The organism is Halorientalis persicus (assembly GCF_900110215.1).
Lineage (GTDB): Archaea > Halobacteriota > Halobacteria > Halobacteriales > Haloarculaceae > Halorientalis > Halorientalis persica.
Map to the genome: position 1 here is coordinate 55011 of NZ_FOCX01000005.1, position 55657 is coordinate 110667.

Sequence of the window (55657 nt, forward strand, 5' to 3'; positions counted from 1 at the left end):
ACAGATACTCTCGACGTGATAGAGGTTGTGCGCGCTGAACACGATGGTCTTGCCCTGCTCGGCCAGATCGCTGGTGAAGTCGATGACGTAGTTCGTAGTGAGGGGATCCAGGCCGCTGGCGGGTTCGTCGTAGATCAACACGTCGGGGTCGTTGATGAGCGACCGCGCGATGGCGACCTTCCGTTTCATCCCCTTGGACATATCGCCCAGCTGGCGGTCGCGGTGTTCGAGGTCGAGTTCGTCGAGCGTGTCGTGGATGCGCCGGTCGGCCACGCCGTCGGCCACGTCGTAGAGGTCGGCGAAAAAGTGCAGGTACGAGAGCGGCGTCATCTCCTCGTACAGCGGCGATTCTTCGGGTAGAAAGCCGAGCTTTCGGCGCATCTCGGTGGTCCCAGCGTCGTGGCCGGCGACAGACACGTCGCCCGCGGTCGGTTCCAGGAGGCCGGCCAGCATCTTCAGCGTCGTCGTCTTGCCGGCACCGTTCGGGCCGATGATCCCGTACACTTCGCCCGTATCCACCGAGAACGTACTTCCCTCGACGGCGGTGAACCCGCCGTACTCCTTGCGCAGGTCCCGGACCTCGATCATTCCTCTGGCCGTAAGCAAGCGGACACTGTATAACTTGGCACCCGATTATCAGTGGCTGGAAAGCGTTTTGCCCGTGGCGGCCTCCCATCCGGTATGCTCGGCCGTGAGTTCGGCGACGTGCGTGTCGGCATCGAGCGGACGCCCGATGGGCGACGGCTCTGTGTGAGCCGGGAGATCGACGCGCCCGCCGAAGTTCTGTGGGACTTCCTGACCGACACCGAACGCTGGCCGGCGTGGGGGCCGTCGGTCCGGGCCGTCGACTGCGACACCCGCCAGATCGCCGCCGGCACGACCGGCCGGGTCGAGACGGTCGGTGGGCTCTGGGTTCCGTTCGAGATCACGAGCTGTCGGGACGGGCGATGGACCTGGCGGGTGGCGAAAATTCCGGCGACCGGACACCGTGTGGAGGGCGACCGACCCTGTCGGGTCGTGTTCGAGATTCCGGTGCTGGCCGGCGGGTACGCGCCGGTGTGTGCGCGGGCCCTGCAGGACCTGGCACGGCTAGCCGAGGCGTAAACCGCAGAACTGCGAGTGAATTACTGTTTCGCGACGCGTGCGTTCGCTACCTGATGTATGTCCTCGCCGATACCCTCGCCGTCGCAGTCCTCGGTCGGGCAGCGATAGTGCCACCCGTCTGTCGTCGCCGACCGCTCTGTAAAGCGTTCGCCACAGTTGTCACAGAACAACTGGCCCTCGGAACACGTGTCTCGGTGGAGGTCGAGTTCGAGTTCCGTAGCGAACGTCCGCTTGCAGTTCCTGCAGGTGTGAGCCATACTAGACACAATTCGAATCGAACCTTATATCTGCACCGGAACGTTCATGCCGCCGGATTCGAGCGGAACGATCCGTTCCAATCCACAGGAGGCGTGGGGACGGCCCAGGCGAGGGTTCCCACAGGGTGATTCTCAGGCCGTTGAACGGGGGGACAACAGGACACTACGATACGGTATGCACTGCTTTACTGTCGACTCAGTGGTCGCTCCAGTCGATGCCGCCGATCTCGAACCGGGCACCGCCGGACGACTCGCTTCGGTCGTTCGCCGAGCCACCGCCTGCGCCGTTCGATCCGTCGGTGACCCGGAGCGTCCAGTCGTGGGCCTCGGCGATATCCTTCACGATCACCAGCCCGAGGCCAGTCCCTTCGTCGGACGTGGAGTAGCCCGAATCGAACACGTGGTCGCGCTCCGACTCGGGAATACCTGGGCCGTCGTCCTCGACGTAAAAGCCCGACACCCCGTGCCCGCCGTCGGCGACGCTTTCGGGATCACTGATCGGGCCGACGGTGACGCTGACAGTCTCGCCACCGTGTTCGACCGCGTTGCGGAAGAGGTTCTCGAGCAGTGACGCCAGCCTGGCGCTGTCGGCCGGGAGCGTCCCGAGGTCGCCGTCGAGGTGCAACGACGCCTCGTAGGTCTCGACGTTCTTCCAGGCGCGCCGGACCGCCGACTCCAGGTCGATGGGTTCGGTCTCGCCGACGGTCTGGCCGTCCCGGGCCAGCGTCAGGAGGTCGTCGATCATCCGCTCCATCCGGAGCGCGGACCGTTCGATGGCGTCGAGGTGTTCCTCGCCCGGGCGGTCGCGCGCGATGTCGACCCGCCCGAGGATGACGTTCAGTGGGTTCCGGAGGTCGTGGGAGACGACGCTGGCGAACCGGTCGAGCCGTTCGTTCTGCCGGCGCAACTGCTGTTCCCGTTCCTTCCGCTGGGAGATGTCCCGGACGACGCCGGCGGTCCCGCGGAACTCCCCGTCGGACACGAGCAGCGCCATGTTGTCCTCGCAGGTGAGGTGCGTGCCGTCCTTCCCGATCGCCTCCATCTCGAAGGTCGCTCGCGTCCGTTCCTCGCTCTCTAGCAGTTCCCCGATGAGCTCCCGGGCCGTCTCCACGTCCTGCTGGCGCATCACTTTGCCGACGAACTCGCCGAGCAGTTCCTCCTCCTCGTAACCGGTCACCGACAGCAAGGCGTCGTTGACGAACGTGATCTCACCCGTCTCGTCGAGCGTGTACACCGCGTCCCCGACGGCCTCGACGATGGTCTGGTACTGGACGAGTTCCTCCTCGCGGGCCAGGCGCTCGCTGATGTCCCGGGCGACGCCCGCGATGGCGTCGATCTCGCCGTCCTCGTCGGACAGCGGTGCACCCCGGAACTCGAAGGGGAGCAGTCGCCCGTCCTTGGTCCGGACTTCGGCCTCGATTACCGCGCTCCCGGTCGAGACGGCGTCCCGGACCTTCCGGACGGCCTCGTCGTAATACTCCTCGGGGAGCAGGTCGAACGCACGCATCTCGTCGAGTTCCTCGTCCGTGTAGCCGGTCACTGCACAGAGCTGGTCGTTCCAGCGCAGCAGGTCTCCCTCCAGCGAGAACACGAAGATCACGTCCTCGAGTGTGTCCAGAATCGTCTCGATGAACTCCTTTTTTTCGGCGAGTTCCCGCTCCTGTCGGCGGCGCTCGGTCACGTCCCGGACCGACCCCAGCACGGCCGCCTCACCGTCGTAGGTCGTCGTCTGGACGGAAAACTCCAGGTGGCGGATCTCGCCGTCGTTGCGAACCACTCTGGCCTCGTACGTGTTGGGTGCCGACTCGCCCGGGTCACGACGCCGCTCACCGACTTCTTTCACCCACTCGCGGTCGTCCGGGTGGAGCAGGTCCCAAATCTCCATCTCGTACAGCTGTTCGGGCTCGTAGCCGGTGATCTCCGCGATCCGCTCGTTGACGAACAGGAAACTGTCGTCCTGATAGATGTAGATGCCGTCGTGACTGCGCTCGACCAGCGTCCGGTACCGCTGTTCGCTCTCGCGCAGGGCCTGCTCGCTCTCGTAGGCGTCCACGCCGTCCTCGATCGCTGTGGCCAATCTGACCGCCGGGTCGTCGCCGTCACGCCTGACGTAGTCGGTCACGCCCGCACTGATGGCCTCGCTGGCCACCCGGTCGTCGGACTGCTCGGTGACCATGATGACCGGAAAGTTCGGGTACTCGGCTCGAATCTCCTCGATCAGCGTCACCCCGTCAGTGTCCGGAAGGCGATAGGTCGTGACGAGACAGTCGGCCGCAGCCACCTGCGAGCGGGCCTCGTCACCTGTCGCGACGGTCTCGACAGCGGCCGCTCCCGACGCGGAAACCAGGGACGCGGACCGATTCAACAATCGGCCGTCGATCCCGACGCCGACGACCGAGAGCGACGCCGCAGACGAGGCTGTCATTGTGCTTGGATTGCTAACGCAATTGTTTAATCTATCCCGTAAAACTATCGGAAGCTTCCTCGAACGGCCGGGAGCGCCGCCAGCCCGGCGGGTCCGGCGGGTGGGGCGGCAGACGTGACGGCTACAGGATGTTCTCGACGTGGTCGGCGACTTCCTCGGGCGTGTCACCGACGGGCGTGCCAGCGTTCTCCAGGGCGTCGATCTTCGACTGTGCGGTCCCGGTCCCGCTGCCGGAGACGATCGCACCGGCGTGGCCCATCCGCTTGCCCGGCGGGGCCGTCCGGCCGGCGATGAAGCCCACGACAGGCGTGTCCATGTTCGCACCGATGTACCGGGCGGCGTCTTCCTCGTCCTCGCCGCCGATTTCACCGCACATGACGACCGCGTGGGTGTCGGGATCGGCCTCGAACAGTTCGAGGGCGTCGATGAAGTCCGTCCCGATGATCGGGTCGCCGCCGATGCCGATGGCGGTGGTCTGGCCGAGGCCGCGCTCGGTCAGGTTGTCGACGACCTGGTAGGTCAGGGTGCCCGACCGGGAGACCAGGCCGACGTTGCCCGACGAGAAGATGTTGCCCGGCAGGATGCCGAGTTTGGCGACGCCAGGGGTGATGACGCCGGGGCAGTTCGGGCCCACGAGGTGGGTGTCGGTCTCCTGCAGTTTGCGGTAGACCCTGCTCATGTCCTGGGTCGGGATGCCCTCGGTGATGGCGACCACCAGATCGACCGGGGCGTCCAGCGCCTCGAAACAGGCGTCGGCCGCGAACGCGGGCGGCACGAACACGACGGCCGCGTTGGCGTCCTCCTCGCGGGCCGCGCGGTCGACGGTGTCGTAGACGGGCACGCCGGCGACCTCCTGGCCGCCCTTGCCCGGGACCGCACCGGCGACGACGTTCGTCCCGTACTCGAGCATCTGTTCGGTGTGGAACTTGCCTTCTCCGCCCGTGATGCCCTGCACCACGACGCGGGTGTCTTCGTCGACTAGTACACTCATTGTGAGTCCTCCTCAGCGTATTCGACCGCACGCTGGACGGCGTCTTCCAGCGTCTTCTCGACGGTCACGAGGTCCGTGTTCAGAATCTCCATGCCTTCCTCGGCGTTGGTCCCGGCGAGTCGGACGACGACCCGCTTGGGGATCTCGTCGAAGGCCTCCAGTGCCTCGTTGATCCCCTGGGCGACCTCGTCACCGCGCGTGATCCCGCCGAAGATGTTGAACACGACGGCGTCGACGTTCTCGTCGGAGAACACCATATCGAGGGCGTTCGTGACGCGTTCGGCCTTCGCACCGCCACCGATGTCGAGGAAGTTGGCGGGCTGGCCGCCGTAGTGGTCGACGAGGTCGAGCGTCGTCATCACGAGACCCGCGCCGTTGCCGATGATGCCGACGTTGCCGTCGAGGCGGACGTAGTCGAAGCCGTAGTCGTTGGCCTTGGCTTCGAGGTCGTCCTCGGCGGCCTCCTCCTGCATCTCGGCCAGTTCGGGCTGGCGGAACAGGGCGTCGCCGTCGATGTTCATGACCGCGTCGGCGGCGATGACCTCGTCGTCTGCGGTGACCATCAGGGGGTTGATCTCGGCGTCCGAGCCGTCTTTCGCCTCCCAGAGGTCGTACAGCGTCGTCAGAACGCTGGCCACGTCGTTCGCGACCGCTCGGTTGACCCCGGCGTCGAAGACGGCCTTGCGGGCCTGGTAGGGGTGCATCCCGAAGGCTGGGTCGACGTGTTCGCGGGCGATGGCGTCGGGGTCCTCGGCCGCGACTTCCTCGATGTTGACGCCGCCGCGTGTCGAGACCATGGCGACGGGCTTGCCCTCGCCGCGGTCCATCGTCACGCCGACGTACAACTCGTTGGTGAAGTCGACGGCCTCCTCGACCAGCACGCGGTCGACGTGGTAGCCTTTGAGGTCCATCCCGAGGATGTCCTCGGCGGCCTCGCGGGCCTCGTCGGCGTCGTCGACGAGCTTGATTCCGCCGGCTTTGCCGCGCCCGCCGACCTGTACCTGTGCCTTGATCGCGACCGGATAGCCGATGCTCTCGGCCGCGTCGACCGCCTCGTCGACGGTCTCGGCGAGTTCCGCGTCGGGGGTGGGGATACCCGCCTCCGCGAAGACCCGTTTTGCCTGGTACTCGTGGAGCTTCATTACCACCGTCAACAGCGCCCGCGACCCGCTTAAATCCACCCGGTCTCTGCCCGGTGTTCCCACGAACCGACATGTCTCACGTGCCGATCCGTCGAACGCTTCCCGTATTATCCAAAGTTATGTCCAGATTCAAACGTGATAATTTGAACCCAAAATTAAATACGAATAAACTCGTCGACCATGGTGTTGGCACGTAACAGTGCCACACCCCCATTCCCCACCCCCGTTTCCCACCCACTTTCCCCCGTTCGGTCGTCTCTCCCTGACCGAACGGCCTTTCGCTTGACTCCCGAGTGACAGGACTGGTCGGTTCGAGGGTTCGGTGTCAGAACTCGCCGGCAAGCCGTCGCTCTCGCATCGTCCGGTAGACGAGATAGCCGAGGCCGACGATGGCGGCCAAAAGCGTCAGGAGGATGACCACCCAGCTACCGAGGACGCTCAACCCACCGAGCAGTTCGGTGTATCGGTAGTCGAGGTTGAACAAGAGCAACAGGGCTCCCGCGCCTGCGATGCCGCCCCCGATGTCGAGGGGCTGTGGTCGCCGGAGATAGAGCGCACCCATGGCGGCGAGGACGACTCCGAGTCCGAACAGTCCCTGCGACCGGTTCGATTCGGTGCCCAGCCCCGGGCGGCTGAGCGTCCAGACGTAGAACTGCTCGTCGCCGCGCTCGATCCGGTAGACTTCGCCTTCGACCCGGACAGCCTGATCGGTCTGGACGAACGTGAACTCCGCCGGTCGGTTCTCGTTCCCACGGAAGGTGATCCGGCCGGAGTCGGCGGCCTGGGCGCGGTCGACGAGCGTCTGGGCCCGACTCGACAGATTCTCGTACGTGTAGTTGGCCGCGGCCGTCCCGTTGTACGAGTCAAGCACCCGCACCTCGTTCACTTCGTCCGGATTCGGGTAGAGATACAGCGGATTCGCGAGCAACAGCACCGCGATCACCAGTAGCCCCACCCCGAGAACCCGATGGTCGTCCATTCGTCCGGACACATTTCTGTCCCCGAACGTAAGCTTTTCGTGAGGTAAATCACCGGGCAGTGGCCCCGTACCGTCGATATCGTCGCTGCGGGAACCCACCACCTCCGGTGGGTGGTTTGGTGCCGACTGACGTACCGAAGGGTTTTTATATGCTCCTGCTTGTTCTATATAAGAACGATGGTTCGTCCGAGTCGCCAGCGGGAGCGCGAGCAGGACCGAGAGACCGAGAAAGAGACTGGGGACGACGAGGAGATGCAGAGTTGTCCCGAGTGCGAGTCAGCAAACCTGGTATCGAGCGCTGACGGGGGTGAAATCGTCTGTGAGGACTGCGGGCTGGTGATCGAAGAGGAGAACATCGACCGGGGTCCCGAGTGGCGCGCGTTCAACCACAGCGAGCGACAGAGCAAGTCCCGCGTGGGCGCGCCGACGACCCAGACGATGCACGACAAGGGGCTGACCACACAGATCGACTGGAAGGACAAAGACGCCTACGGGCAGTCGCTGTCCTCGGAGAAGCGGAGCCAGATGCACCGGCTCCGGAAGTGGCAGGAGCGCATCCGGACCAAAGACGCCGGCGAGCGCAACCTCCAGTTCGCGCTCAGCGAGATCGACCGGATGGCGTCCGCGCTTGGCGTCCCGCGTTCGGTCCGGGAGGTCGCCTCCGTCATCTATCGGCGGGCGCTCAACGAGGACCTGATCCGTGGCCGTTCCATCGAGGGCGTCGCCACGTCCTGTCTGTACGCCGCCTGTCGCCAGGAGGGCATCCCGCGCTCGCTGGAAGAAGTCTCGGACGTGTCACGGGTCGACCAGAAAGAGATCGGCCGGACCTACCGCTACGTCGCTCAGGAACTGTCCCTGAAGATGGAGCCGGTCGACCCCAAACAGTACGTCCCCCGCTTCGCCTCGGACCTGAACCTCAGCGAGGAGGTTCAGTCCAAGGCCAACGACATCATCGACGAGACAGCCGAGAAGGGCCTGCTCTCGGGCAAGTCCCCGACCGGCTACGCCGCCGCGGCCATCTACGCCGCCTCCCTGCTCTGTAACGAAAAAAAGACCCAGCGTGAAGTCGCCGACGTGGCCCAGGTGACCGAGGTCACCATCCGGAACCGCTACCAGGAACAGATCGAAGCCATCGGCGTCCGGTAAGACGCCGACTCTTTCTCAGTCCGCCGTCGAAACGTCTTCAGCGGCGGGTGCGGCGTCGTCGGACCCGACCAGCGACGAGACCGCGCGACCGTTGAGCGCGATCAGGCCGAATCCGATCTTCGCTACCACGTCGATGTACGTGACGACGAGCGCCTGCGTCTCCAGGTCCAGCAGGCCGAGACCGCTCTGGGCCAGCACCCAGATGACCGGATAGATCAGCCACAGCACCGCGATGAAGTTCAACAGGGTCCGGTGCGTGCCGGCCACGTCCTCGTTGCCCGTGCGAGCGGCGTCGGTGATCGGCCCGTACAGCAGGTAGAGTACGCGGACGAACGCCAGGCCACCGGCGGCGAACAGGATCCACTTCAGCGGTCCCTCGACGTACGCCCCGGCCAGGCCCAGCACGATGGTCAGGGCCTGCACGCCGGCGACCTCCCAGAGGTACCGGCCGGTGACGCCGACGAGCAGGGCCAGATACGCCACGTGCATCGGCGTGGTCAACAGCCAGTCGATGTACCGAACCACGTATACAGTGTGGCCGTCCATGGCCTGGAGCGTCCCGATCTCGGCGCTCAGAAGGGCGTAAGCCACTGCGGCCGTCACCCCGACGCCGATCAGCAGCCAGTCCTCGCGAGCGCGCTCGCCGGGCGCGCGCCACAGCGCGTATCCCATCGCGAGCGTCCCGCCGATCATTCCGAGCGTCCCGAGCGTGAACCAGGTTGTGATGTCCGTCATAGTCAGTCGTCAGTAGTCGCGGTCGTGTTCGACGACCCCGCGGCCGCATTGAGCGCTTCCGCCTCGAACCGGTCGAGGAGATTCGATAGCTCCTGTGCCCGCGCCTGCAGCGCTTCGGCGTTGTTCGCCACCTCGTCGATGGAGTCGGTCTGTTCGTCGGCCGCCTCGGCCACCGTGTTGGCCTCCGAGGAGGTCTGCTGGCTGATCGCCGTCAGGTGGTCGATGGTGCCCATCACCTCCTGGGCGGTCCGGGCCTGTTCGGCCGTCGCGTCGTCGATCTCCTGGATGCCCGTGTCGAGTTCCTCCGTGTACTCCACGATGGTCTCCAGGGCGTCGACGGCGTCCTCGACCGTCGCGACGCCGTCGGTGATCCGGTCCTGGGTCTGCTCCATCGTCTCGACGGTGTCGCCGGCCTGGCTCTGGACGCGGTCGATCCGCTGTTCGATGTCGTTGGCGGCGTCTTTGGTCTCCTCCGCCAGCTGTTTGACCTCGTCGGCGACGACGGCGAAGCCTTCGCCGGCCTCGCCCGCCCGCGCGGCCTCGATGGAGGCGTTCAACGCGAGCATATTCGTCTGCTCGACGATGTTCGTGATGACGCTCACGATGTCGCCGATCTCGGACAGTTCCTCGTCGAGGGCGTTCATCTCTTCGACCGTGCGGTCGGTCTCCTCCTCGATGGCGCTCATGCCCTGGATAGCCTCCTGGGCGGCCTCCCGGCCGGTCTCGCCGACTTCGGCGGCTTTCTGGGACGTGTCGGCGACCTCCTGGGCCGAGGAGGCGACTTCTTCGGCCGTCGCCGAGAGGTTCTCCATCTCGCCGGCGGCGTCCTGGAGCGAGTCGGACTGTTCGCTCGCGCCGTCGTAGATCTCCCGGATGGACTCCCGGACCTGCTGGCTGGCTTCCTCGACCGTCGTCGCGCTCTGGTCGACCTCCCGACTGGACTGGAGGACGTTCTCCGCGAACGCCTGCGTGTTGGCGACGGTCGCTTCGAGGTCCGTGATCGCCTCGTTGATCGCCGTGCCGATTTCGGCCATCGCCTCGTTCTCGGCGTCGGTGTCGGCCCGCGCCGTGAGGTCCCCGTCCGCGACGGCCCCGAGGACCGCTCCGTAGTCCTCGGCTTTCCGCTGGAGCTGATCGTTCAGTGCCTGTGCCTCCTCGCGCTCGCGTTCCGCCTCCTCGCGTGCCTGTTCGGCCTCCTTTTTGGCCGTCTCGGCCGCTTCTTTGGCGTCTTCGGTCTCCCGAATCTTCGAGCGCAGCGACCCGCGCATCCGGTCGAACGAGTCGTACAGCGTCCCGATCTCGTCGTCACGGACGGTGTTCAGGTCCACGTCGAGGTTCCCGTCCGCCATCGACTCGGCCCGGCCGGCCAGCCGGCGCAAAGAGATCGCCGTCCCGCTCCCGATGGTCACGCCGACGAGGCCGAGGTTGATGACGGCGAGCAGGATGAGCCCGATCAGGTCGGCGCTGATCTGATCGCCGAGCGCGTAGGCCTGCTGGGCGGGACTGTGGACCATCACGGTCCAGTCCTGGGCGGACATCCCGGCCATGCCCATCACGATAGTCTCACCGTGCAGGTCCCGCTCCATGAACTGCGTCTCGCCACTCCCGCCCTCGTGTTCGGTCATGATCATCGAGGTGTTCGGGTGAGCGACGTACCGGCCCTGGTCGTCGACGACGACGGTCGAGGTGTTGCCACGCGCCGCCGAGAGTGCCTCCGTCCGACTCGCCAAATCGGTCATATACACGAGCGCCTTGTCCTCGGCCCCCGGGACCGGCGTCACGACGGCCAGGATCGGATGGTCGGCGATGGGGACGCGGAAGGGTTCGGAGATGTACACGTCGGAGGGCCCGTCGAAGTTCGGTGGGTCGGTCGCGAACGGTGCGCCCTGATCGGCCGGGCTGACCCCGACGAACTGCTCGTTCGAGCTCGCCTCGAAGGTCATGCTCGACGTGTTCAGGTAGTGGACCGCCACCACGTCCTTGGGGACGCGGTCGTTCGCGACCCGCGACCGGAGCGCGTCGTTGATCGCCGCCCGATCGCCGGACGCGAAGACCGACAGTTCGGCCGTCGTCCGTACGTCACCTTTCACCGCACCCATCCACGTGTCCAGTTGCTGTGCGCGAGTTTCGGCGCTGGTCACGAGCTGGTCTTGTACGTCCTCCTGGAGCGTCGCCTGCGCCTGGGCGTTGATCACGGCACCCGAAACGACCACGACGAGAATGGCTAGCGCCAGTGCGAACCCGAGCCGTCTCGTGTATCGCTTGCTGACGAACGCCGGGAGGAGTGAATCCCGATCCGCTGTCATTGACTAAACACTCGACTGTCCTCTAGTAAGGCTTCCTCCGCGGTTCTCAGACCTGATAACTCCTGTGGCCGTCCGGCCGCGATTCGGTTTCGATAGCTGACCCGATAGGCGCCTCGTCGGCGGGAATCAGCAAAACAGTCATGACGGATGGTGCCAAAGCCACGACAGGTCAGGACGATTCCATGGCAGAGCCAGGTGAGAACGCGTCGGCGGAGATCGGCGCCGCTGTCCGGGCGGTGCTGGCGGATCCAGCCGGAGAGCGGGCCCAGATTCCGACGCTGTTGGCCGCGCTGGACGCGGGCGACCAGGAGTCGCGGCTCTCGGCTGCGTGGGCGCTGACACTGGTGGCGACCGCGAACCCGGATCTCGTCGAGGCCATCGCCAGGCGGCTCGCGGATCGGCTGGTCGCCGACACCCGCCAGCTGGAGACCCGGCACACCCTGGGCTATCTCCGGGGGCGCTACCCCGACCGGGTCGACGGTGTCCTCGAAGACCTGGCCGAGGAAGCCGACGAACGCGACCGCCGTCGTCGCTATCTGGAGCTCTCACAGGGGTTCGCCCGGAGCGACTACGTCGGGCAGCCCGAACGGAACCGGGACGTGGGCCGGACGCAGACGCCTGCCGAAGCTGGATCGCCCGGCCCCCAGCGCGTCTACCGCGAGGAAGGGGAGGCCGTCGCCGGCCCGCCCGAGGACACCCGGGGCGACGACGCACGAGACCGGCTAGCCGACGAACCGGACGGGACGGCAACCGACGCCGAGGACGGTGAGACAGCTGACGAGGCTGTCGAAGCGGATGTCGAAGACACGGACGCGCCCCGGTCACCGGCCGCCCAGCGCCGGGAACAGGCGGCCGAGCTGGCGGCGGTGGCAGACACCGTCGGCCTCGATCGGATCGCCGCGAACAGCCGGTTCGACGAGCTACAGGTCGTTTCACGCGGGATCGATGGCCGTTTCGCGACCGTCTACCGGACGCGGGCGACCGTCGACGGGTCCGAAGACGGCGTCGCACTGGGCCTGTTCGACCCGCCCGAAGACGGGGCCGGGTTCGAGGCCAGCGTAGCGAACCAACTCGAAAACTGGGCGGCCGTCTCCGACCACGACGGGGTTGCGACTCTCTACGACTGGGGTACCGATCCCTCGCTGTGGATGGCGGCGGCGTTCACCGCGGAGTCGCTATACGACCGGCTCGATCTCTCCCTCGACGAAGCGATCTGGAGCGGACGCAGGGTCGCCGAGGCGGTCGCTGCCATCCACCAGCGCGGCGTCGTCCACGCCGGCATCGATCCTTACAGTGTGGTCTATACAGGCACGACCATCGCGAACCGACAGCGGCCACTGGTTTCGAACGTCGGTCTGCTGACTGCGATGCGGATGTACGTCGACCCCGCGTCGCTGCTCGACCCTCGCTTCGCCGCTCCCGAATATTTCGACCGCGCGTACGGCGCCGTGGACCACGCCACCGACATCTACCAGCTCGGGGCTGTGATCTACTACCTCGTCACCGGCCGGCCGCCGTTCCAGGGCACCTACGGCGAGGTACGAACCGGCGTCCTCGAGTCGACACCGCCGCTGCCCTCGGAGATCAACCCCGAGATCCCGGCGTGGCTCGACGACGTGTTGGGGACGGCGATGGCCAAACAGAAGCTCACGCGCTACGAGACGGCGACCCAGATCGCCCGGGAACTCGAACGGAGGGCGGTGGAGTGACCGTCCCGCTCCAGACCTCGGTGTTCGGCCAGGACGCCGGCCTCGCGTTCGTCTTTTTCATCGCCTTCTCCCTGATGTTCGTGCTCGGCGTCCGGTTCGGACTCTACGCGTACCTCAACGGCGAACGTACCGAGATCGAGGCCCAATCGACGCTGTGGAACTACCTGTTGCTGGTCGGATTGACCGCCGCGCTGTACGGCGCGCTCGGCGTCGTCGAAGCTGCGACGGCCGTCACCACCGCCGACGCGGTCCTGACTACCCCGTACCGCGACGGCGTGTTGCTCGCCTTCCTGCTCACGCTCGCGCTGACGATGCGGGAGATCAACACCAACGAGGCGCTGGCCGACGCCGGCCGGACCGCCGAGGACCAACCGGCCACCCGCCGGTCCGTCGAGGTCGGCTTCGGGGTGTTGGTAACGACGAGTCTGTTCCTGTCCGGGATCTTCGGCCCGACGGACGTGCTGACCGCCGTCGAGGGCGTTGCCGCACTCGTCGTCGCCGGCTACGGCCTGACCTACGGCCGGCGACAGTTGACCCGGTCCGCGGTCCGGGGCACCCTGCTCGATTCACTCCTGCGCCACCTGCTCCCCGTCGTCGCGTTCGCGTTGCTCGTGCTAGTGGTCGACCTCACCCTGCTGGTCGGACTCACCGTCGGCGTCGTCCGGCACATTCAGGTCGTGTTCGTCATCATGACCGCGACGACGCTGATGACCGCGACAATCAAACTCCGGCAGAACGTGGCGGGCCTCTGAGAGTTCGTTCGACCACGACCGGCGATAGATTTATGTCTGTGTCACACTGAAAGCGAACTACTGGCACAGATTTCTGTGCCACCCCCACCATCCCCCCACCCTTCTTTCCGTTCGACGCCGGTAGCGGCCGCTTTCTGGTCGCTTCGTGTCCCGCTTCGCACCGAGCAGTCGCGGCTCAGTCGTCACAGACGGCGGGCCGGTCGACGATGACGCCGTCGACGCCGACCTCGGCGAGTGCCGCGGTGTCGTGGCGCGACGGGACAGTCCAGGCGTTGACATCGAGTCCTGCCTCGTGGGCGCGGTCGACGAACTCGTCGACACAGAGTTGCCAGTGTGGATGGATCGCTTCACAGCCCAGGTCGCGGGCCACGTTGAGCATCCCCTGCTCGTCGCCCTCGGCGGCGAGGAAGGCCAGTCGATCCGCACCCGCCTCGCTCGCGGCCTCGAGAACGTCGGCGGAGAACGCCGAGACGAGAACGTCGATCCCGGCGTCGTCGGCCGCGTCCAGCGCGTCTGCCGCGACACCGTCCTCCTTGAGGTCGAAGACGAGTTCGACACCCCCGGGTATGGACTCGAGGAGCGACGGGAGCGTCGGGACGCCTTCGCCTGATTCGAGGACGTCGAGAGCGGTCAGTTCGTCGGCGGACAACTCCGCGACCCGGCCGGTCCCGTCGGTCACCCGCTCGACGGTCTCGTCGTGGATCACGACGAGTTCGCCCGACCCACACCGGCGCACGTCGATCTCGATAACGTCCGTGTGTTCGGCTGCCGACCGGACAGCTGTGACTGTGTTCTCCGGGTTGACCTCGGCGAATCCCCTGTGGGCAATACAGCGCACGCCCCCCGCTGGGAGGGGCACGGAGAAAGAGTTTTCCCCCTATCAGAAACCGCGCTGTCGCGCCCTGCACCGGCATCCCCGTCGGTCACTCGTGGTTTTTTGCCGCTCGGGACGGTACGGCGTATCATGCCAGTCGAGTTCGACTTCAGCGGCGAGACCGCACTGGTGTCGGGTGCAGGGGGTGCGCTCGGCAGCGCGGTGATCGAGGCGTTTCACGAGGCCGGCGCGGACGTCTGCGGTGCCGACATCGTCGGTCCGGACAGTGAGGACTTCCTCGCCGACCCTGACCCCGTCTGTCACCATCAGGCCGACTTCAGCGCCGAGGCCGAGGTCGCAGAAACCATCGAGACCGTCGCCGCGGAGAACGGCGGGCTCGATTACCTCTGTAACGTCGCGGGTACGTGGCGCGGCGGCACGCCCATCGAAGAGACCGAGGCCGAGGACTTCGACTTCCTGTTCGACGTGAACCTGAAGACGATGTTCCTGGCCTCGAAACACGCACTCCCCCACCTCCAGGACAGCGAGGGGGCCATCGTCTCGGTCTCCTCGCGGTCCTCGCTGGAAGGCGGCGAGGGCGACGGAATCTACCGCGCCAGCAAGGCCGGTGTGCGCCTGCTGACCGAGACCATCGCCGAGGAGAATCGCGGGGCCGTCCGGGCCAACGCGGTGATGCCCAGCGTCATCGACACGCCGATGAACCGGGAGATGATGCCCGACGCCGACCACGACGAGTGGGTCGACCCGGCCGACATTGCCCAGACCGTGCTGGCGCTGTGTTCGGAGGCCACGAGCGTCACGAGCGGCGCGGCGGTTCCGGTGTACGGGGAGGCGTGAATCCGGCCCTATCGCTCGTCAGCGCGTTCCCGCAGCGTCTCGAACAGCGGTTCGACCAGCCGGTCGCCGAGTGCCGAGAGTTCGTAGAACCGGGAGCCGTCCCGGGTCCGTTTCCGAACGAGCGCGGTCTCTTCGAGGGTGTCGAGGTGGTGGTAGAGGTCACGCTGTTTCCGGCCCGTCAACTCGGCCAGTTCGCCGGAGCTGAGCCCGTCTTCCTCGGCCAGCAGGTACAGGATGGGGAACCGGACCTCGCTGGCGACAGCCGCCAGCCGACCGAGTTCGCGGTCGAAGTCCAGCACGTCCCCCAGAAGCTCCGTCTCGACGCGCTCACGGGCCTGCGACCGCTGGCCGTCCGCCTGTGTCTCTTTGGTCCGTTCGCTCATATCCGTCACTTGCCGGGCGACCGAGTTAAGTCTTAACCCGAATTAAGACAATAGAATTAAATGAGTGCGCGGCGGCCGGGACCACCGGGCTTCATTTCCGTGGCCGTTCCGGGTGAGAACGTGACCGGACTCACGGAACACGACGGACGGTCGGTGGAGTCGATCATCCGTGAGTCCGTCCCGGGTGCGGCCGACGGGACGAAACTCGTGTTCGTGATGGGTCCCTATCGGTTGCTCGACCCCGGCTATCTCTACGAGGACCGGACGTTCTCGGACCTGCCGCCGGACCCGCTGGCACCCCACGATCACGGGCACGCCGACGTGGACCCGGACGACATCGAAGCCACGCTCCGGGGTCTCTGTTCCGAACTCTCGGAGGTGCCGGGTGTGACGGCGTTTCTCGCTACCGACGTGACGATCCCGACGGTGCGAGAAGTCGAGGAAGAGGGAGCCCAGGGTCCGGCAATGCCGGTGATCGACCAGTCGGTCGCCTTCGCGGCCGCCAGCGATGCCAGCGCCTTCGTCTTCACGAAGGCCGGATTGACGACCGGCGCGGGGGCCGAGGCCGGGGCCATCCCGGAGTCCTTCGGCCTCCGTGACGACGATCCGTCGCGGCCGCCCGAACTCTGTCGGATCTTCGCCGAGGCGAAACGAGAGGAGCGCGACGGACAAACCTACCTCGAACCGCAGTTCGCCTCCGCCTCCATCGACGAGATGGACGAAGCCTACGACGTACCCATCGCACACTTCGCCGACCGCGACGAACTTCTCGACAAACTGATTGGATTCGTCGAGGGCGACGTGTTCGAGATAGTCTGAGGAACTGTCGGTATCTGGAATCTCTCCCGCAATTTTTTTGCGGCCGCCTCGCAACGCCCGGGTTATGGTAGAACGAGCCACCTGGAAGACGAGACTCGGGTTCATCTTCGCAGCCATCGGGAGCGCGGTCGGTCTGGGCAACATCTGGCGATTCCCCTTCCAGACCGCGGAGTTCGGTGGCGCGGCCTTTCTGTTCGTGTATCTCGTCGCGGTCGTCCTCATCGGCATCCCGGCCATTCTGGCCGAATTCGTGATCGGGCGGCGGGCACAGCTCAACGCCATCGACGCGTTCGAGAAGCTAGGACATCCCTCCTGGAAAGTCGTCGGCGCACTCGGCGTGTTCACCGGGTTCTGGGTGCTGTCCTATTACAGCGTCATCGGCGGCTGGGTAATGCGCTACATCGTCGGCAGCCTCTCTGGTGCGTACTTCGGTGATCCGGCGACCTACTTCGGGACGGTCTCGACCGGCCTGCCGGCGCTGGCGGCCCACGGCCTGTTCATGCTCGTCGCGGTCAGCATCGTCGCCTTCGGCGTCGAGGAGGGCATCGAACGCGCGACGACGGTAATGGTGCCGGCCATCCTCGTCTTGCTCGTCGGCATCGCCGTCTACGCCGTGACGCTCCCGGGTGCCAGCGAGGGGTACGCCTACTTCCTCTCGCCGGATCTGGGCGCTATCACGGACAACCTCGCGTCCGTCATCCCGGCCGCGGTCGGACAGGCGCTGTTCTCCCTGTCGCTCGGGTTCAGCGTCATGATCACCTACGCCTCCTACGTCGGCGAGGACGAGAACCTCGGCGTCGACGGGCTCTCCATCGCGGGCTTCAACACCGGCATCGGTGTCCTCGCTGGCCTGGTCGCCTTCCCACTGCTGTTCGCACAGGGCGTCAGTCCCGATACGGCGGGTCCAGGCGCGGTGTTCGTCTCGATCCCGACGGCGCTCGCGAAGCTGCCCGTCGGTGGTATCCTCGGCCTCGTGTTCTTCCTCATCGTGCTGATCGCCGCGCTGTCGAGTGCGATCAGTCTGCTGGAAGTGCTGGTCTCGTACATGGTGGACAACTACGGCTACGCGCGCAAGCGCCTGGCGACCATCGCCGGGTCCGTCATCTTCCTGCTCGGTGTTCCCTCGGCACTGGACACGGCGTGGCTGGGCTGGTTCGACGGCGTCGCGGTCAACCTGTTCCTGCCGCTGGTCGTCTTCCTCGTCGTCGTGTTCGTCGGCTGGATACTCGCCGACGAGGCTGTCGCGGAGATCCGTGAGGGGACCCGCGGCGGCGAGTCCCTCGCGGTCGCCTGGCTCTGGTCGGTCCGCACCATCGTGTTGCTCGGCGTCGGCCTGTCGCTGGCACTCGGCGTGTACGAACTCTACACGCCCGAGAGCGCGTACATTCTGCCGCCGGGATTGCGACCCTGGTTGCTGGAACGAGTTCCCTGGCCCCTGCTCTGACCGGACGCATTCGCCGGTCGCTACGACTCCCATTCCTGTCAAACGAGACGGCCTTCGTCGCCCCGTTCTGATCGTCTCGACACGTTTTTCGCTGTCCGGTCACAGGCGCGAGTGATGACGAGAGCATCGTGGCGGACACGTATCGGTTTCATCCTGGCCGCCGTCGGAAGCGCCGTGGGTATCGGGAACGTCTGGCGGTTCCCGTGGTTCACTGCCGACAACGGCGGCGCGGCCTTCCTGCTGTTGTATCTCCTGTTCGTCCTGCTGATTGGGGTCCCCGGCCTGCTCGGCGAATTCGTGATCGGGCGCCGCGGCGGGAGCGACCCCATCGGGGCGTTCTCGGCTCTCGGCGGGCGAAACTGGCGGCCGATGGGCGGCGTCGCCCTGCTCGCTTCCGTCGTCGTCCTCTCGTTTTACTCCGTGGTCGGCGGCTGGATCCTGCGGTACCTGCTCGGGAGCGTCACGGGCGCGTACTTCGACGCGCCACAGCAGTTCTTCGGGGCTATCGACTACGGCCTCGGCGCGGTCGCGGCCCACGTCGTCTTCCTGCTCGTGACGGCCGGCGTCGTCTACGCCGGCGTCGACCGCGGAATCGAGGTGGCGACGAAGATCATGGTCCCCGGCATCGTCGTCCTGCTCGTCGGCCTGGCCGTCTGGGCGAGCACGCTCCCGGACGTGGCCGGCGGCTACGAGTTCTACCTCTCGCTGGACTGGGGGTACCTGCAGACCAACTTCGTCGACGTGGCCGCGGCGGCCGCGGGACAGGCACTCTTTACGCTCTCTGTCGGTGCGGGCGTCATGCTGACCTACGCCTCCTACCTCGGTGAAGACCGCTCGCTGGCCGCCGACGGGACGATCATCGCCGTCCTCAACACCGTCGTCGGCCTGCTGGCCGGGCTGGTCATCTTCCCCGTCCTCTTCTCGCTGGGCGTCCCGCCCGGCGATGGTGGCCCCGGGGCGCTGTTCATCAGCCTCGCGGGCGCGTTCGAGTCGTTGCCCTACAGCCGGCTGATCGGATTCGCCTTCTTCGGCGTGGTGGCACTGGCGGCGCTGTCCTCGTCCATCTCGCTGTTCGAGGTGCCCGTCGCGTATCTCGTCGACGAACACGACGTCGCCCGATCGTGGGCTACCGCGGGTGTTGGCGCGCTCTTCCTCGTCACCGGCAGCGGGGCCGCCCTGTCGTCGGATCTGTTCACCCTGCTCGCCGACAACGTGGCGAATCTGGCCTTGACGGTCGGTCTGCTGGGCTTTCTCCTGTTCGACGGCTGGGTGCTCGGGAAAGCGGCACTCGAGGAGTACGAATCCGGAGCCGGGCCGCTGGCACGCGCGCTCGGTCGCCCGTGGCTGGTCGCCATCGCCGTCGTGCTCCCGATATTCCTGACGTTCACGCTGCTGTCGAGCCTGACCGGACTCGCCGGCATCGCGGTCCCTGCCACGGGGTTGCTCGCGGCGGCCGTCGCCGGCGTCGCCGCCGCCATCGCCGTCCTCCGGCGGCCCGGATCGGCCTTCTGATCAGCGCACGAAGTAGGGCGACTCGTCCGCGCTGAACCGGCCGAGGTCGGCCGCCCGTCGGTAGTCCGTCCGCTGGAGTTCTCGCAGTGACTCCACCAGTTGCCGCTCTTGCCCGTCGGTCCACTCCGCAGGATCGGCCACAGGAACGACGAGAAAGCCGCCGCCGCGGGACTCTGTCGCGTGGAGTGATTCGGGGTCGTCGGGCACCGAATGGGGGGTGTAGGTTTCGAGGACGTGTGCGGTCGCGCGCTCGCCGACCGGGAGGAGGACGTGGGCGGTGATCGCCCGAAGTTCCGCGTCGAATTGCGGTTCCACGGCGGCGTAGTCCCCGTCCGTCGGCGCGTCGTCCGCGCAGGGGTACAGATACGAGAGGAAGGTGCCAGCGACTTCGGGGGGTGTTCCGGTCCCTACGAGCAGGCCGCCGGCCGCGAGGGCACGCTGGAGGCGGGCGGCGGCCGGGCAGTCGGTGAACGGGACGCCCGACGCCGCGCCGCCGTGGACGCCGGGGTGGTCCCCGACGACGTGGAAGTGCGCGTTGGCGTCGCCGAACCCGGGGACCGGCCGCTCGCAGGGGTAGGTCATCCCGAACGGATTCGACAGGCGGTCCGTGACGTTTTCCACACGGGCTCTCAGGACGGCCACGGAGTTAAGGAATCGCCTGGCGGCGGCTCACCGACGGCCACGAGTGCCAACGTTTATTCGCGCTAAACCGTAGTTTCGACCGACAGATGCCCTCCGAGGATTCGGCGGAACAGTCGGCACGTGCGGCGGTCGGGGCGGCCGTGGACCCGCCACCGTCGTTCGTCGAGCAGGCAAACGTCTCCGATCCGGGCGTATACGAGGGGTTCGCGGAGAACTGGCCCGACTGCTGGGAACGGGCCGCGGACCTGCTCTCCTGGGCCGAGCCCTACGACGAGGTACTCGGCGGTGCGGGGCCGCCCTTCCGCTGGTTCGACGGCGGACGGCTCAACGCATCCTACAACTGCCTCGACCGGCACGTCGAGAACGGCCGGAAAAATCAGGTCGCGCTGACCTGGGAAGGCCGACTCGGCGAGTCCCGGACCTACTCGTATCTCGAACTCTACCGGGAGGTCAACGAGTTCGCGGCCGCGCTGCGCGATCTCGGCGTCGAGGAAGACGACGTGGTTACTCTCTACCTGCCCATGATCCCCGAGCTCCCCGTCGCGATGCTGGCGTGTGCTCGCATCGGTGCGCCCCACTCGGTCGTGTTCGCGGGCTTTTCGGCGGACGCACTCGCCGCCCGGATGGACGACGCCGACTCGGAGTACCTGATCACCTGCGACGGCTACTACCGCCGGGGTGCGCCCGTCCACCAGAAGAGCAAGGCCGACAACGCCGCCATCGGGCTCGATCAGGACGTGACGACGGTCGTCGTCGACCGCCTCGGCGACGGGACGCCGCTGGCCGAGGGTGAACACGACTACGAACAGCTGGTGGCGACCCACCGCGGCGAGACCGTCGAGCCCGTGGCCCGCGACGCCACGGATCAGCTCTTTCTGATCTACACCTCCGGCACGACCGGCGAACCGACGGGCGTCCGCCACACGACCGGGGGCTACCTCGCCCAGGTCGCCTGGACCGCCCACGCGGTGCTGGACATCAAGCCCGAGGACACCTACTGGTGTTCGGCCGACATCGGCTGGATCACGGGCCACAGCTACACCGTCTACGGCCCCCTCGCGCTGGGGACGACGACGATGCTCTACGAGGGCACACCCGACCATCCCGAGAAAGACCGGGTGTGGGAACTGATCGAGCGCAACGCCGTGGACGTGTTCTACACCGCCCCGACCGCGATTCGCGCGTTCATGAAGTGGGGCGAGAAACACCCCGACCGGCACGACCTGTCGAGTCTTCGACTCCTGGGAACCGTCGGGGAACCGATCAACCCTCGCGCGTGGAACTGGTACCGCGACCACATCGGGAACGGGGAGTGTCCGGTGGTCGACACCTGGTGGCAGACCGAGACCGGCGGGGTGATGGTCTCGACACTGCCGGGCGTCGACCGGATGAAACCCGGCGCGGCGGGCCGACCGCTCCCGGGGATCAGCGCGGACGTGGTCGACGGCGACGGTGAATCGGTCGACCCCGGCGAGTCGGGGTATCTCGTCGTCACCGACCCCTGGCCGGGGATGCCGCTGTCGATGGTCCACGACGAGGACTGGTTCGCGGCCCGCGAGCCGGCCCGCCCGAACCTCGACGGCTACGACTGGGCCTACTTCACCGAGGACGGCGCGACCGTCGACGAGGACGGCTACGTCACCTTGCTGGGCCGGGTCGACGACGTACTCAACGTCTCGGGGCACCGCTTCGCGACGATGGAGATCGAGAGCGCCGTCGCCGACGTGACCGGCGTCGCCGAGGCCGCGGTCGTCGCCGGCCCCCACGACCTGAAAGGTGAAGCAGTCTACGCCTACGTGAGTCCGGCGGAGGGGGCGGGCGAAGCCACGCTCCGCGAGCAGGTCCACGAGGCCGTGGAGTCGGCCATCAGCCCCATCGCCGTCCCCGACGTAGTGGTCTTCACACCCGACCTGCCCAAGACTCGCTCGGGGAAGGTGATGCGACGCCTGCTCGAATCGGTCGCCCACGACGAGGATCTGGGCGACACCAGCGCGCTCCGCAACCCCGAGGTCGTCGGCGAACTCGAATCCGCGCTCGACGACGAGGAGTGAGTTTCGCATTTCTCTATATATCCGAAACTCGTTCGCGGGCATTCGGCGGTAGCTCCGGTCGAATCGAGAAACGGGGACTGTCGCCGCAAGGTTGATGTTTCGGTTTTCCAAAGATAGACGAAAGATGTGTGCCGCGGAGACCGACACCGGGACGGAACTGACGCCGTCGGCGTACCGTCGGCTCCGGCGGGCCACAGAGACGTTCCGCGCGGAACTGGTCGTCAGGCTGGCCGGCGAGGTCGGGTTGCGGCCCGCCGAGATCGCCCGTGTACGGCCCGACGACGTGGTGACGTACGACCGCGACGGCACCGACCACTACTTCCTGGCGGTCCCCGACGGGGACGGCGGGACGGACCGGCGGGCGTACCTCCCGCCGGACGTGGAACACGATCTCCGGCAGTTCGCCCGCGCGAACGATATCGACGACGAGGAACGACTGGTGGCGGTCTCGCCGCGGCGGGTGCAGATGCTCGTCGCGGAGACGGGTGAGCGTGCGGCCGACCGGACCGGCGACGAGCGGTTCCGATCCGTCTCCTCGCGGACGCTCCGCCAGTTTTTCGCCCGGCGACTGCTCGCCGAGGAGGGCGTCGATCCACACGTCGTCGCGACGGTCGGCGGGTGGGGGAGTGTCGAACGCCTCGAGCGCCTCCTCCCGGAACTGGACCGGGAGGACGTCGCGGCGGCGTTCGAGCGGACCTCACTGGTCGAGGGCGTCGGCGAGGCGGGTGTCGCCGACGGAGCGACCGTCGGCACGCGGTTCGACGCCGCCTTCGAGCGGATCCGGGCCGCCGCCGACGCGCTGTCGACGGCGTCGACGCGGGACGGGATCGAGCGCCAGGCTTGCGACCGCCTGGTGGACGGCGACCCCTACGCCGTGGCGTGGATCGGCCGACGGCGCGGGGATTCGATGGGTGTCACGACGGAAGCGGGGACCGACGCGGCCGAACTCGACAGCATTTCGCCCGAGGACGGGGCCGTGGGGGAAGTTCTTTCGACGGACGGCGTCCGGACGACCGACGACGTGCAGTCGGATTCGGACTTCGCCGCGTGGCGCGACCACGCCGATGCGGCCGGGTATCGGGGGGCAGCGGTCGTGCCGGTCGGCAACGGCGAGTCCGTCGATACCGTCCTCGGTGTCGGGACCACAGCGCCAGTGACCGACCGCGAGCGTACGTTACTGTCGTATCTGGGTCGGCGACTCGGACAGGCGATCACCGTCGTCGAACAGCGCCGACTCCTGCTGGCCGACACCGTCGTCGAACTCACCTTCGAGAGCGGCGACCCGGACTCGTTTTTCGCCCGGCTGTCGAGCGAACACGATTGCACCGTGACGCTGGACGGCGTCGTGCCCGGCGAGGAGGGGGCACTGGTGTACTTCGTCACACTCTCGGATGCCGGTGCCGAGCAAGTCCTCTCGTGGGCGACCGACCGCGCCGCCGTCGACGACGCGCGACTGGTTCGTGACTACGGTGACGAGTCCCTGCTGGAACTGGTCGTGTCTGGGGGCGACGTGGCGACGACACTGGTCGACCACGGCGCGACGGTCGGCGAGCTGGACGCCACGAGCGGGACCGAGCGCGTCGTCGGGCAGGTGTCGGCCGAGACCGACGTGCGCCGACTGGTCACGGCGGTGACCGACGCCTTCCCCGACACGAAGTTGGTGACCAAACGCGAGCGCGACCGGCCGGCCGAGACGCCGACGGCCTTCCGCGCGTCGTTGCGCGATTCCCTCACGGAAAAGCAGTCGGCGGTCCTGCAGGCCGCCTTCCACGCCGGGTACTTCGAGTGGCCCCGTGGTAGTACCGCCGAAGAACTGGCAGACGCCATCGGGATCACCTCACCGACCCTCCACAACCACCTCCGGCGCGCCCAGCAGAAACTCCTCACCGCCTTCTTCACCGACGATCAGCGACCGGGTGACCACGAGTCGCCCTGGGCCGAGGACTGACTCCCGGCGTGTGTCCCCATCGCTAACTGTTTAGTGTCCAGTTTCTACTGCCGAAATCAGTCGACTCAGAGTTTGAAACTCTCGAAACACGAAAACTGTGTGGTGGTTCACCACGCTCGATGAACGCGAATTCCGTTCGTTCGTGTTCTCGACCGACAGGTCGGCCGCTGGACGCCCGTCAGGGATTAGCATAATTAGAACCGTTTCTTTAGGGCGATGTCGTGAATGATGATGATGGACCATGTCCGAGGAATCCGAGGGTGAACTCGAAGCCCGGTTACCGGAGGGAGAGAGTTTCGAGCCGCCCGAGTCGTTCGTCGAACAGGCGAACGTCACCGACGAAGCCATCTACGAGGAGTTCGAGGAGAACTGGCCCGACTGCTGGGAGCGGGCCGCAGATCTGCTGGACTGGGAGGCATCGTACGACCAGGTGCTCGACGACAGTGACGCCCCGTTCTACGAGTGGTTCGTAGACGGGAAGCTCAACGCGTCGTACAACTGCCTCGACCGTCACGTCGAGGACGGCCGCGGCGACGAGGTCGCCATCGAGTGGGTCGGGGAACCGACCGAGGAGACGCGCACCTACACGTACCAGGAGTTGCTGGACGAGGTCGAGGAGTTCGCGGCCGCGCTGCGGGATCTCGGCGTCGAGGAAGACGACGTGGTGACGATGTATATGCCGATGATCCCGGAACTGCCGGTGGCGATGCTGGCCTGTGCCCGGATCGGCGCACCCCACTCCGTCGTGTTCGCCGGCTTCTCCGCGGACGCGCTGGCCACCCGGATGAACTCCGCCGAGTCGGAGTATCTGGTCACCTGCGACGGCTACTACCGCCGGGGTGACCCGCTCGATCACAAGGACAAGGCCGACGAGGGCCTGAGCGGCGTGGAGCACGGCGTGGACACGGTCGTCGTCGACCGACTGGGCGACGAACTCGACCACGACCTCGACGACGAGCAGCACGACTACGACGACCTGATCGACGAGCACGCGGGCGCATCGGTCGACCCCGTCACCCGCGACGCCGAGGATATGCTGTTCCTGATGTACACGTCGGGAACCACGGGCAAGCCAAAGGGTGTGAAACACACCACCGGTGGCTACCTGTCCTACGTCTCGTGGACCTCCCACGCGGTGCTGGACATCAAGCCCGAGGACACCTACTGGTGTTCGGCCGACATCGGCTGGATCACGGGCCACAGCTACATCGTCTACGGCCCCCTCGCGCTGGGCACCTCGACGGTGATGTACGAGGGCACGCCTGACTACCCGGACAAGGACCGGCTCTGGGAGATCGTCGAGGACTACGACGTGACCCAGCTCTACACCGCGCCCACCGCGATCCGCGCGTTCATGAAGTGGGGCGAGGAGTATCCGGCTCAGCACGACCTGTCGAGCCTGCGCCTGCTCGGAACCGTCGGAGAACCGATCAATCCGCGCGCGTGGAAGTGGTATTACAAACACATCGGCGACGAGTCCTGCCCGGTCGTCGACACCTGGTGGCAGACCGAGACCGGCGGGATGATGGTCACCACGCTCCCCGGCGTCAACGAGATGAAGCCCGGGTCGGCCGGGCCGCCGCTGCCCGGGATCAGCGCGAACGTCGTCGACATGAGCGGCGACGACGTCGAACCCGGCGAGGCCGGCTACCTCACCGTCGACAAACCCTGGCCCGGAATGTTGCGGACGCTGTACCGCAACGACGAGCGGTTCATCGAGGAGTACTGGCAGGAGTACTCCGACGAGGGCACCGACGAGTGGGTCTACTTCCCCGAGGACGGCGCGAAGATCGACGACGACGGCTACATCACGGTGCTGGGCCGCGTCGACGACGTGATCAACGTCTCGGGCCACCGGCTCGGGACGATGGAAGTGGAGAGCGCCATCGTCGGCGTCGAGGGCGTCGCCGAGGCCGCGGTGGTCGGCGGCAACCACGACATCAAAGGCGAGGCGGTCTACGCTTATGCCATCACCGAGGACGGATACGAGGGCGACGACGACCTCCGCGAGCGAATCGTCGAAGGCGTCGAGGACGCCATCGGCCCCATCGCTCGCCCCGAGGAGGTCATCTTCTCGCCGGAACTTCCCAAGACCCGGTCGGGCAAGATCATGCGTCGCCTGCTCGAGGACATCGCCAACGGCGAGGAACTCGGAAACACGAGTACGCTCCGTAACCCCGAGATCGTCGACGATATCGCCGGCAAGGTCGGCGAGGACTGAGGTCCGCCTCATCCACGCGATCTCACGACACCACCCCACCTGACTTCGATTCGACACGAACCACCCACGACACCATCACACGACCGAAATATGAGAGACAAAGACACGCACGATTCGCCGGACGGTGCGGCGACCGGAGACGACGAATCCCCGGTAGCCGAACCCGACGGCGGTACGGTATCACAGGCTGCACAGGACCACCAGCAAACCGACTACCTCGACAGCGAGGTCAACCTGCTCAGACCCAGCACGCGGTTCATGCGGGACCACCTGAAGCTGGTCTGGGGGAGTTTCATCGCCTGGATCCTCGCCACGTGGGGGCCGGTCACCGCGACCTTCCTCGCTCCGGAGACGATGACGTCGCTGTCGATCCTGGGCTTCCCGGCCCACTACTTCCTGGTCGGCTTCTTCGCGCCGACCAGTTCGCTGATTCTGGCGGCGATCTACGCCCACCGACGTGACAAACTCGACGAGAAATACGGCATCAACTCCACGCAAACGACGGGGTCACCCACGGGAGCCGAGGAAGCGGCGGCGACCGACGGAGGTGTGAACGAATGATGCTGCCGTTGCAGGCGGCCGGCGAACTGAACATCTCGTTCAAGCCACTCGGGGCGGCCATCGTCTTCCTGATGATGGCCTCCTTCCTCGCCATCGGCTACCTGTTCAAGGTCGCCGACACCGAAGGGATGTGGGTCGCCGGACGCGGGATCGGCTACGTCGAGAACGGCATGGCGATCGCCGCCAACTGGATGTCGGCCGCGTCGTACCTCGGCCTGGCGGGGCTGATCGCGCTGTCCGGGTTCTACGGACTGGCCTTCGTCGTCGGCTGGACGACGGGCTATTTCGTCCTGCTGATCTTCCTGGCCGCGCAGATGCGCCGGTTCGGGAAGTACACGGCACCGGACTTCGTCGGGGACCGGTTCAACTCCTCGACGGCCCGCGCCATCGCGGCGTTCACCACGCTGCTCATCGCGTACGTCTACTCCGTCGGGCAGGCCAGCGGCATGGGGCTGGTCGGCCAGTACGTGTTCGGGCTGGATTTCGTCCCGATGGTCATCGTGATGATGGCGATCACAGTCGGCTACCTCGCACTCTCCGGTATGCTCGGCGCGACCAAAGGGATGGCCGTCCAGTACGTCATCCTCATCGTGGCGTTCCTCGTCGGCGTCTTCGCGGTTGGCTGGTTCCACCAGGGGATGTTCCTGCCCCAGATCCAGTACGGTGCCCTGATCAGCGACCTCTCGACCCAGTTCTCCGAACCGTTCGTCAACGCCCCGTTCTACGTCTGGGTGGCGACCGCGTTCTCGCTCGTGTTCGGGACCTGTGGACTCCCCCACGTCCTGGTGCGGTTCTACACGGTCCAGAACGAGCGGACCGCCCGCTGGTCGACCGTCTCGGGCCTGTTCTTCATCATGCTCCTGTACTGGTCGGCCCCCGCGATGGCCGCACTCGGCGTCGACCTGTTCGCCGCCGTCAACAACATCTCGCCCGACACCGTCTTCGCCGCCGCCGATGCCGGCGGGATGTCCGGTGCGGAAGGTGACGTGATCGTCGTGCTGGCCGCCCAGCTCGCGGAGCTTCCCCAGTGGCTGGTCGGCTTCGTCGCGGCCGGTGCGATGGCCGCCGCGATCGCGACCACGGCAGGCCTCTTCATCACGGCCTCTTCCGCGGTCGCACACGACATCTACACCGAACTCATCAACCCGGACGCGACCCAGCGCCAGCAGATTCTGCTCGGCCGTGCGACGATCGTCGCGATGGGTGCGATCGTGACGCTCACCGCGCTCGACCCGCCGGCGCTGATCGGCGAACTCGTCGCGCTCGCGTTCTCGCTCGCCGCGCTCGTGCTCTTCCCCATGTTCTTCCTCGGCCTCTGGTGGGAGAACACGAACCGGCAGGGCGCACTCGCCGGGATGACGACCGGGCTGACGATCTGGATCCTCGCCGTCGTCAACGACCTCATCATGCCATTCAGCGAGGTCTACGGCGAGTTCGTGCCCGCCATCGGCGCGGCCCTGCCCGGGACACCGCTGGTCTTTGCGGTCACGATCATCGTCTCGCTGGCGACCACGGAACCCCCGGAGAAGACCAAGAAGATGGTCAGGCAGTGTCACAGCCCCAAGCCGATGGGCCAGCAACAGACCGCGGAAGACGTCGTGAGTACCGACGGGGGCCAGACCCCCGCGGACGACTAGAGCCATGTACGACAACATCCTCGTTCCCACCGACGGGAGCAAGACGGCAGAGTACGCGGTCGACCAGGCGATCGATCTCGCCTCGAAGTACGACGCGACGGTCCACGTCCTCTACGTCGTGGACGTGGACGCCACCAGCTACTCGCTGGGGACCGAGCAGGTCGACCGCATCCGGCAGGGCAACCTCGACGATATGCCCGAAGTGAAGGAGGCGGCCGACGAGGCGACGAGCTACGTCGCCGACAGGGCGGCCGAACACGGGCTGACCGTCGAGGAACATATGCGCGTCGGCGAACCCGCCCGCGCCGTCCGGAAGTTCGTCGAGGACAGCGATATCGACCTGATCGTCATGGGGAGTCACGGCCGGTCGGGCCTCTCCCGGGTCATCCTCGGGAGCGTCACGGAGAAGGTCCTACGGCGGACCCGGCTCCCGGTCCTGGTGGTCGACGCCCACGGCGAGGACGACGAAGCACAAGCGGAATAGCCACCAACTCCCTTACACACGAGCATGACCCGCCCACACACGCGGCCGATCCGAGGTGACCGGCGATGAGTCTCGTCGATAGCATCCGCGATCACGTCCGGGAACACCGTTCCGGGATGGTTTCGGATCTGCTGTTCGCCCTGGTGTGGGTGACGATCGTCGAACTGTTCTTCCGGTTCGTCGACGGCCCGCAGTGGGCCTACTATCTGTTCATGCTCGCTGGCATCCTCGCCTACTTCGGCTTCTTCTGGTCGCTGGAACTGGCGCGCGAACGGCAGTAACGCGGTTCGCCGCCCGTTCCCGCCCTCGGATCAGGTCCGCGGCACCGCCAGTACCGGGACGGTCGCCTTCCTGACGAGCGCGTCGGTGACGCTTCCGACGCGCTCGCGCTCGACGATCCGTTTGCCCGTCGTGCCCATCGTCACGAGATCGACACCGACATCGTCCATGTACTTGAGGATCTCCTCGTCGGGTGTCCCGACCCGGATCGCGGCCTCCGTGTCGAGGCCCGCCTCACTGATCGTCTCTTCCAGGTCCGCGATGGCGCGCTCGCCCTCGTCTTCGAGTTTCTCGTTGATTTCGCCCATCGCCAGCCCGGGTGCGGCGTTGGCGACGCTCTCGTCGACCACGTAGAGGACGTGGACCGTCGCGTCGTGACGGCTCGCGGCGTCGATGGCGTGCTCGACCGCGCCGGCGGCGACCTCGCTTCCGTCCGTCGGGAGGAGTACAGTCTCGTACATACACGACAAGATTCGACCGATATCAACTTAATCCAACGTCAAGATTCCCGGATCCTGGGAACGTGTTCGGCCACCGACTCCCGGCAGTCCGGCCAGTTACTCTTCTGGCGCGTACTGCCGCTCGACTGCTCGATACCCGTCGGCGTCGACCACGTCCTCGAAGGCCTCGAAGGAGATCCCGCCCACGGATTCGGTCGTGCCCGTCTCGGCCAACGTCTCGTAGGCGTCCTGCATCGCCTCCGTGGCCGCGAACAGCGCAGACAGCGGGTAGACGGCGATTTCGAACCCGATCTCGTCGAGTTCGGCGGCCGACAGCTCCGGCGTCTTTCCGTCGTCGACCACGTTGGCGACCGTCGGCGCGTCGATCTCCGCGGCGACGCGCTCCAGTTCGGTCCGCGATTCGGGGGCTTCGACGAAGACCACGTCCGCGCCGGCGTCGGCGTAGGCGCGCCCGCGCTCGATGGCCTCGTCCAGGCCGTGAACCGCGCGGGCGTCCGTCCGGCCGACGATCACCAGGTCCTCGTCACGCTCCTCACGGAGGTCCGCCGCGGCGCGGATCCGCTGGACGCCCTCCGCGGCCGGCACGACGCGTTTCTCGTCCATGTGGCCACAGCGTTTGGGCCACTCCTGATCTTCGAGGATGACGCCCGCGACACCGGCATCGAGACACTCCCCGACCGTCCGCCGGACGTTCACGGCCGACCCGTACCCCGTGTCGGCGTCGGCTACGAGTGGTACGTCGACACTGCCGGCGATCCGATCGATCCGTTCGACGTTCTCGGCCATCGACATCATCCCGAAGTCGGGGAGTCCCAGCGTCGACGCCGCGATCCCGAATCCGGACGTGAAGACGGCCTCGAACCCGGCTCGCTCGGCCAGCCGGGCCGAGAGCGCGTCGTGGACGCCCGGCAACGCGACGATTCCCTCCCCGTCGAGTACTTCCCGGAACCGCTCGGCCTGCGCGTTCGCTGTCATGGCTCGGTCGAGGGCGTCCGCCCGCCTAATCGTTGCCGATCCGTCCCACTCGTTGCTCGAAGGACCGACAGTTTCGACAACGAAATATTATCGACCCTGCTGTCGCCGTTCGCATCGTCGGGGGCGCTCACTGCGTTCGCGCCTCCCTGCTCGCGGGTCGTTTCACGCCCCGCTCGCTATCACGGCGGCGCTCCCGTTGGTCGCGCCTCACTACTCCGGAAAACATTTTTCACCCGGCTTCGTGTTCACTGCCAAGATGGACGTACGGGGACGTGATACGCGATGACGATCGAGGACCGCGTCGAAGAACTCCGCGAACGCAAGCGCGAGGCCGAACTCGGTGGTGGTGAAGACCGCATCGAGGCCCAGCACGACCGCGGGAAGATGACCGCCCGCGAGCGCATCGAGTATTTCCTCGATGACGGCACGTTCAACGAGGTCGACACCCTCCGCGAGCACCGCTCGACGAACTTCGACATGGACGAGCGGGAGATGCCCGGCGACGGCGTCGTCACCGGCTACGGCGAGGTCGACGGCCGGAAGCTCTTCGTCTTCGCCCACGACTTCACCGTGATGGGCGGCTCGCTGGGCGAAGCCTTCGCCCAGAAGGTCTGTAAGATCATGGACAAGGCCATCGAGACCGGCTGTCCGATCATCGGCCTCAACGACTCCGCCGGCGCGCGCATTCAGGAGGGGATCGACTCGCTGGCGGGCTACGCCGACATCTTCCACCGCAACCAGCTCGCTTCGGGCGTCGTCCCCCAGATCTCGGCGATCATGGGGCCGTGTGCAGGCGGTGCGGTCTACTCCCCAGCCATCACGGACTTCATCATGATGGTCCAGGACACCAGCCATATGTTCATCACTGGCCCGGACGTGATCGAGACCGTCACGGGCGAGGAAGTCGGCTTCGAGGAACTCGGTGGCGCACAGACCCACGCCACCGAATCCGGGGTCTCACACTTCACCGCCCAGGCCGAGGAGGCGGCCCTGGACGATATCGCCTATCTCCTCTCGTTCCTCCCGCAGAACAACGTCGAGGACCCGCCCCGCGTCGAGCCGTGGGACGACCCCGAACGGGAACCCGACGACCTGATGGACATCGTTCCCGATCAGCCCCAGAAGCCCTACGATATGCGAAACGTCGTCGATAGCATCGTCGACGAGGGTTCCTTCTTCGAGGTGGCCGAGATGTTCGCGCGCAACCTCACCATCGGCTTCGCCCGGATGGACGGTCACTCGGTGGGCATCGTCGGCAACAATCCCCACGTGAACGCGGGGACGCTGGACATCGACGCCTCGGTCAAGGGGGCGCGATTCGTCCGATTCTGTGATGCCTTCAACATCCCCATCCTGACGTTCGTGGACGTGCCCGGGTTCATGCCCGGCACCGACCAGGAACACGACGGGATCATCAAACACGGCGCGAAGCTGCTGTACGCCTACTCCGAGGCGACCGTGCCGCTGCTGACCGTCATCACCCGGAAGGCCTACGGCGGGGCCTACGACGTGATGGCCTCGAAGCACGTCGAGGCGGACATGAACTACGCCTGGCCGACGGCCGAAATCGCCGTGATGGGACCGAAGGGGGCGGTGAACGTCCTCTACGACGACGAACTTGCGAGTGCGGAGGACGTGGAGGCCCGCCGGCAGGAACTCATCGACGAGTACCGCGACGCCTTCGCCAATCCCTACACGGCGGCCGAGCGCGGCTTCGTCGACGACGTGCTGGAACCGCAGGAGACGCGCGCCCGACTCATCACCGACCTGGAGATGATCCGGGGGAAACGCAAGGACACGCCCGACCGCAAACATGGCAACATCCCGCTCTGAGATGGGGGACGAGAACGCTCCCGCAGGGACCGGCGAGGAGGCCTTGCTCACCGCCGTCGAGGCGGCGCTGGCCGACGACGCCGAGGCCGACGAAGCGGCTGCCGTCGCCGCCGCCATCGGCGCACATATGCGCGATCAGGAACTCGCCGCAGCGGCCGCGGCCGACGGAGATAGCGGCCCCAACTGGGACGAGGGCAAGTGGGAGTTCGCCAGCAAGGTGGCGCGCAAGCGTCGCCGCTCGGTGCGCGTGCCGACCGACGCGCCGAAAGATCCGTGGACGGCCGCGGGCCGGACCGACCGGATGTGAGTCAGGCCTGCCAGTGCCAGTAATCGACCGTGCGGAACAGGACGTACACCACGGCGTTGAGGACGCCGGTGAGCGCGAAGACGCCGCCCAGTACCCAGAAGACGCGGCCGAAGACGCCGATCTCGGTCAGGCCGAACGCGAAAGAGAGGGAGATGATCCCCCAGACCAGCAAGATCGCGGCGATGCGAGCCCCTTCTTCGACGTAGGTCGATACCGACTGTGCCGGCGGAACGGGTGAGCTGTCCGTCACGTCACCACAGTTCCACGGAGTTATCAAAAGTCGCTCGGAGACTCAAACAGTCACTGACGTTTAGACGCTCATCGTCTCGTCGCACTCGGGACAGCGCAGGCCGCCCTGGTCGCCGGCCGCGATGTCGACGCCCATCGCGTCCACGTCCTCGCAGTTCGGGCAGGGAACGGGCACGCGGAGCTGGTCCCAGTCGTGGCGCTTCCCGGGCGCGCCGATAGCCAGGACGGTCGCCTGCTCGTCGCTCTTGTTCTCGCCGTGGTGGTAGTCGCCGGGTGCGAAGCGGACGACCTCGCCTGCCTCGACTTCCTGTGACCCGTCTTCGGTGTCGAAGGTCACCGTGCCCTCTAGCACGTAGAAGATTTCCTCCTGGTCGAGGTGGGTGTGGTAGCCGCCGTCCGGGGCCTCGCCGGGGGCCAGCGTGTAGTGGTTCATCGCCACGTCGGTGGTGCCCAGCGCGTCGGCCAGTGCCCGCGCGCCCTCGGTCGCGTCCAGCGGGTGTGGGAACGTGTCTAACTCCTCGACGGTAACGTGTTCCATATCGGTACGGTCCGCACGCCCCGACAAACGGTTTTCGGGTTCGCATATTGGGTAGTTTATCCGGTCGGACTGGAGCGGGTTTTCCCTTGCCGCGTGCGCATACTTTTATAGGGCGACTCCCGGTACAGAGGGTATGTTCGATACGGTGCTCGTCGCGAACCGGGGAGAAATCGCGGTCCGGGTGATGCGCGCCTGTGAGGAACTGGGTATAGACACGGTCGCCGTCTACAGTGAAGCGGACAAGCACTCGGGACACGTCCGGTACGCCGACGAGGCGTACAACGTGGGCCCGGCCCGCGCGGCCGACTCCTACCTCGATCACGACGCGATCATCGAGGCCGCACAGCAGGCCGACGCCGACGCGATCCACCCCGGCTACGGCTTCCTCGCGGAGAACGCCGAGTTCGCCCGCAAGGTCGAGGCCACCGAGGGGGTCACCTGGGTGGGTCCCGCCGGCGACGCGATGGAGCGACTGGGCGAGAAGACCAAGGCCCGCAACGTGATGAGCGAGGCCGACGTGCCCATCATCCCCGGCACCGACCCCATCGAGGAACCCGCGGCCGTCCGGGAGTTCGCCGAGGAACACGGCTACCCCATCGCCATCAAGGCCGAAGGTGGCGGCGGTGGCCGCGGGATGAAGATCGTCCGCGAGGAAAGCGAGATCGAGGAGCAACTCGAGAGCGCAAAGCGCGAGGGCGAGGCCTACTTCGACAACGATTCGGTCTTTCTGGAGCGCTATCTGGAGGACCCGCGCCACATCGAGGTCCAGATCATCGCCGACCATCACGGGAACGTCCGCCACCTGGGCGAGCGGGACTGCTCGCTCCAGCGCCGCCACCAGAAGGTCATCGAGGAGGGCCCGAGTCCCGCCCTCGACGACGAACTGCGTGAGAAAATCGGCGAGGCCGCCCGCCGCGGCGTCGACGCCGCCGACTACTACAACGCCGGGACTGTCGAGTTCCTCGTCGAGGAGGACCCGGATCGGGACCCCGACGAGGTGCTGGGCGCGGACGCGGACTTCTACTTCCTCGAAGTGAACACGCGCATCCAGGTCGAACACACTGTCACCGAGGAGATTACGGGTATCGATATCGTGAAGTGGCAGCTCCGGGTCGCGGCCGACGAGGAGATCGGTTTCGCACAGGACGACGTCGAGATCGACGGCCACGCCATGGAGTTCCGGATCAACGCCGAGAACGCCGCGGAGGACTTCGCGCCGGCGACCGGCGGCGAACTGGCGACCTACGACCCGCCCGGCGGGATCGGCGTGCGGATGGACGACGCGCTCCGGCAGGGCGACGACCTCGTGACTGACTACGACTCGATGATCGCGAAGCTGATCGTCTACGCCTCGGACCGCGAGGAGTGTATCACCCGGTCACAGCGAGCGCTCGGGGAGTACGATATCGAGGGGATCCCGACGATCATCCCGTTCCACCGGCTGATGCTCGAAGACGAGGCGTTCGTGAACGGCAAACACCACACGAAGTACCTCGACGAGGAACTCGACCCCGAGCGCATCGACGAGGCCCAGGAGAAGTGGGGCACCGACGATGGCGGCAGCGCCGACGGGGACGAAGAGGTCGTCGAACGCGAGTTCACCGTCGAGGTCAACGGCAAGCGGTTCAGCGTCAACCTCGAAGAGCGCGGCGCGCCACCCATCCCGACAAGCGCCGGCAACGGCGGTGGCGGGGACCAGCCCCAGCGCCCCTCCGGCGGCTCGGGCGGCGGTGGCGGCGGAGGCGGCGGTGGCCAGGCCGCCGCGGCCGAGGGCCAGCAGGTCACCGCCGAGATGCAGGGGACCATCCTGGAGGTCAACGTCGCCGAGGGTGACGAGGTGGCCTCCGGCGACGTGATCTGCGTGCTGGAAGCGATGAAGATGGAGAACGACGTCGTCGCCCCCGCGGGCGGCACGGTCGAACAGGTCGCCATCGCCGAGGGCGAGAGCGTCGACATGGGCGACCTGCTGGTCGTGATCGACTGATCGGGATTAGCCGTCGGTGTCGGTATCTTCTGGACCGTCCCCGCGTCGCTGGACGACCAAATCGGTCACCATCGTCATCGCGGGATCGCCGTCGACCGCTGCCGTGAGTTCGTAGTCGAGATAGCCGTGGCTGTCGGTGTGGTCCGGGACCGTCGCGTCGAGGACCTCGCCCCGGACGGCGAGCGTGTCGCCGGGGTGGACCGGGTCGTGGAACTCGACGCGCTGGATGTAACGTGCACCCAGGTTCGCCACGTCGTCGAGCCACGCGTCGACCCAGTTGCGCATGGCGACGCCGATCGTGTGGAGCCCGCTGGCGATCACTTCGCCGTGGATGGACTCCGCGGCCGCGGCCTCGTCCACGTGGAACCGCTGTGGGTCCCACCGCTCGGCGAAGGCCACGATCTCCTCCGTCGTCAGTGTCTCCGCCCCGAACGTTCCGGTCTCGCCGACCGCGATGTCCTCGAAGTAGCGCATACGCGCCGTTGGCCCGACGGGGGCAAAAACACGACGCGTGAGCCGTCGGTTTTTCTACCTCGCCGGGCCAAGCCGATCCATGCAGAAGACGCGCCACCGCGTTCTCGACGCCATCGCCGACGGGCCAGTACCGGGGCCGGCACTCGCCGACCGCCTCGACGTGTCACGTGCCGCAGTCTGGAAACACATCGAGGCGCTCCGGGACGCGGGCTTTTCCATCGACGGCGGTGACGACGGCTACGAACTCGTCTCCATACCGGAGTTCGGTGGCGAGGCGGTCGAATTCGGACTGGACGCCCCCTTCGAGGTGGAGTATCACGACACGATCCCGAGTACCAACGACCGGGCTCGGGAACTCGCCGACGAAGGCCGCGAGGACGTGGTCGTGCTGGCCGACGAGCAGACCGGGGGCCGGGGCCGCCTCGACAGGGCGTGGACGGCTCCCTCTGGCGGCATCTGGCTGTCGATTCTCCTGCGGCCGACGGTGCCGCCCGCCGACGCGCCCGCGTTCACGCTCGCGGCCGCGGTGGCGACGACCCGTGCGGCCCGCGAGGCCGGCGTCGACGCCGCGATCAAGTGGCCCAACGACGTGCTGGTGGCCGACGGTGATGGAGGCCAGCGGAAACTCACCGGCATCCTCACCGAGATGGAGGGCGAAGCGGATCGAGTCTCGTGGGTCGTCGTGGGCATCGGGATCAACGCGAACGTCGACGCCGCCGACCTCGTCGACGGGGCGACCAGCCTCCGTGCGGAGAACGGGGACGTGAATCGACGGGTGTTCACCCAGCGCGTGTTGGAGGAGTTCCACGAGCTACGATCGAATCTGGATTCGGTGGTGCCGGCCTGGCGGGACCTCGCGGACACCCTCGGGCGGCGGGTCAGGGTCGACACGCCAGGTGGCGAGGTCGTCGGCGAGGCCGTGGATATCGAGTTTCCCGGCACGCTCGTGGTCGAGACCGACGACGGGACCGTTCGCGTGAGCGCCGGCGACTGTGAACACCTCCGGCCGGTCTAGGCCTTCATCTCCGGCTCACGGTCGACGACGGCCGGTTCCTCCACGCGGACCGTCATCACCGGGACCGGCGAGCGACGGACCACGCGCTCGGCGACGCTTCCGAGCAAGAGGCGGTCGATGCCCCCGCGCCCGTGTGTCCCCATCACGATCAGGTCACAGCCGTCGTCGTCGGCGTGTTCCACGATCGTTTTGCTCGGTTTGCCCTCGGCGACGATCCGCTCGACCGGTGCGCGGCCGCCGACGATCCGCTCGACCTCGTTCAGCGCGGCCGTCCCCTCCTCGTACAGCAACTCCGAGATTCCCTCCCAGCTGGTCTCCATCGGCAGACTGGAGAAACTCGCCGCGTCGACGACGTACAGCGCGTGGATCGAGGCGTCGTCTCTGTCCGCCAGCGCGGCCGCGTGGTCGACCACCGGTTCCATTTCCGCCGACCCGTCCGTCGGCAGGAGGACGCAATTGTACATTGTTATCTATTACCAACCTTCGACGGCGGCCGGCTTAACTGTAACTGGGAACCGGGCGGGGTCACTCGTCAGTCGGCGGTTTCGAGGACGACCTCGCGCACGTCGCTTTCGCCCGCGCGACGGACCACGGCGCGGACGGGGTTCTGGTAGCCGCTGAGGTTGTCCGAGTCACCGTCGAGAACGAACAGGCGGGCGTCCCGGTCTTCCTCGATCACGCCGCAGTTCAGGCCCGCGACCTTGGCCCCGTGGTGGGTCGCCATCTTGAGGACGTAGCGGGCCGACACGTCCGAGAGTTTCGCGGCGAACTCCATCTCCCGGAACATCGAGGGGCTGTTGAGCATCACGTTGTCCGTCCCGAGCGCGACCGTCGTGTGCTCGGCCAGTTCGGCGATATCGGGCGTGCCGACGCCGGTCACGAGGTTCGAGCGCGGGCAGACGACGATAGGCACCTCCCTGTCGGCGACTCGATCCAGGTGGATCGGCTCGGTGTGGACCATGTGGACGAGGAAGTCGGGATCGAGATCGAGCGCCCCGTTGATGTCGTCGGGGTCGCGCTCGCCCGCGTGGATGCCAAACAGTTTGTTAGCCTCGCGGGTGGCGGTCCGTTCGCGGCCGAATTCGCCGTCGCGGGCCCCGCTCGCGCCGAACCCGTCGGCGGCTTCCATGGCTTCGATCTCTTCGCGGCCGAGCGTGACCGACTCGATGTCCAGCCCCTCGGCGGCCTCGGCCATCGCGCGGACGCCTTCGACGCCGCCCTCGCGGAACTCGATACAGGCCGCCGTGCCGCCCGACTGCATGAAGGAGAGGGACCGCTTCATCGCCGCGACGGTCTCCTCGTGGCTAGCCTCCCGGAGCAGTCGATGTTTCAGGCCGTCGGGCGGCGCGACGAGTTCGTCCAGGCTCAGCCCCTCGCCGGCTTCCTTGGCGATGGAGTCGCCGATGTGGGTATGGGCGTTGACGAACGCCGGGACGACGATGTCGTCGGTGTCGACGGGTTCCTCCTCGATGCCCGCGACCTGTCCGTCGGCGACGATCACACGGCCCTCGATAACCTCGAACTCTTTCCCACGAAGGATTCGGCCTTCGATCACGCGGCGCTCGCTCATCCGCTACCCTCGTGAAAGTCGTCGAGCGTGGTGTGGACACCGGGCCGGGCGTCGCTGATCAGCGAGCCGTCGATGTCGAGCCCGAGGACGCGACTGGCGGCGTGCCCCACCCGTTCGGTCACGTCCTCGGGGGCGTACACGCCGAGTCGCCACTGGTCGCGCTGGACCGCACGGAGCGCGCCGACCAGCGTCGACTGGTCACCCAGCGGTCGGATCTCCCCGTTGACGATCACCCGGCTCGTCGTCTCCTCGATCTCGGGGCGGCTGGGCACGTCGAGGATCACGTCGGCCGGGTCGACTTCCGCCTCGGCGGCGATGTCGCGTTCGGCCTGGGCGATTCCGTCGTGGTCCCGCTCCAGCAACGCTTCGGGCACGTCGCCCATCTCTGCCCAGACCGCGCGCTTCAGGAGGTCACGCTCGGTGAGCCGGCGGGCGGTCTCGGCGGTCGCCTCGCACTGCCGGAGCGCGACGAGCAGGTCGTGGTCGTCCATCCGGCGCATCGCTTCGGCGGTGGTGTCGGTCGCATCGAGCAGGCGTTCCGCGCCCCGTCGGAGCATCGACTTGGAGATGCGGGCGGTGTGGTGGCTGTACACTGTCGGGGTCATCAGCGCCCGGGCGACGAGCAGGCTCTCGGCGGTCTGGACGTTGCCCTCCGCGAGGACGAGTTCCCCGTCGACGAAGGAGAGTTCCCGGACCAGCCGCTCGTGGTCGATGGTGCCGTAGGGGACGCCGGTGTGGTGGGCGTCCCGGACGAGGTAGTCCATCCGGTCCACGTCGAGTTCGCCCGAGACGAGCTGGCCGAGCTTGCCGTCGCCGGCCACGAGGTCGGCCACCGCGTCGGGGTTCAGCCCGTGATCCGAGAGGACGCGGGCGACCGCCCCCGACTCCAGCAGTTCGTGCACGTCGTCGTGCCACTTCCCGGTATGGCGGTGGACGACGGACTCGACGTTGTGGCTGAACGGCGCGTGGCCCACGTCGTGCAACAGGGCGGCCGCCCGCACCCGCTCGGCCTGCTGACCCTCGACGTTGAGGTGGCTCAGTGCCTCGTCGGCGAGGTGATAGACGCCCAGGCTGTGCTCGAAGCGGGTGTGGTTCGCGGAGGGATAGACCAGCGTGACGGTGCCGAGCTGGCGGACGTGTCGGAGTCGCTGGACCAGCGGTGTGTCCAGCAGGTCCGTCGCGACCCCGCGCACCTCGATGTGGTCGTGGACGCTGTCCTTGATATCCATTACGCCGGACTTTACCCCGCCGCCACTAAACTTCACGCGTCGCCGACCGACGCCCCGCCGCCCGAAGTCGCCCCTTTCAAGATGGGTGCCGATGTGGGGACCGACATGAACCGATACCGCGTCGCCCTGATCGCCCTCGTCGCCGCCGTCGCCCTCGCAGGCTGTGGCGGCCTCGGCGGTGACTCCGGGACGCCAACGCAATCGCCGGCGAACGGGACGCAAGCGAATACGACCGCCGACACGTCGGCACCGTACGCCCTCCCGCTCAACGGAACGGGTATTCAAGAGCGCCACCGCGCCGCGCTGATGGACGCGAACACGTTCGTCTTCCGACAGAGCGCGGTCGTTCGGTCGGCCGATACTGGTGCACCGCTCCAGTTCACGAACGTCTCCGCACAGGTCGCCCTCTCGTCGGGGACCTACCGGCTGTTCGAGGCCGCGACGACGACGAATCCGACCGATGCCTACGTCGACGAGAACGGGACGGTCTACCTCCGGGAGCAAAGTGACGGACAGATCGGCTACGACCGCCAGTCCGGGGCCGAGAACACCGCGAACACGTACGTCTACCCGGACATCAACCGGTACCTCCGTGGACTCGACTACAGCTACGACGGCACCGAACAGGTGGACGGCGAGACGGTCTTCGTCTACGGGGCCAACGGGACGGACCGGCTCGATCCCGACACACACGGGCTGAATCTACTCGAACCGAGTAACCTCTCGGCCATCTCGGCCGAACTCCGCGTCGCCGAGGACGGCACGGTCCGTTCGTTCCGGTACGACGTGACCGGAACGGCCGCCGAGGGGGACCGTATCCGGTACGTGGTGAACGTCGACTACACTCAGATCGGTTCGACGTCGGTGCGGGAACCGTCGTGGCTCGATCAGGCCAAACGGGTCACCGGCGAGTGACGGGCCGGTTGCCCCTGGCGAAAGGATTTACCGCGCCGATTCCCGACCACCGGTATGGTCACGTTTCTCTCCGGAGGCACGGGCACGCCGAAACTCCTCCGGGGCGCGGACGACGTCTTCCCGCCGGCCGAGACCACCGTCGTCTGTAACACCGGCGACGACGTGGAACTCGGGGGTCACCTGGTCTGTCCCGACGTGGATACCGTCCTCTTTCTCGGCGGCGACGAACTCGACCTCGATACGTGGTGGGGCATCGCCGACGACTCGACGGTGACGGACGACGAACTCCACCGACTGGCCGACGCCGCGGGGCTGGAGGACGGCCCCAGATATCTTCCCGACGAGCGCCAGACGGCGGGCCGGGAGATCGCGCGCTGGCGGCGGTTCTCCGGCGTCGCGGAGTTCATGTTGATCGGCGACCGGGACCGCGCCGTCCACCTCACCCGCACTGGCCTCCTCGACGAAGGCCACACCCTCACCGCGGTTACCCGAGCCCTCGCCGACGCCTTCGACGCGCCGTGGGACGTCCTGCCGATGAGCGACGATCCTGTGGCGAGTATCGTCCACACGCCCGAGGGGCCCGTGCACTTCCAGGAGTTCTGGGTCGGTCGCGAGGGCGACCCGGCCGTCGCATCCGTCGAGTTCCGCGGCGGTGCCGAGGCGACCGCGACCGACGCCGTGCTGACCGCGCTCGACGATCCGGTCGTCGTCGGCCCCTCCAATCCGATCACGAGCATCGGGCCGATGGTTTCCGTCGAGGGTATCGAGGCGGCGCTCCGCCAGACTTCGGTCGTGGCCGTCTCGCCGTTCGTGGAGGATCGGGTGTTCTCGGGGCCGGCGGCGAAACTGATGGCCGCCGAGGGGTACGACCCCTCGACGGCCGGCGTCGCGGCGGCCTACGAGTTCGCTGACGCGTTCGTCCTCGACAGCGAGGACGGCACTGACCTCGACCGGCCGGTCGTCCGGACCGACACGCGACTGGACACCGAAGCCGACGCCCGACGGGTGGCCGAGGCCTGTCGGGAGGCACTGGGGGTGGTGTCGTGAGCCGTGACGCCGCGTCCGACCCGCCCGCCCCGCTGGAGTTCCGGCCGCGGGTCGTCCTGGCGAGCCTCAGCGGCGAGTCCGACGCCGACTGGGCTCGTGCCGGAAGCGAGTACGCCGGCGCGGCCGCCCTCGGTGGGATCGCGCTGGACGACCCCACCCGCGCGGCCGCCCGCGAACTCGTCGCCCGAGACCGAACCGAGTTCCTGCCCGACGATCCCGTCGAATACGTCGACGAGCAACTGGCCGCGCTGGAAGACGTCCCGCTCCGGACGGGGTTCAACGTTCGGACGGCGACTCTCGACCCGCTCCGCGAGGTCGCCGCCGTCTGTCGCGATCGCGATGCGTTCCTCGAGATCAACGCTCACTGCCGACAGGACGAGATGTGTGCGGCCGGGGCCGGCGAGACGCTGCTCCGGGACTCGGGCCGACTGTGTGAACAGGTCGAGACCGCGGCCGAGACTGGCGCGACGGTGAGCGTCAAGGTCCGGACCGAAGTCCCGGGCGTCGACCTCCCGTCGCTGGCCGAGCACCTCGAAACGGCAGGGGCCGACGCCGTCCACGTCGACGCGATGGATTCGGAGGCCGTCGTCGGCGACGTGGCCGCGGCGACCGACCTGTTCGTGATCGCCAACAACGAGGTCCGGGACGAGGGGAGCGTCCGGGAGTATCTGGACCACGGCGCGGACGCGGTCAGTGTGGGCCGCCCGAGCGACGAGCCGGCGGTGCTCGAACGTGTCCGCGACGCAACGACGGCCTGGTTCGCGGAGGAGGTCGAGCCGTGAGCTCCGCCGATCCCGGCGTCGAACCGCCGCCGGAGCGCACCGTCGTCGACGACGCCCAGCTCGCGCTCCTGCTGGAGGTGACGGGGACGCCCAAACCCGGCAACGTCGACCGCGCCCACGACCACGACGACCTGCGGTTCGAGCACTTCATGGCGGGCGGCATCGGCGCACGGTGCGGTCTCGAACTGGCCGCCGACGGCGAGCGCCTGGGCCGTGCCTTCGAGCGCGCGATCGCGGGCATGAGCCAGCAACGGGCCGGCAACACACAGTTCGGGGCCCTGCTCGTGCTCGTGCCGCTGGTCCGGGCGGCCGCCGAAGGGGAGCTATCGGGCGAGCGGGCCGGCGACCTGGCGGCGGCGACGACGGTCGCCGACGCCGCGGACTTCTACCGGGCCTTCGAGCACGTCGACGTGGCCGTCGACGACCCGCCAGCGGGCATGGACGCCCTGGACGTGCGCCGCGGTGCCGAGGCCGTCCCCGCCGTCGAGGACCGAGGCGTGACGCTGTACGACGTGATGGCCGATTCCGTCGAGGTCGACGGCATCGCCCGCGAGTGGACCGGCGAGTTCGCGCGCACGTTCGAGGCGGCCGAGCGACTGCTCGACCGCGATGGACCGGTCCCTGATCGAGCGGCGCGGGTCTTCCTGGAACTGCTGGCCGAGGAACCAGACACGTTCGTCGCGACACAGCACGACCGCGAGACGGCTCGCGAGGCGACGGAGCGAGCGGCCGCCGCGCTGGCCGACGGCGATCCGTGGGCGCTAGCCAACGAGTTCGTCGCCGAGGGGATCAACCCCGGGACAACAGCCGATCTGACCGCGGCCGCACTGTTCGTCGCGCTCGAACGGGGGCTGGAGATATGAGTGACGACGACGAGGAGTGGCCCGACCCCCCTGGAGCACCGGGCGCGTCCTCGGACTCGGACGGCGATCGTCTCCCGATCCAAGCCGAGAGCGGAGTGCTGGCCATCGGCGCTGGCGTGACGGTGGCGGTTCTGGGCTACGCGGCCATCGCACTGCTGACGGGTATCGAACGGTCGGCGACCCTCTCGACCGTCCTGCGTCCCGGCGCGCTCGGACTGTATCCCGGTGCCGTGGTCGCCGGGTGGATCGACGGCGGGTCGCTCCGCCGGAGTGCCGACACCGGCTTCCGGGCCGTCTTCGTCGGGACGACGCTGGCCCAGGGCGCGCTGTTCCTGCAGGCCGACGCGCCGCCAACCTTCCTCCTGCTCGGACTGATGGGCATCGCCGTCGCCTACGCCCTGCCCGCGACGCTGTTCGGGGCCCTCGGCGGCGCGCTCCGCCGCTGGTACGAGCGCGACCCGGAGGTAGACCTCGATGTCTGAGAGTTGGCCCGTCGCCCTCCGGGGCGTCACCGAGTCTCTCGTCACGACGCTCGGGCCGAACGACCGCTGGAACGTCGCCGCGCTGGGACTCCACGCGCCCGGGGGTGGCGACGACGCCAGCGACGACCCCGTCACTGCCCGCACCTGGGGTCGCACCCGGACCTGGCGGAACTTCCGGGAGCGCGGCGAGGGGTACGTCCAGTTCACGACCGACCCCCTCGATTTCGCCGAGGCCGCGATGACCGTCCGCGAGGAGACCGAGCCAGTCCTCCCGAGCGCCGACGCCTGGGCGCGGGTCACCGTCGAGCGGACCGACGCGGGCGAGGACGACGACACGCAGTGGGTCGAGTGGGCGCTCGGCCCCGAGGAAACTGCCGTCGAGCGCGAGACCGCCCCGACGACGAACCGGGGCTACTACGCCGTGGTCGAAGCCACCGTGGCGGCCTCCCGGCTGGACGTGCCGGCCTACGACCGCGCGGAACTGGAATCGCGGCTCGACTACTTCGCCGATGTCGTGGCGCGCTGTGGCGGCGAACGCGAGCGAGCGGCGATGGCCGTGGTTCGGGACAACTGCTCGTGGGACGGGTAGGATACGGGGCCGCCGGCTCGCCGTTCCGGGTCGCCTTTCGAACCCTTTTTCAGAGTTGGGCCAGCACGTACGACCAACATGGCAATCAAACCGGCCTACGTCAAGAAGACGGGACGGACCCTGCTGGAGCGCTACCCCGATGCCTTCGGACACGACTTCGAGCACAACAAGGAACTGGTAACCGAACTCACAAACATCGAATCCAAGGGCGTCCGCAACCGCATCGCGGGCTACATCACCAGCAAAGAAGGCGCCGAAGTCCCCGCGTAATCTTCGACTTCTCCTTCGATTCTCCGCGCTGACGAGTCGCGACACTGGCCGTCCCGACCAGTCGACCGGCGACGGCTTTCCAAACCGTTTTGAGGCGGCCCGGCCGTAGCTGTGGGTACCAATGACAGTACGCGTAGGCGTTCTCGGCGCGACGGGCGCAGTCGGACAGCGACTCATCCAGCAGATCGATCCCCACCCCGACTTCGAACTCGCCGCGCTGACCGCATCCAGCGCGAGCACGGGCAAGTCCTACCGCGAGGCCGCCAAGTGGCGCGTCGACAGCCCCATCCCCGAAGACGTGGCCGACATGACCGTCGTCGCGACCGACCCTGACGAGGTCCCCGACGACGTGGACTTGCTGTTCTCCTCGCTTCCCTCCAGTGTCGGTGAAGCCGTCGAACCCGAGTTCATAGAGGCGGGCTACGTCATGTCCTCGAACTCCTCGAACTTCCGCACCGACGAGGACATCCCGCTCACCATCCCGGAGGTCAACGCCGATCACCTCGGCTTGATCGAGGTCCAGCGCGACGAGCGCGGCTGGGACGGGGCCCTCGTCAAGAACCCCAACTGCTCGACGATCACGATGGTCCCGCCGCTTGCCGCCCTCGACGAGGCCTTCGGCCTGACCGACGTGCGCGTCTCCACCCTCCAGGCCGTCTCCGGCGCGGGCTACTCCGGCGTCACCTCCATGGAGATCATCGACAACGCCATCCCGCACATCGGCGGCGAAGAGAAGAAGATGGAAACCGAGAGCCGGAAACTGCTCGGCGAGTTCGACGGTGCCGAGGTCCAGTGGAACGACGCCGAGGTCGCCGCGTCCTGTAACCGCATCCCGACGCTCGACGGCCACCTCGAGAACGTCTGGGCCGACACCGCCGAGGACGTGACCGTCGAAGAAGCCGCCGAGGCCCTGCGCGAGTACCCCAGCATCGACCTGCCGTCCTCGCCCGACCAGCTCATCAAAGTCTTCGAGGAACCCGACCGCCCCCAGCCCCGTCTGGACCGCAACCAGAGCGACGGCATGGGCATCGCCGTCGGTGGCATTCAGGAGACCGAGAACGGCCTCCAGTTCAACTGTCTCGCCCACAACACCATCCGCGGCGCGGCCGGCGCGTCCGTGCTGAACGGCGAACTGCTGCTGGAAGAAGGCTACCTATAACCCACTTTTTACTTCGTCGGGTGCCGCGCTGTGCGCGGCACCACTCCTCGTGAAAACTTGGGGAAAAAGGCCGCTCGCGCGCCGACGGCGCGCTCGCGGATGCTGTGCTGCGTTCCTCCGCACCGCAAAACTGCGACCGCAACCCCGCAACCGCAGACCCGCTCCAGCACCGCAGACCCGCTCCGCCACCGCAAACCGCCCAGCCCCGCGCTCAGTCCGCCGCGGCCTCGTCGTCGCCTTCGAGTTTCACGAGTTCGTCGACCGGCGGAATCTCCGCGTCCTGCTCGGTGAGAATCTCGACCCGGCGAGTGAGCTTGTTCCGCGAGTACTCGATAATCGGGATCGGATTCGTCGCCTCACCCTGCGAGGAGTGCCGGACGATGCCCGCGACCAGCGGCATCAGGTCCTGCAGCGTGTTCTGGACGACTTCGGCGTCGACGCCCTCCTCGTGGATCAGCGTCCGGACCTCCTGCATCCCGAAGCCCACGTGCCGACCCTCGTCGCTCCGGATGCGCGTGATCCCCTCGACCAGCCCGTCCATCTGGGGGAACGCCCGGACCGCCACCTCGTCGGAACCCTGATCGGAGAAGGCCGACTGGATGCCGTAGTAGCCGGTCTGTGCCAGCACGCTCTCGACGACGAGGTGGTAGTGACAGTACGCCTTCGCGCGGTTCTCCGGCGTGTCCTCTTCCAGCAACCGCTCCATCGCCGCCTCGTTCCGGTCGAACAGTTCTACGTAGTCGTCGTTGAAGAACCGCTGGTCGGTCGGTCTGGTCACGTCGAAGCCCAGTTCCTCCTCGACGGGATTGACCACCTCGCGCCAGTAGCGGTCGAAAAACTGCGTGTGTTTGGCCTCCTCGTAGATCTGGCTGGAGACGAACATCTGCTTGTTGATGTCCTCTAGCACCATCCCCAGCGGCATCAGGTCCTCCGTGACGGCCTCCTCGCCGGCACCGAACAGCGCCAGCGTCGTCCGGAGCCCCTCGAACTCCGCCTCGGTCGGTTCGTCCTCGATGAACTTCCGCCGGTCGGCCTCGATGTCTTCCTGCGGGATGTCGCCGTAGGGATCCCAGTGTCGGTAGACGGCGTTTTTGAAATAGCCCTGGGCGAACGAGTCCGGATCGAGTCGCATATCGCGGCTGGTATCTTCCACCTGTGTCATGGTGTCTCAACCCATACCCCGGACCCGGATAAGTGTCCTTCGCCCCAACGAGCAGGTGCTTTATGAGCTACCGAGCGGTCGGATCGACTCCCGCGCCGTCGTGTCGTAGCCTGCGGGAACGATCTCGGTCACGAACTGGCTCTCGATGGCCTGCAGGTGTTCCGCGACGGTTCCGGCCGAACAGTCGAGTTCGGCGGCGATCTCCTCGCAGGTCACCTCGCGTGGAATCTCGTAGTATCCCTTTTCGACCGCCTTCCTGACGACCTCTCGCTTGCGTTCGGTGAGACCCGAAAACAGCGTCTTGCTCTCGGGGTCGTAGCTCCCGATCCGGAGCAGATCCACCGACACGCCCTCGGGGATCACGTCGATCATCTCCCGGAGTGCCGCCTCTTCGGCGATCAGTGTGAGCTTGAGACTCGACTGTGCGGGTTCGACGAACTCCAGCGGATACTCCGGCAGGACGGCGAACTCCTCCAGAAGCGTCAGCAGTGAGTCCACCAGCTCCGTCGGATGGAAGTGACAGCGGAGCAACTTCCCGTCGTCCGTGTCGGTCAGCTGGTAGTCGATCATGTCGTCTTCGGTCTCGGCGAGCGCGTCGAGAATACTGCTCGTCGGCCCGTTCAACTCGTTGAGTAGCACGACTGTGCCGTCAGCGAGCAGCGTGATGTTTCGAATCGCGACCATCGTCACGTCGTGGTCGCGGAACGCGGCTTCCTTCGGATGGAACCACCCCCGGTTCGGCGTCAGCACGAACGTCCCGTACCTCATGTTCTATTAGGCGAAATGCTACGTGATAATGGTTCGCATTGACAGCCACCCGCGGTCGGATTCACCTCTTTTAAGCCGCCATCACGGGAAGACTCGACTGCAATGGATATCCTGCACACCTGCATGAACGTCTCGGACGCGGACAAACTGGCGGACTGGTACGTCGAGAACCTCGATTTCGAGCGCTCCTGGGAGTTCACGAGCGAGGACGGCACGACGCGGAACGTCTACGTCGCCGACGGCAACGGCGTCGAACTCCAGCTGTCCGACACCGAGGGCGAGGACGACTTCGACTTCGGCGACGGCTGGGACCACTTCGCGGTCACGGTCGACGACGTGGACGCGGCCTTCGAGGAGATCGACCACCACGGCGTCGTCCAGGAACCGAGTGACCAGCCCGCAGCGGGTGCCCGGACGGCGTTCGTCGAGGATCCCGACGGCCACGTCGTGGAACTGATCGAACCGATGGACGACTGATCTCGGGGCTTGTTCAGTCGGTCATCGCGTCGGCGGTCGCCGCACAGTTGTTCGGCCCGCGTTCCAGTCCCAGGGCGCGCTGTCGTGGGAGGTCCCGTCGACCGAGATTCGTGGCGATGAGCTGGGTATGATTCGCCGGTCGTGGCGGCATATCGGCGAGCACCGTCTCCACGAACTCGTCGCTGGACAGCGACAGGGCGTCCATCCCGTCGACGAGCGTGGCCAGCGTGGCGGTGTAGCTCCCGTCGGCCGCCGGGTCCGCCGCGTCGCTGTAGTGTCCGGGCGCGATCAGCGTCCCCGGGGGGAGTGAGAGCACCCGACTCTGGAGCGAGTCGTACAGTTGCGCGGCCGCCTCGGGCGCACCCTCGGCCCCGGCTTCCAGATCCGGCCTGGCGACACTCTCGACGAACAGCCCGTCGCCCGTCAGGAGGACTGCATCGTCGACGTAGTAGGCGGTCATCCCCGACGTGTGGCCGGGCGTGTGGATGGCTTCGATCGTGCTATCACCGACGGTGAGCGTCTCCCCGTCCGCGATGGTCTCGTAGGGCTGGTCGTACTCGATGCCCCGGTCGGTCGCCGCATCGGGAACGACGGCCGTCGCGCCCGTCCGTTCGGCGAGCGCTCTGACACCGCTCACGTGATCGGCGTGGACGTGCGTGTCGACGGCGTGAGTCAACGCTGCCCCGCGCTCTCGAGCGGCGTCGACGTACTCCTCGACGAACGCCAGCAGGGGATCGACGACAGCCGCCTCGTCCTCTGAGATTACGAGATAGGACAGACAGCCACTCGACGGCCGCCGGAACTGGAGTACCGTCGCGTCTGCGTCCGTGTCGAGTTCCGTGTGGACCGACAGATCGGCCCAGGCCTCCATCCCGCCGGCCAGATTCTCCGCGTCGACGTCACCGCGCCGGAGGTGGCGCGCCGAACTGCGGCTGATCTTGCCCGTCCCGCAGACCGTCACCACGTTCTCGGTCGGCAGGCCTTCGATCACGTCGGCTGGATCGGTGCGGGACAGTTTGCGATCCGGGACGTTGACCGTCTCGGCGGCCTGACCCTCGATGCGCCACTTCTCGTACTCGTGTGGCTGGCGCACGTCGACGATCGTTACCGGCTCGCCCGCCTCGATACGCCGATACAGTTCCGCCGGCGTGATCTCGGGAACACTCGACATTACGTACCAGTACAATCTCGCCGAGCGAACATAAACCTATCTACGATATTGTGAATTTTGTTCAATATCACTGTATTAGAGTGGGTTAAAACACACTCGTAGCGAGTTTACCACGACGAGAGTGTGTGAGTGGTGCACTTCTGATCTGGCTGGCGGGTTGTGGATGGCGGGGCCGAGGACTGTTCTGTGGGTCGGAAGCCACAGCGGGCCAGTCAGCGCTGCACCCGGTTCCGGAGGTCGTCCTGGCCAGCGATCAGTTTCCGGGCGTTCTCGGCCACGATGTCGGCCAGTCGGTCGTGGTAGGCCGGCGTGCGCCCGGCGCTGTGGGGCGTGATCTGGACGTTCTCGAAGTTCCAGAGCGGGTGGTCCTCGGGGAGCGGTTCGGGGTCGGTCACGTCCAGCGCCGCACCGCGGATACCGCCGCTGCGCAGCATCGCGACCAGCGCATCGGTTTCGACGACGCCGCCGCGAGCGACGTTGACCAGCACCGCGTCCGTCGGGAGCGCGTGCAGTGCGGCCGCGTCGATCAGGCCCTCGGTCTCGTCGGTCAGCGGACAGGCGAGGACGACGTACTCCGAGCGGGCGAGCGCGTCGTGCAGGTCGTCGTAGCCGACGACCTCGTCGCAGGGGCCGCCCTTCTCGGGTGAGTGACGGACGCCGACGGTCTCGACGCCGAACGGGGCTAGTCGCTCGGCGATCCCGGTTCCGATAGCGCCGAGGCCGACGACAGTGACGGTACTGCCCGCCAGTTCGCCAGGATCCGTGACGCGCCACTCTCGGCGCTCCTGTCGCCGCCAGGCGTCGTGGAGCCCACGAGCGAACGTGAGGACGAACCCGACGGCCTGTTCGGCGACGTTGGGTACGTGGACGCCGCCGGCGGTCGTCACCGACACGTCGTGGGCGGCGAGATCGGCGAGCGGCAGGTGATCGTACCCGGCGTAGGCACAGGCGAACAGTTCCAGGGCGGGTGCGTCGGCCAACAGGTCGGGATCGACGGTCGGTCCCACCAGCACCGTCGCGGTCGCGACCTGTTCCTGGGGCGGATCGGGTGTCGTCGCTTCCCCGACCCGCCAGTCAGGGAGGCGGTCGCGGAGCGCGGTCGCGAGGTCGGCTGGAGACAGGCCGTTGAACTTCTCGCCGAGGACCAGCAGGTCCCGGTTCGGATCGTCCGGTCGCGTCATGGTCGAGGTGGCGGTACCGGCGGGCAAAAGTCTGGGGGCGACGGCACCGAGAGCCGCCGCCAGGGCCCCCACGAATCCGCTCGCATCATCGTCGGATCTTTCGAGAGAGAACTGGCTCGCTTCCAGTAGTATTCGGGGCCGGTAAACTGAACGAAACGGAACGAACGGTCGTCGTACTTGATTTGACTCCCCTGTGGTATCGGGAGTATGGACACGTGGGGAAACCGCGTCGTACTCGTCGCTGTGGCCGACGAGTCGCGGCGGCAAACCTATCGGGAGTGGCTCGGTGCGGAGTACAACGTCTGGACTGCTGTGGACAGACTCGACGTCTACGAGAAGGTCGGGGCCGTCGTCGACGTGGTTCTGGCCGACGAGGGGATCCTGCAACGCGACGGTCTCGGTCCGGGCACGTTCCGGGACGCGACCGGCGGCTGTCGGGTCGTCCTCCTCGATAGCGATAGCCCGGGACTGGACCCTGACCTGGCGATGCCCGAGCCCGAACCCGAGCGGCTCGCCACCACGACCGAGCGGCTGTTGGTCGAGACCGCCTGTGAGCGGTTGCTCGCGGAATCGGCGACGCTCGCCGAGCGGAAAGCCCGGCTGGAACAGGAGCTCGACGCGACCTCCCGGAACGCCGTCGAGGAGTATCGCGTGGCCTGCGAGCGATTTCAGGAACTCAGCGAGCGGCTCGACGACCTCGTCCAGCGGACCGACCTCGACTGGTCGGCGCTGTTCGACAACCGCCTGGCCGGCGACGGGGCCGGCGAGATGACGGTGGGTCGCGCCGTCGAATGAACGGCATTTAACTCCCCTCGGCGCAGGCTACCGGGTATGCAACAGGTGGACGTGGCGATCGTCGGCGGCGGCCCCGCGGGGTCGTCGGCTGCCTACGAGGCCGCGGTGCAGGGTGCCGAGACGGTCGTCCTCGAGAAGGGGGTTCCGCGTGCGGACCGCGAGGGACTGGGGCCCGATTCGACTGACGCCGCCGGGATGCTCGACTACTGGGTCGACATCATGGACTTCCGACCCGAGGAGATTCCCGACGAGGTCATCCTCAGCGACCTCGAGGGAGCCTCGTTCATCGGCCCCAACGAGTCGGTCACGATCCGCGATACGGGGATCGACGCGACCTATCCCGAGTTCGGCTTCGCCTTCCATCGCGCCCGATTCGACGACTGGCTCCGCGAGCGGGCCGAGTCGGCCGGCGCGACCTACCGGATCGGCACCTCGGTCTCGGACGTGACGACCGACATGACCGGCGGGCACACCCACGAAATAGAACGTTCAGACGGCGAGAACGTGCAGGCACGTTACCTGATCCTCGCCGACGGCCCCCAGCGGACCGTCACGACCGACGCCGTCGACCAGTTCCTCCCCCACGACCACAGCGTCCGTGACTACCTCGATTCGAACATCGCGAACCACATCGCCTATCAGGAACACCGCAAGGTCCCGGAGGAACTGTTCGACGAGGGCCTGCTGAAGTTCTGGTGGGGCGTCATGCCTGGCCACACGGCCTATCCGTGGATCTTCCCGAATGACAACAACGTCGCCCGTATCGGGCTGACGATGCCCATCGGGATGGACCTCGCGGACGTCGAGAATCCGCAGAACTACGCCCTGCTCGATCCCGACGACGAGCAGATCCCGCCGGGGCGGGTGTACATCCGCCGCCTGCTGGAACGCGAGTACCCCGAGTACGATATCGAGGAGGACTTCCCGCTGGTCGAGGATCGAGGGAAGCGAAAGGGCACAGAGGCCTACCCCATCTCCTCGACTCGCCCCATCGAATCCCCGACGGAGGCCGGCGTCGCCGTCGTCGGCGGTGCGATGGGTGCGACCTCCGCCTTCCACGAGGGTGGCGACCACGTGGCCGTTCGGACCGGCAAGATCGCCGGCCAGCTCGCCGGCCAGGGTCGACTCGACCGATACAACCGCGAGTGGAAACGCGCCATCGGCGAGGAGGTCCGCCGCAACGTCTCGCTCGCGGACATGGTTCGGGGCTGGAACCCCGACGACTGGGACGACACCTTCAGACTGGTGGACAATATGCTGAACCGTGGCGAGTACTCGCCGTCACAGGCACTCGGATCGGGACTGAGCGGCATCCGCCTGGTCGCGGAGTACAAACTCCGGAAACTGAGCCTGGGCTCCGGACGCTACGTCCAGTTGCGACAGAACGACTACCTCTTCTAGCGCGACAACCTCTTACCGGGCGGCCGTCTATCCACGGTCGCGTGCCTCTAGTCCCCGCCCGAGCACACCCGTCAGGGCGCGATGACCGCGCGGAGAACCCGGGCACGCGACAGTCGACTGGCGGCCACAAGTCGCCGCGACGTTCGGGGACGCCATCGGCGTCCCCAATTCGACGGCTAGCGCCGTCTCGTAGTTCAGAGGCTTTGACGAGCCTCTCTGCGCTCGCGGCTGACGCCGCTCGCGTATCCGGCGGTTCCTCCCGGAACCGCCCACCCGGCACGAGGGTTTCCCGGCTGACAGGGCACACCGCCCCGGATGATGTCGGTCGTTAGTGTTCCGGGTGTACATTTTTGTAAGTTATAGATATTATTCACAGATAATTCATGGCGACCGCGTTCCCTGGTGTGGTGTGTTCAAAGTTCATCACGTTTGGATTGCTGAATAGAGGGCGCAAATCTTGCATGGAGTTACCTTCCGATCACGGGTGGTTAGATCGCTCAGTACAGAGAAACAACTTATCACCCAGCCAGCCGTTGTCTCCGGTATGAAGTCTTGGTCCTCGGCGTTAGTCGGTCTCGGAATTGGTGCCGTACTTGGCTACCTATTCGGCATACGGCGTGGAGATTTATGGATTGGAGGTAGTATCGCAGTTACGGCGTCAATCGCAGTGTACGGGTTGCTCGCATATCCCCAGTATCGAACCAGATGGTCTGGTCCTCACTCGAAGTTCTGGTACTCGCTCGTTGGTGTGTTGGGACCCGCACTAATGTTATACACGCCGAACAGTACGTTCCTCGCGGATGACGTATCGGTAGTGGTTCTCTTGGGTTGTCTCTGGATTGGCGGTGTGTATGCTGGAGTCGCGCTTGCACACAAGTCTCCCAACAAAACCGACAACGAAGCACCAACCACCCGCCAATCGTCTCCTAGCGACTGATGCGCAATACGCACGCACACTGAGCAGTCGATTCGCCAATGTCAACGTGAAATCAATATTACCGAGTGCTGCATAGACGCTCTGTATCCATCACCGCAGAATACTCATATCGGATCTCCGAAAGTCCGTTTACACCTTCGATCAGCGGTGGCCCACTCACGGGTTGTCCGGATCAGCTACTGGACACGCCAGATTTATTCGACCACCAGACCTCTTCCTATGTATGAGCACCGACACCGACGACGCCGGCGACGACGAGCCGGGGCCGATCAACATCTCGCTATCGCTGGGCGAGAGCGGCGAGGTGTGGGTCGCCCGCGACGAGGACACGGGTGTTACCTCGCAGGGGCAGACTCGACGGGCTGCACTCGAAAACCTCGACGATGCCGTCGCCGGCTATCACGGTGCCGGAGAGTCACCGAGTGACGACGACCTCCGAGAGATGGGGATCGACCCCGAGCAGAACACCGCTGGATCGCTGGACGAGTCGGATATCTTCGAGTAACCGAATGGCTCGGGGACCGTTTTCCGGCAGGGAGGTCGTGAAGGTGATGGTCAACAGTGGAATCTACGAATGGGACCGGACGAACGGCGACCACGCGATTCTCCGCTGGGAACCGCCAGCGGATCACGATTCGGACGCGCGGACGGTTCCAGTGCCGATGCACGACGAGGTCGATACGGGGACGTTGCGGAGCATCGCCGAGCAGGCCGGCGCGAAAGATTTCGACGAATTCTGTGCGTGGATCGACCGAAATAGCTAGTCTGTGGCAATCTTCCCGGAGGTTCGATCTACTATCGCACAGAGACAAAGCTACTAGTAGAAACTCGCTCGGTAGTGTTCCGGGTGTACATTTCTGGAAGTAATAAATATTACTCTCAGATAATTCATAGCGACCGCGTTCCCTGGTGTGGTGTGTTCGAAGCTCATCACGGTTCGATTGCTGCATACAGGGTGCGAGTCGGCCAGCCCGGTCAGAACACGCCGAGAATGAAGCCGACACCCATGGTGATGAGGACGGTTGCAGAGAATGCCGGGAGGTACAGTGTGTACTGTTCGACCGTCGCCTCGTAGTGTTCGTATCCCGCGATGAGCAACAACGTTAGCCCAACGATGCCGATAATGACGGTTAGCGCGTAGGCGCTCATCAGTTCGAGACAGTAGTTCGACCCAGCACACAACGCGATAATCTCGAACTCCTCTTCATGGGCGAACCCCAACAAGAAGGCGAACCAGGCGATGCCGAGCAGGCCTCGGTCGGGTGTCTCGTCAAGGCGTCCGTCCGAGTGCGAATGTCCACCGACGAACGGAACGAGGGCCTTCAGTCGCGCCCAAAAGCTATCGGCCGCATCGTGATCGTGTGAATAGTTCTCGTTTGGGTGGTCTTGCCCGCTCTCTTGGCTGTGGTGTCCCGCGTCGGTCAACACGCTCCCGTGTAGCGCTGTGTCACCGTGCCGGTGGCCCCCCTCGTGGCTGTGGGTATGATCTTCCGCATGGTTGTGGCCCTCGTGTGAGCTGCCGTGGCGGTACTCTCGAATACCGAGGAGGATGAGCAGGACACCGGCGACGACACTGACCGGTCCACCGAGCAAGACGCCAGCCACCAGCTCGATGGGTTCGTTGACCTCCGTCAGGCTGAAGTAGCTCTTCGCGTAGAAGAACACCGCGACCATTGCGATGCTGCTGATGAGGTGGCCGACCCCGAGGATGAAACTCGCGGCGAACCCGTAGAGCCACTTGTTCGTCTGGTCGAGGGCGTACGAGGCAGCGACTGGCCACCCGTGACCCGGCTCGATGCCGTGAATCGCGCCGAGGGCGACCGC

56 protein-coding genes (2 of these 56 only partly in view) are annotated in these 55657 nt (G+C 66.6%); 32 read left to right on the forward strand and 24 right to left on the reverse strand.

The window, feature by feature from the left end; genetic code table 11:
- A protein-coding gene (locus BMX17_RS07230; protein ID WP_092658816.1) for an ABC transporter ATP-binding protein crosses the window boundary here: on the reverse strand, nt 1-588 show its 5' portion. Its footprint begins 288 nt before the window's first position; only the first 588 of its 876 coding nucleotides appear in the window; its start codon is at nt 586-588; the stop codon falls past the left edge of the window.
- Between the two features lie 93 nt (nt 589-681).
- Here BMX17_RS07230 and BMX17_RS07235 point away from each other — a divergent pair, with 93 nt between their 5' ends.
- Entirely contained in the window at nt 682-1104 is a 423-nt protein-coding gene (locus BMX17_RS07235) for an SRPBCC family protein (protein ID WP_092658817.1), read from the forward strand.
- Nucleotides 1105-1124: 20 nt separating this feature from the next.
- On the opposite strand, the gene BMX17_RS07240 is transcribed toward BMX17_RS07235, so the two are convergent.
- From BMX17_RS07240 to BMX17_RS07260, 5 genes are all read right to left on the reverse strand, one after another.
- Nucleotides 1125-1361: an HVO_2901 family zinc finger protein gene (locus BMX17_RS07240; RefSeq protein ID WP_092658818.1), complete on the reverse strand. Its 237-nt coding sequence runs from the start codon at nt 1359-1361 to the stop codon at nt 1125-1127.
- A 196-nt stretch (nt 1362-1557) separates the two neighbouring features.
- Complete coding sequence (locus BMX17_RS07245; RefSeq protein ID WP_092658819.1) at nt 1558-3786, reverse strand: PAS domain S-box protein; 2229 nt, start codon at nt 3784-3786, stop codon at nt 1558-1560.
- Nucleotides 3787-3907: 121 nt separating this feature from the next.
- Entirely contained in the window at nt 3908-4777 is an 870-nt protein-coding gene (gene sucD / locus BMX17_RS07250) for a succinate--CoA ligase subunit alpha (protein ID WP_092658820.1), read from the reverse strand.
- Entirely contained in the window at nt 4774-5919 is a 1146-nt protein-coding gene (sucC, locus tag BMX17_RS07255; RefSeq protein ID WP_092658821.1) for an ADP-forming succinate--CoA ligase subunit beta, read from the reverse strand. Before sucC ends, sucD begins: the two co-directional genes overlap by 4 nt.
- A 325-nt stretch (nt 5920-6244) precedes the next feature.
- Nucleotides 6245-6898 (reverse strand): DUF7979 domain-containing protein, encoded by a 654-nt coding sequence (locus BMX17_RS07260; protein ID WP_092658822.1) that lies wholly within the window; start codon nt 6896-6898, stop codon nt 6245-6247.
- 177 nt (nt 6899-7075) lie between these two features.
- Between BMX17_RS07260 and BMX17_RS07265 the strand changes: the two genes are divergently transcribed.
- The gene (locus tag BMX17_RS07265) at nt 7076-8044 is read left to right on the forward strand and encodes a transcription initiation factor IIB (RefSeq protein ID WP_092658823.1); all 969 of its coding nucleotides are present in this window, start codon (nt 7076-7078) and stop codon (nt 8042-8044) included.
- 15 nt (nt 8045-8059) lie between these two features.
- Here BMX17_RS07265 and BMX17_RS07270 read toward each other — a convergent pair whose 3' ends face one another.
- Together BMX17_RS07270 and BMX17_RS07275 are read right to left on the reverse strand one after the other, a co-directional pair.
- The gene (locus BMX17_RS07270) at nt 8060-8779 is read right to left on the reverse strand and encodes a bacteriorhodopsin (RefSeq protein WP_092658824.1); all 720 of its coding nucleotides are present in this window, start codon (nt 8777-8779) and stop codon (nt 8060-8062) included.
- A 2-nt stretch (nt 8780-8781) separates the two neighbouring features.
- Nucleotides 8782-11085: a methyl-accepting chemotaxis protein gene (locus tag BMX17_RS07275; RefSeq protein WP_092658825.1), complete on the reverse strand. Its 2304-nt coding sequence runs from the start codon at nt 11083-11085 to the stop codon at nt 8782-8784.
- A 182-nt stretch (nt 11086-11267) separates the two neighbouring features.
- On the opposite strand from BMX17_RS07275, the gene BMX17_RS07280 reads away from it, so the two are divergent.
- The gene (locus BMX17_RS07280) at nt 11268-12794 is read left to right on the forward strand and encodes a protein kinase domain-containing protein (RefSeq protein WP_170845355.1); all 1527 of its coding nucleotides are present in this window, start codon (nt 11268-11270) and stop codon (nt 12792-12794) included.
- Nucleotides 12791-13546 carry a hypothetical protein gene (locus tag BMX17_RS07285; RefSeq protein WP_092658827.1) on the forward strand — a complete coding sequence of 252 codons (756 nt, stop codon included), beginning with the start codon at nt 12791-12793 and terminating at the stop codon, nt 13544-13546. The genes BMX17_RS07280 and BMX17_RS07285 overlap by 4 nt, the downstream gene beginning before the upstream one ends.
- A gap of 175 nt (nt 13547-13721) precedes the next feature.
- On the opposite strand, the gene BMX17_RS07290 is transcribed toward BMX17_RS07285, so the two are convergent.
- Complete coding sequence (locus BMX17_RS07290; protein ID WP_092658828.1) at nt 13722-14384, reverse strand: glycerophosphodiester phosphodiesterase; 663 nt, start codon at nt 14382-14384, stop codon at nt 13722-13724.
- A 126-nt stretch (nt 14385-14510) separates the two neighbouring features.
- Here BMX17_RS07290 and BMX17_RS07295 point away from each other — a divergent pair, with 126 nt between their 5' ends.
- The gene (locus BMX17_RS07295; RefSeq protein WP_092658829.1) at nt 14511-15218 is read left to right on the forward strand and encodes an SDR family oxidoreductase; all 708 of its coding nucleotides are present in this window, start codon (nt 14511-14513) and stop codon (nt 15216-15218) included.
- Between the two features lie 8 nt (nt 15219-15226).
- Here BMX17_RS07295 and BMX17_RS07300 read toward each other — a convergent pair whose 3' ends face one another.
- Nucleotides 15227-15601 (reverse strand): winged helix-turn-helix domain-containing protein, encoded by a 375-nt coding sequence (locus tag BMX17_RS07300; protein WP_092658830.1) that lies wholly within the window; start codon nt 15599-15601, stop codon nt 15227-15229.
- 60 nt (nt 15602-15661) lie between these two features.
- Between BMX17_RS07300 and BMX17_RS07305 the strand changes: the two genes are divergently transcribed.
- From BMX17_RS07305 to BMX17_RS07315, 3 genes are all read left to right on the forward strand, one after another.
- On the forward strand, nt 15662-16420 hold the full coding sequence (locus BMX17_RS07305) for a DUF7509 family protein (RefSeq protein ID WP_211611300.1): 759 nt from the start codon (nt 15662-15664) through the stop codon (nt 16418-16420).
- A gap of 64 nt (nt 16421-16484) precedes the next feature.
- Nucleotides 16485-17864: a sodium-dependent transporter gene (locus tag BMX17_RS07310; protein WP_092658831.1), complete on the forward strand. Its 1380-nt coding sequence runs from the start codon at nt 16485-16487 to the stop codon at nt 17862-17864.
- Between the two features lie 114 nt (nt 17865-17978).
- Nucleotides 17979-19376, forward strand: coding sequence for a sodium-dependent transporter (locus BMX17_RS07315; protein ID WP_092658832.1), 1398 nt, complete (start codon nt 17979-17981; stop codon nt 19374-19376).
- On the opposite strand, the gene BMX17_RS07320 is transcribed toward BMX17_RS07315, so the two are convergent.
- Nucleotides 19377-19997: a uracil-DNA glycosylase family protein gene (locus BMX17_RS07320; protein WP_092658833.1), complete on the reverse strand. Its 621-nt coding sequence runs from the start codon at nt 19995-19997 to the stop codon at nt 19377-19379. It lies immediately after the preceding gene.
- Between the two features lie 107 nt (nt 19998-20104).
- Here BMX17_RS07320 and acs (BMX17_RS07325) point away from each other — a divergent pair, with 107 nt between their 5' ends.
- The 7 genes from acs (BMX17_RS07325) to BMX17_RS07355 all read left to right on the forward strand — a co-directional run bounded on the left by acs (BMX17_RS07325) (nt 20105) and on the right by BMX17_RS07355 (nt 29201).
- Entirely contained in the window at nt 20105-22069 is a 1965-nt protein-coding gene (gene acs / locus BMX17_RS07325) for an acetate--CoA ligase (protein WP_092658834.1), read from the forward strand.
- Between the two features lie 124 nt (nt 22070-22193).
- The gene (locus BMX17_RS07330) at nt 22194-24017 is read left to right on the forward strand and encodes a bacterio-opsin activator domain-containing protein (protein ID WP_170845356.1); all 1824 of its coding nucleotides are present in this window, start codon (nt 22194-22196) and stop codon (nt 24015-24017) included.
- Between the two features lie 241 nt (nt 24018-24258).
- Nucleotides 24259-26238 (forward strand): acetate--CoA ligase, encoded by a 1980-nt coding sequence (gene acs, locus BMX17_RS07335; RefSeq protein WP_092658836.1) that lies wholly within the window; start codon nt 24259-24261, stop codon nt 26236-26238.
- A gap of 90 nt (nt 26239-26328) precedes the next feature.
- Nucleotides 26329-26799: a DUF4212 domain-containing protein gene (locus BMX17_RS07340; protein WP_092658837.1), complete on the forward strand. Its 471-nt coding sequence runs from the start codon at nt 26329-26331 to the stop codon at nt 26797-26799.
- Nucleotides 26796-28436 (forward strand): VC_2705 family sodium/solute symporter, encoded by a 1641-nt coding sequence (locus BMX17_RS07345; protein WP_092658838.1) that lies wholly within the window; start codon nt 26796-26798, stop codon nt 28434-28436. Before BMX17_RS07340 ends, BMX17_RS07345 begins: the two co-directional genes overlap by 4 nt.
- A 4-nt stretch (nt 28437-28440) precedes the next feature.
- Nucleotides 28441-28920: a universal stress protein gene (locus BMX17_RS07350; RefSeq protein WP_092658839.1), complete on the forward strand. Its 480-nt coding sequence runs from the start codon at nt 28441-28443 to the stop codon at nt 28918-28920.
- 65 nt (nt 28921-28985) lie between these two features.
- Entirely contained in the window at nt 28986-29201 is a 216-nt protein-coding gene (locus tag BMX17_RS07355; protein ID WP_092658840.1) for a DUF8119 family protein, read from the forward strand.
- 30 nt (nt 29202-29231) lie between these two features.
- On the opposite strand, the gene BMX17_RS07360 is transcribed toward BMX17_RS07355, so the two are convergent.
- Nucleotides 29232-29660 (reverse strand): universal stress protein, encoded by a 429-nt coding sequence (locus tag BMX17_RS07360; protein WP_092658841.1) that lies wholly within the window; start codon nt 29658-29660, stop codon nt 29232-29234.
- 96 nt (nt 29661-29756) lie between these two features.
- Nucleotides 29757-30635 carry an isocitrate lyase/PEP mutase family protein gene (locus tag BMX17_RS07365; protein ID WP_092658842.1) on the reverse strand — a complete coding sequence of 293 codons (879 nt, stop codon included), beginning with the start codon at nt 30633-30635 and terminating at the stop codon, nt 29757-29759.
- 282 nt (nt 30636-30917) lie between these two features.
- Here BMX17_RS07365 and BMX17_RS07370 point away from each other — a divergent pair, with 282 nt between their 5' ends.
- Both BMX17_RS07370 and BMX17_RS07375 read left to right on the forward strand, forming a co-directional pair.
- Nucleotides 30918-32468, forward strand: a complete 1551-nt coding sequence (locus BMX17_RS07370; RefSeq protein WP_092658843.1) for an acyl-CoA carboxylase subunit beta — start codon at nt 30918-30920, stop codon at nt 32466-32468.
- Nucleotides 32449-32775: a DUF8022 family protein gene (locus BMX17_RS07375; RefSeq protein ID WP_244514948.1), complete on the forward strand. Its 327-nt coding sequence runs from the start codon at nt 32449-32451 to the stop codon at nt 32773-32775. Before BMX17_RS07370 ends, BMX17_RS07375 begins: the two co-directional genes overlap by 20 nt.
- Nucleotide 32776: 1 nt before the next feature.
- Here the strand turns inward: BMX17_RS07375 and BMX17_RS07380 are convergent, their stop codons facing one another.
- Nucleotides 32777-33025 (reverse strand): hypothetical protein, encoded by a 249-nt coding sequence (locus BMX17_RS07380; RefSeq protein WP_092658845.1) that lies wholly within the window; start codon nt 33023-33025, stop codon nt 32777-32779.
- 60 nt (nt 33026-33085) lie between these two features.
- Nucleotides 33086-33562, reverse strand: coding sequence for a cupin domain-containing protein (locus BMX17_RS07385; RefSeq protein ID WP_092658846.1), 477 nt, complete (start codon nt 33560-33562; stop codon nt 33086-33088).
- A gap of 133 nt (nt 33563-33695) precedes the next feature.
- On the opposite strand from BMX17_RS07385, the gene BMX17_RS07390 reads away from it, so the two are divergent.
- Entirely contained in the window at nt 33696-35546 is a 1851-nt protein-coding gene (locus BMX17_RS07390) for an acetyl-CoA carboxylase biotin carboxylase subunit (protein ID WP_092658847.1), read from the forward strand.
- A gap of 6 nt (nt 35547-35552) precedes the next feature.
- Here BMX17_RS07390 and BMX17_RS07395 read toward each other — a convergent pair whose 3' ends face one another.
- Nucleotides 35553-36020 (reverse strand): MaoC/PaaZ C-terminal domain-containing protein, encoded by a 468-nt coding sequence (locus BMX17_RS07395; protein ID WP_092658848.1) that lies wholly within the window; start codon nt 36018-36020, stop codon nt 35553-35555.
- A 79-nt stretch (nt 36021-36099) separates the two neighbouring features.
- Here BMX17_RS07395 and BMX17_RS07400 point away from each other — a divergent pair, with 79 nt between their 5' ends.
- Entirely contained in the window at nt 36100-37035 is a 936-nt protein-coding gene (locus BMX17_RS07400) for a biotin--[acetyl-CoA-carboxylase] ligase (protein ID WP_092658849.1), read from the forward strand.
- On the opposite strand, the gene BMX17_RS07405 is transcribed toward BMX17_RS07400, so the two are convergent.
- The 3 genes from BMX17_RS07405 to BMX17_RS07415 form a co-directional block, all read right to left on the reverse strand.
- The gene (locus BMX17_RS07405; protein ID WP_092658850.1) at nt 37032-37499 is read right to left on the reverse strand and encodes a universal stress protein; all 468 of its coding nucleotides are present in this window, start codon (nt 37497-37499) and stop codon (nt 37032-37034) included. The two genes, BMX17_RS07400 and BMX17_RS07405, sit on opposite strands and share 4 nt — an antisense overlap.
- Before the next feature lie 68 nt (nt 37500-37567).
- Complete coding sequence (locus BMX17_RS07410; protein ID WP_170845357.1) at nt 37568-38605, reverse strand: amidohydrolase family protein; 1038 nt, start codon at nt 38603-38605, stop codon at nt 37568-37570.
- Nucleotides 38602-39834: an HD domain-containing protein gene (locus BMX17_RS07415; RefSeq protein ID WP_092658851.1), complete on the reverse strand. Its 1233-nt coding sequence runs from the start codon at nt 39832-39834 to the stop codon at nt 38602-38604. The genes BMX17_RS07410 and BMX17_RS07415 overlap by 4 nt, the downstream gene beginning before the upstream one ends.
- Nucleotides 39835-39915: 81 nt before the next feature.
- Between BMX17_RS07415 and BMX17_RS07420 the strand changes: the two genes are divergently transcribed.
- The 8 genes from BMX17_RS07420 (at nt 39916) to asd (ending at nt 45941) form a co-directional block, all read left to right on the forward strand.
- The gene (locus BMX17_RS07420) at nt 39916-40749 is read left to right on the forward strand and encodes a DUF7537 family lipoprotein (protein ID WP_092658852.1); all 834 of its coding nucleotides are present in this window, start codon (nt 39916-39918) and stop codon (nt 40747-40749) included.
- A 54-nt stretch (nt 40750-40803) separates the two neighbouring features.
- Nucleotides 40804-41796, forward strand: coding sequence for a 2-phospho-L-lactate transferase (gene cofD / locus BMX17_RS07425; protein WP_092658853.1), 993 nt, complete (start codon nt 40804-40806; stop codon nt 41794-41796).
- Nucleotides 41793-42578 carry a tRNA-dihydrouridine synthase gene (locus BMX17_RS07430; RefSeq protein ID WP_244514949.1) on the forward strand — a complete coding sequence of 262 codons (786 nt, stop codon included), beginning with the start codon at nt 41793-41795 and terminating at the stop codon, nt 42576-42578. Before cofD ends, BMX17_RS07430 begins: the two co-directional genes overlap by 4 nt.
- Entirely contained in the window at nt 42575-43441 is an 867-nt protein-coding gene (locus BMX17_RS07435; protein ID WP_092658854.1) for a triphosphoribosyl-dephospho-CoA synthase, read from the forward strand. The genes BMX17_RS07430 and BMX17_RS07435 overlap by 4 nt, the downstream gene beginning before the upstream one ends.
- Nucleotides 43438-43923 carry a hypothetical protein gene (locus BMX17_RS07440; protein WP_092658855.1) on the forward strand — a complete coding sequence of 162 codons (486 nt, stop codon included), beginning with the start codon at nt 43438-43440 and terminating at the stop codon, nt 43921-43923. Before BMX17_RS07435 ends, BMX17_RS07440 begins: the two co-directional genes overlap by 4 nt.
- Nucleotides 43916-44512: a DUF447 domain-containing protein gene (locus BMX17_RS07445; RefSeq protein ID WP_092658856.1), complete on the forward strand. Its 597-nt coding sequence runs from the start codon at nt 43916-43918 to the stop codon at nt 44510-44512. Before BMX17_RS07440 ends, BMX17_RS07445 begins: the two co-directional genes overlap by 8 nt.
- A 78-nt stretch (nt 44513-44590) precedes the next feature.
- Entirely contained in the window at nt 44591-44782 is a 192-nt protein-coding gene (locus BMX17_RS07450; protein WP_092658857.1) for a 30S ribosomal protein S17e, read from the forward strand.
- A gap of 121 nt (nt 44783-44903) precedes the next feature.
- The gene (gene asd / locus BMX17_RS07455; RefSeq protein ID WP_092658858.1) at nt 44904-45941 is read left to right on the forward strand and encodes an aspartate-semialdehyde dehydrogenase; all 1038 of its coding nucleotides are present in this window, start codon (nt 44904-44906) and stop codon (nt 45939-45941) included.
- A 211-nt stretch (nt 45942-46152) separates the two neighbouring features.
- On the opposite strand, the gene BMX17_RS07460 is transcribed toward asd, so the two are convergent.
- Together BMX17_RS07460 and BMX17_RS07465 are read right to left on the reverse strand one after the other, a co-directional pair.
- Nucleotides 46153-47103 carry a ferritin family protein gene (locus tag BMX17_RS07460; RefSeq protein WP_092658859.1) on the reverse strand — a complete coding sequence of 317 codons (951 nt, stop codon included), beginning with the start codon at nt 47101-47103 and terminating at the stop codon, nt 46153-46155.
- 60 nt (nt 47104-47163) lie between these two features.
- Nucleotides 47164-47871, reverse strand: a complete 708-nt coding sequence (locus BMX17_RS07465; protein WP_092658860.1) for a helix-turn-helix domain-containing protein — start codon at nt 47869-47871, stop codon at nt 47164-47166.
- Between the two features lie 102 nt (nt 47872-47973).
- Here BMX17_RS07465 and BMX17_RS07470 point away from each other — a divergent pair, with 102 nt between their 5' ends.
- Nucleotides 47974-48348: a VOC family protein gene (locus BMX17_RS07470; RefSeq protein WP_092658861.1), complete on the forward strand. Its 375-nt coding sequence runs from the start codon at nt 47974-47976 to the stop codon at nt 48346-48348.
- Between the two features lie 13 nt (nt 48349-48361).
- On the opposite strand, the gene BMX17_RS07475 is transcribed toward BMX17_RS07470, so the two are convergent.
- Nucleotides 48362-49519 carry an MBL fold metallo-hydrolase gene (locus tag BMX17_RS07475; RefSeq protein ID WP_092658862.1) on the reverse strand — a complete coding sequence of 386 codons (1158 nt, stop codon included), beginning with the start codon at nt 49517-49519 and terminating at the stop codon, nt 48362-48364.
- 212 nt (nt 49520-49731) lie between these two features.
- Complete coding sequence (locus BMX17_RS07480) at nt 49732-50700, reverse strand: D-2-hydroxyacid dehydrogenase (RefSeq protein ID WP_092658863.1); 969 nt, start codon at nt 50698-50700, stop codon at nt 49732-49734.
- 207 nt (nt 50701-50907) lie between these two features.
- Here BMX17_RS07480 and BMX17_RS07485 point away from each other — a divergent pair, with 207 nt between their 5' ends.
- From BMX17_RS07485 to BMX17_RS07505, 4 genes are all read left to right on the forward strand, one after another.
- Nucleotides 50908-51495 (forward strand): hypothetical protein, encoded by a 588-nt coding sequence (locus tag BMX17_RS07485; protein ID WP_092658864.1) that lies wholly within the window; start codon nt 50908-50910, stop codon nt 51493-51495.
- Nucleotides 51496-51531: 36 nt separating this feature from the next.
- Nucleotides 51532-52896: an NAD(P)/FAD-dependent oxidoreductase gene (locus BMX17_RS07490; RefSeq protein WP_092658865.1), complete on the forward strand. Its 1365-nt coding sequence runs from the start codon at nt 51532-51534 to the stop codon at nt 52894-52896.
- Nucleotides 52897-54056: 1160 nt separating this feature from the next.
- Nucleotides 54057-54338, forward strand: a complete 282-nt coding sequence (locus BMX17_RS07500) for a type II toxin-antitoxin system HicB family antitoxin (protein ID WP_092658867.1) — start codon at nt 54057-54059, stop codon at nt 54336-54338.
- A 4-nt stretch (nt 54339-54342) separates the two neighbouring features.
- A complete protein-coding gene (locus BMX17_RS07505) occupies nt 54343-54597 on the forward strand; it encodes a type II toxin-antitoxin system HicA family toxin (RefSeq protein ID WP_092658868.1) in 255 nt (84 codons plus the stop codon).
- A 211-nt stretch (nt 54598-54808) separates the two neighbouring features.
- Here BMX17_RS07505 and BMX17_RS07510 read toward each other — a convergent pair whose 3' ends face one another.
- A protein-coding gene (locus tag BMX17_RS07510) for a sulfite exporter TauE/SafE family protein (protein ID WP_092658869.1) crosses the window boundary here: on the reverse strand, nt 54809-55657 show its 3' portion. It continues 36 nt past the right edge of the window; only the last 849 of its 885 coding nucleotides appear in the window; its start codon lies beyond the right edge, outside the window — the gene reads right to left on this strand; its stop codon occupies nt 54809-54811.

Bases quoted from the DNA above. Each gene is read 5' to 3' on its own strand.
- BMX17_RS07390 (WP_092658847.1), top strand. From the start codon at position 33,696: ATGTTCGATACGGTGCTCGTCGCGAACCGGGGAGAAATCGCGGTCCGG.
- BMX17_RS07405 (WP_092658850.1), bottom strand. From the start codon at position 37,499: ATGTACAATTGCGTCCTCCTGCCGACGGACGGGTCGGCGGAAATGGAA.
- BMX17_RS07440 (WP_092658855.1), top strand. From the start codon at position 43,438: ATGAGTGACGACGACGAGGAGTGGCCCGACCCCCCTGGAGCACCGGGC.
- BMX17_RS07280 (WP_170845355.1), top strand. From the start codon at position 11,268: ATGGCAGAGCCAGGTGAGAACGCGTCGGCGGAGATCGGCGCCGCTGTC.
- BMX17_RS07420 (WP_092658852.1), top strand. From the start codon at position 39,916: ATGGGTGCCGATGTGGGGACCGACATGAACCGATACCGCGTCGCCCTG.
- sucC (WP_092658821.1), bottom strand. From the start codon at position 5,919: ATGAAGCTCCACGAGTACCAGGCAAAACGGGTCTTCGCGGAGGCGGGT.
- BMX17_RS07415 (WP_092658851.1), bottom strand. From the start codon at position 39,834: ATGGATATCAAGGACAGCGTCCACGACCACATCGAGGTGCGCGGGGTC.
- BMX17_RS07305 (WP_211611300.1), top strand. From the start codon at position 15,662: ATGAGTGCGCGGCGGCCGGGACCACCGGGCTTCATTTCCGTGGCCGTT.
- BMX17_RS07295 (WP_092658829.1), top strand. From the start codon at position 14,511: ATGCCAGTCGAGTTCGACTTCAGCGGCGAGACCGCACTGGTGTCGGGT.
- BMX17_RS07395 (WP_092658848.1), bottom strand. From the start codon at position 36,020: ATGCGCTACTTCGAGGACATCGCGGTCGGCGAGACCGGAACGTTCGGG.
- BMX17_RS07275 (WP_092658825.1), bottom strand. From the start codon at position 11,085: ATGACAGCGGATCGGGATTCACTCCTCCCGGCGTTCGTCAGCAAGCGA.
- acs (WP_092658836.1), top strand. From the start codon at position 24,259: ATGTCCGAGGAATCCGAGGGTGAACTCGAAGCCCGGTTACCGGAGGGA.
- BMX17_RS07330 (WP_170845356.1), top strand. From the start codon at position 22,194: ATGTGTGCCGCGGAGACCGACACCGGGACGGAACTGACGCCGTCGGCG.
- BMX17_RS07370 (WP_092658843.1), top strand. From the start codon at position 30,918: ATGACGATCGAGGACCGCGTCGAAGAACTCCGCGAACGCAAGCGCGAG.
- BMX17_RS07350 (WP_092658839.1), top strand. From the start codon at position 28,441: ATGTACGACAACATCCTCGTTCCCACCGACGGGAGCAAGACGGCAGAG.
- asd (WP_092658858.1), top strand. From the start codon at position 44,904: ATGACAGTACGCGTAGGCGTTCTCGGCGCGACGGGCGCAGTCGGACAG.
- BMX17_RS07400 (WP_092658849.1), top strand. From the start codon at position 36,100: ATGCAGAAGACGCGCCACCGCGTTCTCGACGCCATCGCCGACGGGCCA.
- BMX17_RS07445 (WP_092658856.1), top strand. From the start codon at position 43,916: ATGTCTGAGAGTTGGCCCGTCGCCCTCCGGGGCGTCACCGAGTCTCTC.
- BMX17_RS07270 (WP_092658824.1), bottom strand. From the start codon at position 8,779: ATGACGGACATCACAACCTGGTTCACGCTCGGGACGCTCGGAATGATC.
- BMX17_RS07460 (WP_092658859.1), bottom strand. From the start codon at position 47,103: ATGACACAGGTGGAAGATACCAGCCGCGATATGCGACTCGATCCGGAC.
- BMX17_RS07470 (WP_092658861.1), top strand. From the start codon at position 47,974: ATGGATATCCTGCACACCTGCATGAACGTCTCGGACGCGGACAAACTG.
- BMX17_RS07480 (WP_092658863.1), bottom strand. From the start codon at position 50,700: ATGACGCGACCGGACGATCCGAACCGGGACCTGCTGGTCCTCGGCGAG.
- sucD (WP_092658820.1), bottom strand. From the start codon at position 4,777: ATGAGTGTACTAGTCGACGAAGACACCCGCGTCGTGGTGCAGGGCATC.
- BMX17_RS07385 (WP_092658846.1), bottom strand. From the start codon at position 33,562: ATGGAACACGTTACCGTCGAGGAGTTAGACACGTTCCCACACCCGCTG.
- acs (WP_092658834.1), top strand. From the start codon at position 20,105: ATGCCCTCCGAGGATTCGGCGGAACAGTCGGCACGTGCGGCGGTCGGG.
- cofD (WP_092658853.1), top strand. From the start codon at position 40,804: ATGGTCACGTTTCTCTCCGGAGGCACGGGCACGCCGAAACTCCTCCGG.
- BMX17_RS07245 (WP_092658819.1), bottom strand. From the start codon at position 3,786: ATGACAGCCTCGTCTGCGGCGTCGCTCTCGGTCGTCGGCGTCGGGATC.
- BMX17_RS07490 (WP_092658865.1), top strand. From the start codon at position 51,532: ATGCAACAGGTGGACGTGGCGATCGTCGGCGGCGGCCCCGCGGGGTCG.
- BMX17_RS07235 (WP_092658817.1), top strand. From the start codon at position 682: ATGCTCGGCCGTGAGTTCGGCGACGTGCGTGTCGGCATCGAGCGGACG.
- BMX17_RS07465 (WP_092658860.1), bottom strand. From the start codon at position 47,871: ATGAGGTACGGGACGTTCGTGCTGACGCCGAACCGGGGGTGGTTCCAT.
- BMX17_RS07265 (WP_092658823.1), top strand. From the start codon at position 7,076: ATGGTTCGTCCGAGTCGCCAGCGGGAGCGCGAGCAGGACCGAGAGACC.
- BMX17_RS07505 (WP_092658868.1), top strand. From the start codon at position 54,343: ATGGCTCGGGGACCGTTTTCCGGCAGGGAGGTCGTGAAGGTGATGGTC.
- BMX17_RS07475 (WP_092658862.1), bottom strand. From the start codon at position 49,519: ATGTCGAGTGTTCCCGAGATCACGCCGGCGGAACTGTATCGGCGTATC.
- BMX17_RS07315 (WP_092658832.1), top strand. From the start codon at position 17,979: ATGACGAGAGCATCGTGGCGGACACGTATCGGTTTCATCCTGGCCGCC.
- BMX17_RS07260 (WP_092658822.1), bottom strand. From the start codon at position 6,898: ATGGACGACCATCGGGTTCTCGGGGTGGGGCTACTGGTGATCGCGGTG.
- BMX17_RS07360 (WP_092658841.1), bottom strand. From the start codon at position 29,660: ATGTACGAGACTGTACTCCTCCCGACGGACGGAAGCGAGGTCGCCGCC.
- BMX17_RS07300 (WP_092658830.1), bottom strand. From the start codon at position 15,601: ATGAGCGAACGGACCAAAGAGACACAGGCGGACGGCCAGCGGTCGCAG.
- BMX17_RS07310 (WP_092658831.1), top strand. From the start codon at position 16,485: ATGGTAGAACGAGCCACCTGGAAGACGAGACTCGGGTTCATCTTCGCA.
- BMX17_RS07450 (WP_092658857.1), top strand. From the start codon at position 44,591: ATGGCAATCAAACCGGCCTACGTCAAGAAGACGGGACGGACCCTGCTG.
- BMX17_RS07500 (WP_092658867.1), top strand. From the start codon at position 54,057: ATGAGCACCGACACCGACGACGCCGGCGACGACGAGCCGGGGCCGATC.
- BMX17_RS07485 (WP_092658864.1), top strand. From the start codon at position 50,908: ATGGACACGTGGGGAAACCGCGTCGTACTCGTCGCTGTGGCCGACGAG.
- BMX17_RS07355 (WP_092658840.1), top strand. From the start codon at position 28,986: ATGAGTCTCGTCGATAGCATCCGCGATCACGTCCGGGAACACCGTTCC.
- BMX17_RS07410 (WP_170845357.1), bottom strand. From the start codon at position 38,605: ATGAGCGAGCGCCGCGTGATCGAAGGCCGAATCCTTCGTGGGAAAGAG.
- BMX17_RS07345 (WP_092658838.1), top strand. From the start codon at position 26,796: ATGATGCTGCCGTTGCAGGCGGCCGGCGAACTGAACATCTCGTTCAAG.
- BMX17_RS07375 (WP_244514948.1), top strand. From the start codon at position 32,449: ATGGCAACATCCCGCTCTGAGATGGGGGACGAGAACGCTCCCGCAGGG.
- BMX17_RS07340 (WP_092658837.1), top strand. From the start codon at position 26,329: ATGAGAGACAAAGACACGCACGATTCGCCGGACGGTGCGGCGACCGGA.
- BMX17_RS07365 (WP_092658842.1), bottom strand. From the start codon at position 30,635: ATGACAGCGAACGCGCAGGCCGAGCGGTTCCGGGAAGTACTCGACGGG.
- BMX17_RS07240 (WP_092658818.1), bottom strand. From the start codon at position 1,361: ATGGCTCACACCTGCAGGAACTGCAAGCGGACGTTCGCTACGGAACTC.